The sequence below is a fragment of the Microvirga sp. genome (assembly GCF_014699075.1).
Lineage (GTDB): Bacteria > Pseudomonadota > Alphaproteobacteria > Rhizobiales > Beijerinckiaceae > Microvirga.
Map to the genome: position 1 here is coordinate 1 of NZ_JACXAB010000016.1, position 57671 is coordinate 57671.

Sequence of the window (57671 nt, forward strand, 5' to 3'; positions counted from 1 at the left end):
CCCAAGGTCAGGCTACACCCCGCATTCCCTGACCATTCAGGCAGCATCTCAGATGATTGATCTCATTGAACGGGCTGGTCAGTTCCGAGACGGGAAATCCTCATGAGCGCGTCAGCAGCAGAACCGTATAAGCGAACCCCTGTGTTCGATGAGAATACCCTGCCCGCCGGACTGCGCAGGGAACATCGCACCAAGCCCGGTGTATGGGGCATCATCCGGGTGCTTGAAGGGCGATTGCGTTATCAGGTGCTCGATCCGGCCTCCGAGATGATCCTTGAACCTGGCCATCCCGGCGTCGTGCGGCCTGATGAGCCGCATCTCGTTGAGCCTCTTGGTCCCATGCGGATGCAGGTTGAGTTCTACAATCAGGTACCCGAGCTCTTTACTGGGGATTCGGGCTTGTTTCCCAAGTCGGGGCCGCCATAGACATGCTGATGCAGTCGGTGGGTGCCAAATTCATGAGAAAAGCCAATGTCTTCCCCTCGCACTTCCGTAATGTAAGGCGTTGGTCCGATTGCCGGGCCGGAGCAGACCCGAGGAAGAGCATGAGCACTTCAGAGGCTGCCTCCGATCCAAGCGTTCGCGAGAAGCCTCCATGCGGGTCCAGAGGTGAATACTGGCCATTCGGGAGGCGGTTCTACTCCTGCCAATGCTCCACGAGCCCGGAGCTGTTCGGACGCACCGTTACGCGGTAAGCGATGTCCTGCCCGGTGACGGCGGAGCTGGCTGGACCGCAGATGACCTTGAACGTCATGCCCCGGTCATCAGAGCCGACCTCCGTGACCCTCGTGGCCATGGGAAAGTCGAACCCGCTGTCCCTGACCCAGGAGGCGTATCGCTCCAGCAGTTGCAGGGACCAGACATCACTCTGGGCAGCGGAGATGCCCGGGAGGAGGACGGCGATAACTGCCACGGCTAAGCGCATCCGGACCACCTCTCTATACTCTGTATACTCTGTCGCACATCTGGAGGAGTAGGGTATCCGTGACCGTAATCTACGGCGCCTGCAAGCCTTTGGTCGATGAGCGGATCACGCCCGATCAGGATCCAGGTGTTCCCTGAACGGCGGCCTTGATCGCCGGATCAGGCTCAAACTCCTCTCCTTGCTCAACAGACAGCATCTGGGCGAGTCTGGATCGCGCCCGGTTGACCCGGCTCTTGATTGTGCCGACGGCCACGCCGCACACCCGGGCCGCCTCCTCATACGACAGCCCTTCGGCGCCAACCAGCAGCAGGGCCTCGCGCTGGTCGAGGGGGATCGCCGCCAGAGCTTTGCGGAAGTCCTCAAAGTCGAGACGGGATCCCTGCTCGGGTGGGACCGAGAGCCGGGCCGCATAGGACCCATCTGCGTCCTCGATCTCGCGCTGTCTCTTCCGGTACTCGGAATGAAAGAGGTTGCGCAGGATCGTGAACAGCCAGGCATTGAGGTTCGTACCGACCTCGAAGCGGTGGATGTTGGCCACAGCCCGCACGAGCGTCTCCTGGACGAGATCGTCCGCACGATCAGCATGGCCAGTGAGCGACATGGCAAAGGCGCGCAGGCTTGGAACAGTCGCCAGGATCTCGTCGTGCAGGCTCGGATCGAGCGTCAATGGAAAGTTCTCCGCGCGAGCCCCTGATCGAGGAGGGCCAGGAGCCGTTGCGGCACGGGCTCACGAAGGATGCTGTCGTAGTACTCGCGCAGCTCGTCCCCGAGCCAAATCAGTTCGGCAGGACCGAGTGTGCCGCTTGCAGGGGTGACATTGCAGCCCTCCGGCCATGCCAATTCCGAGAAGGTAATGCCGTCAGCCGCCTCGTCCTCGCTCATGGAAGCCTCGCCGTCAAAGCCTAGCCGTGCGAGCGAACGTATCAGCCTAAGGTAGGTTCCTTGCTCCCCCTACACTGACGCCCGCCAGGCCCTTGGGGAAGTGCAGAGCTTCTGCTGGAACCCTGCGCCGGCATGAGGATGGCCGAGGCCGGATGGTGCCTCATCGAGAGCGTCGGCATTGAACAGGCGCACCAGTGGCTCGTCCTCGACAATCAGGATCACGGGACGAGCATCGGACGAGTTCGTCGGCATGGCAGTGCCCCTACGCGTCAGCGAAGGTCTTCCGGCGAACCGTCATGGACACTGCGACAGACAGCACCGGCTCACCCTGTTCATCCCTGACCCGCACACAGATCTCAGGGCTGCGGCGCTTCGGGAGGCTCTCGTGGCCGATCTCGGAGGCAGCCTGAATGGCCATGACCTCAGCGGCATTCAGATCCTCCAGCTCGAGGCCTTCATCATCACGGGTGAAGCTGTCCCCGTCCAACACGTCAAAGTAAAAGCGACGCAACGCAATATCTCCTGTTTTACTTGGTACTTGCGAACCACAGGAGAAGCCGTTTGTTCACCAGAGACGATGAATAATCCGACCGTTTAATGTATGTTGGTTCAGGTACTTAACCTATGCTTTTATCCTGGCTCCACAACTCCCATACACAGGTCGAATGTGCCAAACACGTTGCGCGCCGTTCTGAACCCATGAACCATGAAGGTCCGGTAGTGGCACTCCTGAGACCTAAGCTCGAAGGCAGCAATCCTCGCGTAACCAGACGTTCCTCAAGGTCGGCGAATTTCACTGCCTGACCCACTGCGGACCATCGCGGGTTTGGAGCATATGCCCGGACCGAGTGCGTAACTTCATTGGAGTTGAATTTCCTACTCGGGACGGTGCATTCCCTTGAATGTACATTCAAGTATTTGCCAACTGGCTGAGACTCCCGTCAGAGCGGGCTAGACTGGATGTTTACAGGAGCAGAGCGGGCGTCCGGGAAATCGTCTTCCGAATACGCTCGGACGGAACTCCATCCGGCCCCATATATGATGGAGTGGACGGCGCCTGCTCTCGGCAGCGCCCTTCAGGTAGGGTGTTTGCCTCAGCGCCAGACAGGGAGCCGCTCCAATGCAAGTCACGACAGTAGGTCTCGATCTCGCCAAGCATGTGTTTCAGGTCCATGGCATCGATCAGAACGGACAAGTCCTCATTCGCCGTCAGCTCCGGCGAGGTGAGCTCATCGGCTTCTTCCGGTGCTTGCCGCCCTGCCTGATTGAGATGGAGGCGTGTTCCACCGCCCACTTCTGGGCACGAGAGCTGGCGGCCCTCGGGCACGAGGTCCGGCTCATGCCCGCAGCCTACGTAAAGCCTTATATCAAACGCGGCAAAAGCGACGCGCTTGATGCTGCGGGTACTTGCGAGGCCGTGACCCGCCCGACCATGCGCTATGTGGCCATCAAGAGCTCTGAGCAGCAGGCCGTGCTGATGCTCCACCGGACCCGCGAGCTGCTCGTGCGGCAGCGGACCATGCTGGTCAATGCTCTGCGTGGTCATCTGGCCGAATACGGCATCATTGCTCCCCAAGGGCTGCCGAGCGTTCCCAAGCTCAGGGAAATGGCCGAGAAGGCCCGAGGGGCAGCCGTGCCGGACCTGGCATGGCGGTGTGTGCGCCTGATCATCGCGCAACTCGAGGAGGCCCATGTCCGGATCACTGACGTTGAGCAGGAGATCCTGGTTTGGCATCGTACGAATGAGTTGAGCCAGCGCCTGGAGACGATCCCCGGCGTCGGCATCATCACGGCCAGCGCGCTTGCGGCCACCATTTCGGATCCGGGCTCCTTCCGCTCGGGCCGCCACCTAGCTGCCTGGATCGGCTTAGTGCCGCGACAGAGCGGGACTGGCGGCAAGGTACGGCTGGGGCACATCTCCAAACAAGGAGATCGATATCTGCGCCGGCTTCTGGTGCTCGGGGCCACGACACTCCTGCGGCATGCCCGCGGCAAAGCCTCAGCGGCTGCGGGATGGATCAACGCGCTATTGGCCCGTCGCCCGGCCAGCATCGTCAAGATTGCCATCGCCAACAAGCTGGCCCGGGTCGCTTGGGCCGTTTTGCGGGGCAACCAGGGTTATCGCGCTTCAACCACAGCGGCCGCATAAGCTGCTTCTGGAGCCGGATGAGAGGTTTGCAAGGTTGGTGGAGGTGGTGATGGTGTGATGACGGACCGGTTGAGCCGGGGATCAGACAAACCCGTGATAAGCCGTTGCGCTCTGACGCAGCATAAATGTTGGGGACCTGATCCGCGAACTTTATCAAGGCCCGCGGCCAGGTAGGCCGCATCACAAGGCCGGACACATGGCTGCCCACGACCAGATCGTCAAAACACCAAAATCCCCTTGCCACGCAGGCGCCGTCCACACAGGCCTTATCCGAAAATGTGCGCTCATGTACCCGGAAGGTCTCCAAATGGCACGCCTGAGACCAAAGCTCGAGAGCCGCAATCCTCATCGAACCGGACGTTCCGAAAACGCTCGGAATCTCGGTTCCTGACCCGCAACAGACCGGGGTCGGAACAAGAACTGCTTCCAAACACACGCTAAGTTAGAACGAACATAGAACCTCCATCTTCGTCCAGTCGGATCATGCGGCTTGAGCCAAGGGCTGCGGCAGGCGCAAGGGGCGGAATCCATCGATCAGCGAGGGCTGCTCGCCCCAGGCATAGGTGCCCGTGAGGTTGATGTGCTCCCAGCTCAGAGGCGACACATGCTTGAGCACCTCGGGTTGGATGATCCGCCCCTGCCGGCGGAGATGATCCACGGCGCGTCCGAGATAGACCGTGTTCCAATGAACAATGGCGCTCACGACCAGATTCAGCCCGGACGCTCGGAATGCTTGGCTCTCGAACGAGCGATCCCGGATTTCACCGCGCTCGTGGAAGAACACGGCCCGTTTCAGCTTGTGAGCTGCCTCACCCTTGTTCAGACCCGCCTGACAACGCCGGCGCAGCGCAGGGTCCGAGTACCACTCGATCATAAACAGGGTGCGTTCGAGGCGGCCGAGTTCGCGCAATGCCCGTGCGAGCTGGCTGGGATTGCGGGAGGCGGCCAACCGCTTGAGGATTGTCGAAGGCGCGACCGTCCGCGTATGTATCGAGGCCGCCAGATGCAGCAGGTCGTCCCAGTACTCCATGATCAGGCTGGTGTTGATCGGTACGCCGATATGATCCTAGAGTGCGGGGTAGGTCTCCGGCTTCTCGAACGTATGGAGCTTGCGGTCCTTGAGGTTGCGCAGCCTCGGCGCGAAGCGCCGACCCGTCAGAGCAAACAGACCAAAGACGTGGTCACTCGCGCCGCCCGTGTCCGTGAAGTGCTCCTGGATGTCGAGTTCCGTCTCATGATCGAACAGACCATCCAGCACGTAGGGAGCTTCGCTCTCAGTGGCGCTGATCGGCAGGATGCTGAAGTAGCCGTACTGGTCGGAGAGATGGCTGTAGAACTTCGACCCTGGTTCACTTCCGTAGTGCAGGTTGATGTCACTGCGCAGACCTGCGCGATCGCTGGCCTGGAAGAACTGGCCATCCGATGAGGCTGTGGACCCATCGCCCCAGAGAAGGGCGTGGGGATGCTGAGCATGTCTGTCGGTGATGCAAGCTTGCGCCAGCTTGTACGTCTCAGGCCGGGTATGGAAGATCCGCTTCCAGGCGATCTCCCGCGCGCTGATGCCTTTCGATGCTGCAGCCATGCGTTTGGCACCGAGATTGGTGGCGTCCGCCAGAACGCCGGCCAGCATCGCCGGGATGCTGGCCGGCGGCTCCTGAGTGCGGATGTGCGTGAACTGATCGGCAAACCCGGTCCAGGCATGCACCTCCATCAGGAGATCAGGCACCTCGACCAGCGGGTACATGTCGCCGAGTTCCCATTTCAGCTCCTCGGCCGCTGCCGGTACATCGCCGGGCAGGGGAGTGACGACGAGCTGTCCGGCCTCAAGCCGGACGCCCTCGAGCTTGCCATTGCGGGCGCGATAAGCGAGCCGCTTGAGGTTGAAGTCGAGAGTCTGACGCGCCTCGCTGAGATACGCCACGGCATCACCCTGAACGCCGAGACCGAGTTCGTCGGCTGCCTTCAGAGCTGCGAAGGCCGGCTTCGGCATCAGTTGTTCATCCAAGGGTCGGAAAGCGCGACTGCCCTCAACCCAGATATCACCAGAGCGCAACCGCTCCCTAAGCGCCGCCAGCGTCGCGATCTCGTACAGACGGCGATCCGGCTTGGCATCCGTGAAGATCAGCTTTCGGGCTTGGGCAGTAAGGTGGCCAACAGGCACTTGCTCCGGCAAGGTCCGGCGTCCGGCCGCGTTCAAGGTTTTGAGTGTCCCGATTGCGGCCATCAACGAGTCATGCCGCCGGGATGAGCGGAAAGTAAACGTCTCGAGGAAGCGCGCAGCATACTTGCGCACGGGGCCGTAGCGCTCTGCGGCCAGCACAAGCGGATCGGGATCGGCATCCCGCACCATCGCTTCGACTTCGGGTTGGGCCTGCAACAGGCGATGCCATCCGACTTCATCATCGAGAACATCGATGGCATTCCGGCCTGTATCGTTGGCGACAACGAGAGCCCGCAAGGTGTCGCGGAACAGGCGCAGCGCCTTGGTGGTCTCTTGCCGCGTGTCGGCGTATTTCTGCTTGCGGCGCGTGATGGCTCGCGCGAAGAGCCGGCCGATCAACTTGTTGAACATCGTGATGGCTTCATCGGTCAACCGCTCCCCGAGTGTGATCAGTTGCGCGACGATTGTCGCCCGCCGCCGATTGACGTTGAAGTCGGCCACGAGCCACGCCGGTGCCGCGTCACCCTCACGGACGATTTGGGTCCAGCGCTCAGAGTGGATCCGCTCACGCCGCTGCGGATCCATGGCCATGGAACGAACGAAGGCCAGACGCTCCATAAGGCCGATCAGATTGTCGGCACCGGGTGCATCGGGCGCGGTGCGCAGCCAGCTGAGCCGGGTCTGCTGGATCGCTGGATCGACCGTGAGAAGGGCATCAAGGCTGTCGAGCTGATCCGCCGACAATCCCTCCAGCAAGGCACCTTCGGCCCTCTGACGGGCAATGGCGCGTCCAGCGATGCCGATCGTTTCGAGTGCGCCGTCCGGCAACAGCAGGGCACCGCGTTCGCGGAATGCATTGACGACGGCAGTTGCAATCGGCAGTCCCTGATCTGTTGCCATGGCTGCATTGATCGCAGCTACCAGAGCCGCGCGCCGGTCCTCACGTGTCGCAGTCCGGACGCCCAGATACTGCGTCAGGCGGCGGCTGTGATCGAAACGGGTGTTGTAGCGACGCGAGTAGAGGGCAAAGACACCGGGGTCGACCTCCAGTTGCTCGGCCACATAGGCTACCATGGCGGCCGGCGGGCTTTCCTCGACCCCGAGGATCCGGCCAGGATAGCGCATGAGGCAGAGCTGGACCGCATAACCGAGCTGATTGTGGGACCGCCTCCGGACCTCAGCCTGGAGCCGATCCTGCGGCGACAAAGTGTAGTGGCGGATCAGGCTGGCCTCGTCGTCGGGAATGCCGAGCAGCGCTTGACGCTCCTCTGGGCTCAGAAGCTTCCGACGTGTCATCCCTCATCTCCACACTTGTTGCCCCACCGCTTTTGCGGTTCGGAGAAGGTGCGGGATGTTGCGGCTGGGTACAGCCGCTGCTTGGTCTGTCCACACGTTACGTTCTGAATAGCGTTACCGTGATAGCGTGGAGGACCTACCTGATCTTGGATGGTCAAAAGGGTAGGGGGCGCGTAGCCCGGACAGAGGCGAGTTCCGGGTCCGTTCTAGCTTAGCGTGTGTTTGGAAGCAGTTCTTGTTCCAACCCCCAGTACCGCGCCGCGCTCGCGTGGGCGGAGGAAGTCACGCTCGTCAGCGAGACGCACGCCTCCGACGAGGCCTACCCGGCCGCAAGCGCGGCCTTCGCGCCCAAGGATCTCGTGGACCTCACAATCACGATCGCGGCCATGAATGCGTTCAACCGGCTGGGCGCGCCCTTTCGGCTCCCGGTCAAGGCCAAGGCCTGATCCGCTTCTTCGCATCGTCACGGAACGGCCCCGGCGCCGTTCCGTTTCCACCATTCAGTACCCACCTCATGGCTGTGAGCATCGCGCTGCGAGACACTGGCCAATCCTTCAGTCCACACCTCACACCCGGCTACACAGACAGGACCAGCGTCCGCTGCAAGGCCGCTCAGACCCGAAAGTCGACAGTCCGCATTCCCCCGCTGAAGCGGACGCTCCCATAGAGCAGGGGATTGGCATAGAATAACCCAAATGGGACGACCAACTGTTACACAGCAAGTAAATCGCGGCCCGCGATCACAGTGCCTTCGAACGCCCTCCTTGGTGCGGCGAGCCACATCTCCTCAGTGATCGCAGGATCGTCGCCCGGGACGAAGTGGTTCAGCACCAGCGTTCCAACCTCGGCCCGAGCCGCAACGGCGCCGACCTGCTCTGTGGTGGTGTGACTGGCCAGCAGGTGCGCATATAATGCGGAGGCATTCGGCAATCCGGCGACCAACTTCGGCAGGCTCTCCACTCGCATGACCTCATGCACCAGCACATCCGCCCTCCGGGCCAACGCGACCAGCCCCGGGCACATGGCCGTATCGCCGGACAGGATGAGTGAACGGTGCTGGGTGTCCAACCGATACGCAAATGCATGCCGCAGGGGAGGGTGATGGACCTGCCCGGCTGTCACCCGGATGTTCGCTGTTTCCAGCACAACACTCGCTGCATCGATCTCGTGGATCCGAACGAGCTGCCGCGGATCGGAGCGTCCCTCATCCTCCATGCGCGTGGCGATTTCGAACCAGAGGGATGCAAAGAAGCCGTTGATCAGTGTCGCGAGCGGAGGCGGTCCAAATACGTCAATGGGTCGGCGAAGACCTCCGACCCAGGCTTGGTAGAGCAGTGGCCCGAGCTCCAGCGTATGATCGGAGTGATGATGTGTGATGAAGATCGCGTCGAGTTCATGAGGCTGCACTCCTGCCAACAGAAGCTGCCGTGTGGTGCCGTAGCCGCAGTCGACCAGATAGGCTGAGCCCTCGGAGAGGATCAGATTGGCCGGGTTGGACCGCAGGAGGCTCGGGCGTGGCCCACCCTTCGTGCCCAGAAGAATGAGCCTGTCCTCGGCCGGAGGATCGCATGGGGTTGCGTCGTGGAACATTGGCAGGTCCTCTCACTGCTGGTCGGGTGTAAAGCGAGCTGCCTTCACCGCCGGGGCCCACATTGCTGCATCCCGGTTCAGGATTTCGGCAAGCCGTGAACGGGATGTCCCGGTCGGTTCAAATCCCATAGCGATGATCCGCTCTTTCACCTGCTCCTTCTGCAAAGCAGCAGTGATGAGCTGATTGAACCGGTCAAGGACGTCCGCGGGTGTGCCACGGGGCGCAAAGACACCGTGCCAGCCTGCTCCGGCAATTGCGTAGCCTGCCTCCTGGAAAGTCGGAACACCCGCCAGAAAAGGCGAGCGTGAGGTGTTTGACGTCGCCAGGATCCGAATGCGCCCGGCCTTATGCAGCTCCAGCAGTTCCCCCGTGTTGGTGAAGACCATCGGGAGTTGGCCGGTGAGGAGGTCGTTGACGGCCGCCGACGTCCCCCGGTAGGGGACATGACGCAGGTCAAGACCTGTCTCACGGCCGAACAGCACGGCAAAGAAATGGGGGAGAGTGCCAGCCCCCGGCGTGCCGTAGTTGGCCCGTCCAGGATGAGCCTTGAGCCATTCTACCAAGCTGGACAGTGAGTCTGCCGGGATCTCAGCCCCCACGGCGACCGCAAAGTCAAATGTGGCCACCTGCGAGACCGGCTCAAAATCCTGAACAGGATTGTAGCCCAGCGCCGGGTAGACGTGCTGGTAGACGGCCATGGGAGCAATGGGGGTGAACAGGAGCGTGGCTCCATCAGGGGCGGCGCTTTTGACGGCCTGCACACCGACCCGTCCGGCTGCGCCCGTTTTGTTCTCGACTACGACCGCCCGGCCCAGGCCTGTCTCAAGTTCGTCGGCGATGACCCTGGAGAGAGCGTCCGTGGCGGAGCCGGCGGCGAATGGCATGACAAGCCGGACCGCTTCCGTTGCCGAGCCTCCGGAGGAGACCAGACCAGCAACCAGGGCGAGGACTGGGGCGAGCATCCGTTTCATGGGAACCTCTCTAGGATTGCCGCTGGCCCGACCATGAGGCGGTGGCTTGCCGCCGAGGCCAACGGTAGGAATAACGCGGCAGGCAGGAGAGCACCCGAGGCCAGAGATCCGACCTCAGAGCGGCACGCTTCCAGGCTGTGAGACCGACGATGGCCAGGCAGCAGATGGCGTTCACTGCGCTGATCAGGGTCAGCAAACCGTCCCCGAGGTTGACCGCCGCATGAGCCGCCGTCGTGCTGTTGGCCAGGAGGAAAATCGACCATGACGTGAACGAGATGCAGGACGCTCCGTGCTGGTCGCGCGCCACACGGATGATCTGGGGCACATAGGACCCCAGCCGCAGAAAGTTGCACGCCGAGAACGCCAGAAACGCAGCCTCGCCCAGGGTCATAGCCGCCTCCGCATCATTGATGTCGTGAGTGTCGCCGGATTGAGCTATAAAGAGAATTCGTATTCTGGAATGGGCCTATAACTTTTCGGAAGAGCCTCATGCGGTGGGACGAGCGCATTGGCCGGCGATTGCGGCTGCGGGACCTTCACACGCTGCAAGTGATCGCGGAGGCCGGGAGCATGGCCAAGGCCGCCGAGCGGCTGGCCGTGTCGCAGCCCGCTGTCTCGAAGGCCATTGCCGATCTGGAGCATACGCTCGGCGTGCCCGTGCTCGACCGGACGCCGAGAGGTGTCGAGGTGACCGCCTACGGGCGTGCCCTGCTGAGACATGGGGCCGCCGTGTTCGATGACCTGAGGCAGGGGCTCGCCGAGATCGAGTTCCTGCGGGATCCTACGCAAGGGGAGCTGAGGGTCGGCGCTCCCGAGCCCGTCACGCCAGTGCTGGCCGTCATCATCAACGAACTTCTCGCCCTGATGCCCAAGATCCGGTTTCAGGTGATGGTTGGCGACACGGCCGTGCTCTACGAGGCACTACGCGAGCGGCGGCTGGACGTGGCGCTCACGCGTATGCCGGAGCTGAGGGCCGACAGCGACCTTGAAATGGAAGTGCTGTTTGCGGACCCGCTTGTGGTAGCGGCGGGAGCACACAATCCATGGGCAAGACGCCAGTCAATCAACCTGGCCGATCTCATCGATCAGCCTTGGGTTCTTCCGCCTCCGGAGACGGTGCTCGGTCGATTCGGAGCCGAGATCTTTCGGGTGCGCGGTCTTGATCCGCCCCGCGCTGCTGTGGTGGCCCCCTCCCTTCAACTGCGGCTGAGCCTGATGAGCGGAGGTCCTCACCTGACGCTTCTTCCGAGAGCCATGTTGCGTTTTCCCGGTGCTCAACCTGCCATAGTCGCAATCCCGCTGGAGCTTCCTGAGACTGAACGCCCGGTGGGCTTGGTGAAGCTGCAAGGAAGGAGCATGAGCCCGGTGCTCGGGACGTTTGTTGCACGAGCACATGAGGTGACATCGCGGATGCTTACGAGCCCTGAATGCATTTGAGAGGAATGCGCGCAAAGCGGCACCACCCGAATGGTCAGATTACAAGTGGCTACAAGCAATCAGGCTTCCTAAGCCTGCAAGGGTTCAGGCCAGGTTGAAGCGTTGCATGCAAACTTCAGGGCAAGCTTGGACGTACTGTGAAGGTCAGGAATTGGCACTCCCCAGACCAAAGGGCTTGGTCCGCTTCAGCGGAGTAATGCCGACGTTCATTGAGAGGTCGGAAGGTGAAGGTCTGACCGAGGCCGTGTGGAAACGCGCTTGCTGAACAAGGATGCTGATCGCTGTTTTGCGAGAGCCATGATCGCGCGCATCGGTGGATGATGGGGTTCAGACCGCCAGAGCCTTCAGCAGGGGCCCGACACCCAGAATGCTGATCATCCGCTTCAGGTTGTAGGCCAGCACGTGCAGGCTCATCTCGGTTTTGACCTTCTCGAGCGTCTTCATCAGGAAGTGCGTACTGCCCATCCAGGCTTTGATGGTCCCAAACGGATGCTCCACCGTCTGCCGGCGAATGAGCATGGCCTCTGGCATGCGCTCCAGCCGGTCCTGCATGCGGTCGAGCACATCCTCGTGCTGCCAGCGCTTCACCCGCTTGTGCTTGTCCGGCGTGCATTGAGGCTTGAGGGCGCAACTCGGGCACGCGGTCAGGTTGCGGTAATGATCGATGGTGTCCCGGCGGTCTGAGCGCACCTTGCCCTTCGTCAGATGCTGACCCGCCGGGCAGGTGTAGTGGTCATGCTCGGCGTCATAGACGAAGTCCTGCCCGGTAAACAGACCGCGCTTGGTGTTGCCGGAGGTCAGCGTCTTGGGAACGCAGGGCAGCACGCCGGTTCCTTCGCAGGCCAGCACCTCGTCACCATTGAAATAGCCGCGATCGGCCAGCGCCGTGACCTCCTCGCACGCCATCACGTCTTGGGCATGCCGTCCCATCGCCAGCAGTTGGGTGCGGTCGTTGCCGACATTGGTCACCTCATGCGCCACGATGAGGTGGTGCTCGGCCTCCACCGCCATCTGCACATTGTAGCCGACAATGCCAGTGCCCTTGCCGCTGGTGGCCATTGAACGGGCATCCGGATCGGTGAGGGAGATCTGCTGGTCGGGCGCGGCCGCCACCTGCGGTCCCATCTCTCTGAGGGCCTGCATCTGCCGGCGCAGGCCTTCGATCTTCTCCTTCAGGCGGGCGGCCTTCGCCTCGGCCACATCGTTGTCCTGCCGGTCGGCCCGATCGAGCGCCGCCAGGTAGCGGACAATGCTGGCCTCGACCTGCTCGATGCGCTTGGCCACCTTGGCCACGGTGAAGTTCTTGTCCCGATTGTTGACGGCCTTGAACTTGGAGCCGTCGATGGCCACCACCGCCCGGGTGAACAGGTTGAGCTTGCGGCACAGCACGACAAACTGCGCGCAAGCCGCGCGGATGGCCGGGCCATTGTCGCGGCGGAAGTCGGCGATGGTCTTGAAGTCCGGCATCAAGCGGCCGGTCAGCCAGATCAGCTCGAGGTTGCGCTGGGTCTCGCGTTCCAGGCGGCGGCTGGACGGGACGCGGTTGAGGTAGCCGTAGATGTAGATCTTGAGCAGGGTGGCGGGATGATACGACGCCGGCCTGTTGCCTCCGGGACCACGCCGGCAAAGCCGAGGGCCACCAGATCCAGTTCGTCAACGAAGGCCTCGATGATGCGCACGGGATTGTCGGGCGCCACATAGTCGTCCAGGCACTCGGGAAGCAGGGTAGCCTGCCGGCGGTCTTCCCCTTCAACGAAACGCTTCATGCTGCCCTCCGTCGATCAAGAGCAGCCTACCAGATCAACGCGTTTCCACACAGCCTGGACCCAATCCAGACAATGCGACCGAGCCTTGCATTCTATCGGATCAACCAGTCATGTTGGAAAGGCTTCATGCTCGATGCCCGATAATGAGACCGCCGTTGTTAGGGCGCCCTACGCCTCAAGTACATGCACCCAGGCCGTGGGGTGGATGAACTCACGAGAGGGAGGGGGCCGGCTCGGCCGGGGCCGGCCCAATGGGTCAGAACTTCAGGATTTCGCCGTCGGCGGGGACCCGAACACGATCCTGCATGCCGTTCTGCTCAACGTATTCCAGCAGGTCCTTGCGGCTCAACGCCATGTGGTTGATTGCGTCCATGTGGACGGCGACGATGGCGGCGTTCGGTGCGGCCCTGTACGCGCGGAGGACATCGTCCTTGCTCATGATGATCGATCCAACAAAGCCAAGCATGCGAGCTTCGCCGGCGTTCAGGACGATCACGTCAGGCTTGAACTTGGCTAGGCTCTGCTCGACCTCGCTGCGCCAGATGGTGTCACCGGCGAGGTAGACGGTCGGCGAGTTGGGAGCCTGGAAGACGACACCCATGGCCGCGCCCAGACCTTCCGCCAACTGCCTGTTTGCGTACATCTCGTCCGTGCCGTGCTGTCCGCCTGTCTTCGTCACGCGCACGCCTTCGAATTCCGTGTTCTCGCCCAGGACGCGAACATCGGTGAAGCCCTGGGCGCGGATCATCTTGGCGTCAGCTTCGTTCTGCACGAACAGGGGGCTGCCCTTCGGCAACTGTTGATGCTTGTCACCGTCCCAGTGATCGAGGTGGGTGTGGGTCACGATCACCGCATCCACACCCTTCACGACATCCTCGACCGACATCGGAAGCTCGACCGTCGGGTTGCGCAGGTGGCTGCGGAAAGTCCCTTCGAACCCCGGATGGGCGCCCTTCTTCGCCAGGAACGGATCGACCAGGAAGGTCTTGCCTGCGTAGTCGATCTTCGTCGTGGCGTTGCGGATGTGCTGCATCTGCACGGATGCTGTGCCGGCCGTCGAGGTGGCCTGGGGGGCTGCGTGTGCCGATAAACTCGCGGCCCCAAGGGCCAGGGAAATCGCGATAGCACGTATGGTCGTCATTGGCCGCATGTTGCTGCTCCGGATACGAGGTTGATGGCGAGCAGCATTATGGACCAGTCGTGCCTTCGAACAGTGGCCTGTGTGACAACAAGCGATGTTTTTGGGCCAAGCCGCTTGGGCCGTGCATGGGCTCGCCCCGGTGGGATGGCACCGCGACTTCCGCTGGGCGCATCCCGAGAGCCTTTCGCCCGGCCTAGGCGCATTGACCCGAATGACCGCCATCGTTAGATATGGGCCATCCTTCCCTTGTGAGCGCCATGTCCTCATTACGCGTTGCCGTGCTCGCCTTTGATGGCGTGAGCCTGTTCCATTTGACGGTGCCTGGACTGGTTTTCGGCGCGAACTCCAGCCTGCCGGGCTTTCCGTCCTACGAGGTACGGTACTGCACCATGACCCCGGGAATGGTCAGCACCGACACGGGCCTTGAAATCCGGGTGCCGGACGGCCTTGATGCCTTGGCGAATGCCGATGTGATCATCGCGCCGGCGTGGAGCGATCCCGAGCTGCGGGCGCCGGAGGCCTTGACCGAAGCCCTACGCGAGGCCCATTCCCGCGGCAAACTCATCGTCGGCCTATGCCTTGGGGCCTTCGTGCTGGGCGATGCCGGTCTGCTGGAGGGCCGGCAGGCGACCACCCATTGGATGGCGCGCGAGGCCTTCGCGCGCCGCTTCCCCACGACGAACTTCCGCCCGGACGTGCTCTATGTCGGAGACGGCAACATCGTCACGTCGGCCGGGACCGTCGCGGCCATCGATTGCTGCCTGAACCTGATCCGGGAGCGCCACGGCGCCGATGTGGCCAATCGCACGGCGAGGATGCTGGTCACGCCACCGCACAGGCAGGGCGGGCAAGCGCAATACATCGAGAAGCCCGTTCCGCAGTTCCCGTGCGAAAGCAGGCTGCCTGGCGTGCTGGAGTGGGCGCTGGAGCACCTGTCGGAGCCCCTGACCGTCGATACCCTGGCGGACGTCGCCCATATGAGCCGCCGCACCTTCACGAGGCGCTTCCGTGAGACCACGGGCACAACCCTGACCAAGTGGCTGAACGCCCAGCGTGTGACCAGGGCGCAGCAGTTGCTCGAGACCACCGAGCTGCCTGTCGAACACATCGTCCATGAAGTCGGCTTTGGCACGCCTCTGTCGATGCGGCAGCAGTTTGCGGCCCAACTGGGCACGTCCCCATCCGACTACCGACGCACGTTCTGCGACACCAGGCGCGCGAGCCTTTGACCGGGTGCGTTATCAATCCGGTGCATCGGACGTGTTGAAGCGCTGACGGTACTCGCTAGGCGTCAGCCCGGCGACCCTGGCAAACACCTTCCGAAAGGCTCCCGGATCGATCTACCCGGCCTGCCAGGCGACCTGCTCCACGGACAGCCCACTGAACTGCAACAGCTCTCGGGACGACGCCCGCGCTGAGGCGAACGCTGTTGATCGGCATTAGGAACGTCTCCCGCGATTTGCGCAGGCGTGCGATGACGATCCGGAGGGCTGCCGTCTGAAATCAGACCATGGAATCAGACCATTTCGTTGAGATTGAGCCTCCTTTTTTGCGGACTCCAGCGGCCTAGCCGATAGTATTCTGAGCGCTTAACCGCTCTTGCGGACGACCGCTATGACTTCAATCTCAACAAGCCATTCTGGAACCGCGAGGCTGCTGACGACAACGAAGGTGCTTGCCGGGTAATGCCCAATTGGCCCGAACACTCGCTCGCGCACACGGTTGATGGCGGGGCGATGCTCAAGACTTGTCGTGAATACCGTCGTCTTGCCGATCATATCGAGACCTGAGCCCGATTCCTCCAGCACTTGCTTCAGGTTCTCGTACACGACCTCGGTTTGCCTCTCAGCATCGCCGACACCGATGGTTTCGTCGTGCTCGTTCTTCGAGACCTGACCCGAAACAAAAAGGAGATCACCTAACCGAGCTACGTGGGAATATCCCACGGTTGGGTGCACGGATTTTGGGTTCAGCAAGGTGAAACTCATGATGATCTCCTTCGGGTGACCGAGGCAAAATGGCAGGTGATAGAGTGGTCCCGACCGGGCCAAGCCTTAGGGCTGAGGTCAGCGAGGCTACTGCACGAAGTCCAGCATGAATAGGTGACGTGCGGCAATCCCAGGCTTACAAAAGCTAGCAGCCGGTAGCCTATGCCCTAAAATCGGGATGATTTCGATTTGGTGTTGCGCAAGCGCGGTGCCCGTAAGCAACTCGGGTTTGCGGTGCAATTCTGCCTACTCCGGCATTCTGGGTTCGGGCTTGAACAATCGTGCGGAGAACAGTCACCAGCCGAAAGAGATCGGGCCGAAATGCGTAACCGTTCGCACGGTGCGGCCGCTTCGCCGACGGTATCGTGCATCGCGTCCTTGAAGTCGGTGAGGAGACAGCGGGCTTGGTCGGCGAGCGGAGCCGGGATGCTGCTGATCGCAGCTATCATCGTGATCGCGTCCATCGCCACCCGGCGGACGCAAGGTGCAGCAACCGGAGCCGTCGCTTGATGTGCAATGAGGACCTTCCGGAACTCCGCTCTAAGGGCTGCTACTGGCAGATAGTGTTGAAAAACTCCGCAACTGCCGTTTTTCGCGTGACCAGCATACAAGATACTGGGCCCGATCTGGCACACTGGCGCTAGTAATAGACCGACGAAGCAGCGCCCGAGAGTTTTTCAACATTGGGTAATGGGGCGGCTCTCCCTGGATGCCAATAACATCGGCGGGCCACGTGCACAGGAGAGCAGCCATGGACTACTACGCTGGTTTAGATGTCTCGATGACTGAGACCCACATCTGTGTGGTCGAGCGGGACGGAGCTGTCATTCTGGAGGCAAAAGCCTCCAGCACCCCAGAGGCCATTGCCACCGTGCTGGAGACAGCGCCCGCCTGCGCAAAGATCGTGCTCGAGACCGGCCGCATGGCGCCGATGCTCTTCCATGGCCTTGCCGCCCTCGGGCTGCCGGTGATCTGCATCGAGAGCCGGCAGGCCTACCAGGCCCTCAAATCTCTGGCGACGCACAAGACCGACCGCAACGATGCTCGCGGGCTGGCCCACTTGGCTCGCACCGGCTTCTTCAAGCCCGTACACGTCAAATCGCTGCCGGCTCATGCGGTGCGTGCCCTGATCATCGCTCGCAAGAAGCTGGTCGGTCAGCGCGTCACCCTGGAGAACCAGATCCGTGGCCTGGCTGTCGTGTTCGGAGTCCGCTTGCCGCGCGGGTTGAGCCCGCGCTTTACCGAGCAGGTGATCCAAGCCAGCCAGGGAATCGCAGGTCTATCCAGCGCCATGCAGAGCCTGCTCGCCGCGCGCAAGGCCGTTCTGGAAGCGGTCGTGGCGATCGACCATGACATGCGGCGGCTAGCCCGTTCGTCTCAGGCCTGCCAGCGGCTGATGACCATCCCGGGTGTGGGCCAACTGACAGCGCTGGCCTTTGTCGCCACCATCGATGCACCGGAGCGCTTCCGCCGATCGCGGGATGTGGGAGCCTATCTCGGCCTCGTGCCGCGGCGTTTCCAGTCGGGCGAGATCGACTATGTCGGCAGCATCTCCAAGTGTGGTGACCGGCGGGTGCGGACCCTGTTGTATGAGGCCGCCAACGTAATGCTCACGCGCTACCGCGGGGCCTTGGCTCTCAAGGAGTGGGCGCTGGGGATTGCCCGGCGCTCGACGATGAGGAAGGCGCGCGTGGCGCTGGCCCGCCGGTTGGCGATCATCATGCATGCCATGCTCCGGCACGGCACCACCTTCCAGGCAGCTTAGGAGGAGCAACGGAAACAGGTCGAGACGAGCTCCCGAGCGGAGCCACGCCCAAGGGAGGGTGTGGAAGACGACGCCGATTTTGTCGCATGCGGCCTGTGCCAAAGGTCGACTGCGGTTTCAACCAAGTCGCTCCACTCCATCTGACCCCATCAAGTGCCCTGGAGCACGCAGAGAACGCAGAAACCCTTTGGGATCGCAAAACCGCTCAGGACTGGAGGGCTGCCCCTTGACCCATTAGAGAACAAAATCGGCACATCCCAGAAGTAGACTGAATGTCGGCTTCGGGTGGGAACGCCGGACGCTCCTGAAGGGTAGGGGATCGTCAATGCGTCACCCCAAGCTGACTTTCCGGTGAGCAACGTCACGATTGGAGATCGTCAGACGCTGAAGCGTTGACGGTACTCTTGTGGTGTCAGGCCGACGATCCGGCCAAAGACCTTCCGAAAGGCGCTCGGGTCCGTATAACCGACCTCCCAGGCGATCCTTTCTACGGGTGACTTCGTGAACTGCAACAGCTCACGGGCTTTTCCGACGCGAAGGCGCTGGATGTATTCGCTGGTCGTCAGCCCCGTCGCCTTCTGGAACCGCCGGATCAAGGTCCGTTGCTCCAGCCCGGCCTGAACAGCCAAGGCGGCCAGGTTCGCTTCCTTGCCCTCGGTCGCCTGGAGCCAGTGCTGGACCTTCAGGATGGCGGCATCGCCGTGATTGAGCTTCGGCGCAAATGCGCTGTAGTAGCTCTGCTCTCGGCCTGGCGGGTCAACCAGGAACGTGCGGGCGGTCTCGACCATGATCGTCGGCCCGAGGAACCTGTCGACAAGCTTCAGGCTCAGGTCGATCCACGCCATCACCCCTCCGGCCGTGATGATGTCCCCGTCATCAATGATGAGCCTATCGGTGTCGACCTTGGTGCCAGGAAACCGGGACAGGAGCTGCTCCTCGTACGACCAATGCGTCGTCACCGTCCTGCCGATCGTCAGTCCGGTCTCGCAAAGCAGGAAGGCACCCTTGCAGACGGATCCGAGGGAGGTGCCTTGCGCATGCTGACCCTTGAGCCATTCAGCCCACTGCGCCGCCATCTCCCGGGACAGCGGCTGACCCAGTCCGGGCGGAATGACGAGGATGGACGGGTTTCCCGAAGCACCTGGAACGGTGTCGAAGACTCGAACCGGCTCCCCGGCTCCGTCCTGCCATTCCCAGTGGCTGACCCGCAGGAGCGGACGGTCGCTGCTCTGCTTCCCTCTCGCAAGTTCCTCGGCATAGGTGAGAAGATCGGTCATGCCCAGAGCCGCGGCCGTCTGCGAACCCGGGTACAGGATGATCCCGATTTCCGGTGCGCTTTGGGATATTGGCAATATCGCCTCGGAGTTTGTCGTTATCGCCAATTATATCGTGCAACGGGGCGCGGTATCCAGGGTTCACGTTCAACGACAACAAAGGAAGTAATCCATGAGCAAGCGCGCGATCATCGTCGTCGACCTTCAGAACGAGTACCTCCCGTCGGGCAAGCTGCCCCTCGTCGGGATCGATGAGGCCGCCGCCAATGCGGCCAAGGTCATCCAGGCGGCCCGCTCCGCCGGAGACAAGGTCATCCATATCCGCCACGAGAGCCCAACCGATGTGCCGTTCTTCGTGCCCGGCACCGATGGCGTCGAGATCATCCCGACCGTCGCGCCCGCCGAGGGCGAACTGGTGATCACCAAGAACTATCCCAACTCCTTCCGTGAGACCAAGCTGAAGCAGGCCTTGGACGAAGAAGGCATCAAGGATGTCGTTGTCGTGGGCGCGATGAGCCACATGTGCATCGATGCGACGAGCCGCGCGGCCGCCGATCTCGGCTATGCGACGACCATCGTCGAAGACGCCTGCGCCACGCGCGACCTGGAGTTCAACGGCAAGACGGTTCCGGCCGCGCAGGTCCATGCTGCCTACATGTCCGCCCTGGCGTTCGCCTATGGCAAGGTCGTCACGACCGATGACCTGACCGCCTGATCCGACTGTCCCATCAAACCGGATAGCGCGCCAGCCCGGCCTCGCGGTCAGGCTGGTGCGCTATTGCCATTCAAGGATGGGCATCGTGAGGATTTTGACGCGGCACGCGTTGCGGTCGTTCGTGGAGAGGACTGGGTGCGGCGACCGTCTGCTCGTTCCAGCGATCACCCAAGCACTTAGCCTCCGAGGGTTTCTCTGAGTTCAGACGGCCGGCTTCTGTGGAATGGAGGCACCAGGGCTCACTGGGGTTCGAAAGCCGTGACGATGGGGCAGGGTCCGCCCGACACGTCATCGCACGCCCGCGCGAGCCGCGACAGCGCGTCCCGCGCTGCCTTCATCTCAGCAATCTTGGCATCCAGCGCGGCAATGCGCTCCCTCGCAAGCTCACGGGCACGGGTTCGGTCATCGATCGCATCCAGGGCGATCAGCTCGGCGATCTGCTCCAGCGTGAACCCTGCCGCCTGCGCGGAGCGGATGAACCGGAGCCGGCGGACATCCTGTTCGCCGTAGCGCCGGACACCGCTGCCGTGCCCCATGCTGCCAAGGCGTTCCGGCGTCTCCAGCAGCCCGCGTCGCTGGTAGTACCGCACGGTCTCGACGCCGACGCCGCCCGCCCGCGCCAGACCCGCGATTGTCAGCTCTCGCATCCCTTGACTCCGTACCATGGTACAGACCTTATATCAGGGGCAGCTTCAAGACCAACCCTCGAAATGAGAGCTGCCACAATGACTTCCACAGCCCAACCCCGCCAAGCCACGCTCTACCGCATGGTCATGGACCAACATGTCTGCCCCTATGGCCTAAAGGCCAGGGACCTTCTGCGCCGCCAGGGCTTCACGGTCGAGGACAAGTGGCTGACCTCGCGCGAGGCCACGGATGCCTTCAAGGCCGAGCATGGCGTTCAGACCACGCCGCAGACCTTCATCAATGGCGAGCGGATTGGCGGCTACGACGACCTGCGCCGCCATTTGGGCAAGACCGTCGCCGACCCGAAGGCCACCACCTACAAGCCTGTCATCGCCCTGTTCAGCATGACGGCTCTGATGGCGCTCGCCGTCAGTTATGCGGCGTACGGCAGCCCCTTCACCGTGCGTGCGGCCGAGTGGTTCATCGCCTTCAGCATGGCCGTGCTGGCGCTCCTGAAGCTCCAGAACGTCGAGAGCTTCGCCACCATGTTCCTGAACTACGACCTGCTGGCGAAGCGGTGGGTGCCTTACTCCTACATCTATCCCTTCGCCGAAGGCCTGGCTGGTGTGTTGATGATCGCCGGTGCGCTGACCTGGCTGTCGGTGCCGGTCTCCCTGTTCATCGGGACCGTGGGTGCCGTGTCGGTGTTCAAGGCGGTCTACATCGACAAGCGCGAGCTGAAGTGCGCCTGCGTCGGCGGGTCGAGCAACGTCCCGCTCGGGTTCGTGTCGCTGACCGAGAACCTGATGATGATCGCCATGGCGGTGTGGATGGCGCTCGCGGCCCTTGGCCTGCCGTTCGGTACGGCCCACGCGATGTAGCCCTACGCGCGGTGCTTGACCTTACCATCGTTGGAAGACGTACGGCTCCTCCAACACCAGCGAAATGGCGCGCGGCGACGTAGCCCAACGCGCAAGATCTCATCCCCACCGTCGGGAGCTTATTGATGTCACCTACAACCTCCATGCATGCGGGCCAGTCCGCGACCCTGGGCAGCCGCGGACTTGGCCTGTCCCTGATCGTCATTGCGACGGCACAGTTGATGCTCGTCCTGGACGACACCATCGCCAACATCGCCCTGCCGAGCATTCAGCGCGAGCTCGATGTCTCGTCGGCCACGCTGCCGTGGATCATCAACGCCTACATCCTCGCCTTCGGCGGCCTGCTGCTGTTCGGCGGCCGGGTCGGCGACCTCTTCGGGCGGCGGCGGGTGTTCCGCATCGGCCTCGGCGTGTTCACGGTCGCCTCATTCCTCGGCGGGCTGGGGACCAGCGCAGAGCAGTTGATCGCCGCCCGCGGCCTGCAAGGCATCGGGGCCGCCCTGACCGCGCCCAACGCGCTCGCCCTGATCGCCACCACCTTCCCGGTGGGCAAGCCCCGCAACTCCGCCATGGCGGTCTACGGGGCTATGTCGGCCCTAGGGATCACCATCGGGGTGCTGCTCGGCGGGCTCCTGACAGGCCTGCTGAGCTGGCGCTGGGTCTTCTTCATCAACATCCCCATCGGCCTGGCGGTGCTTGCCGGCTCCGGGGTTCTGATCGAGGGCGAGCGCCACTCCAGCAAGCTCGACACGCCCGGTGCCCTCAGCGGGACCGGCGCGGTGATCGCGCTCACCTACGGCATCACCCATGCCGGTGAGCACGGTTGGGGCAATGCGGTGACCCTGGGCTCTTTCACCGTCGCCCTTGTCCTCGCCGTCCTCTTCCTGGCCCTTCAGGCCCGCGGCAAGCACCCGATGCTGCCGCTTAGACTCTTCCGCGACCGCAACCGCTCGGGCTCCTACACCAGCATGCTGTTCATCGGCGCCGGGCTGATGGGCACCTTCTATCTGCTGACGCTCTACCTTCAGCAGGTCCTGCTGTTCAGTCCCCTCTGGACCGGCGTGGCCTCGCTGCCCTTCAGCGCCGGCATCATCCTCGGGGCGGGCATCAGCTCCAAGCTGGTCGAGCGGCTTGCGCCGCGTCTCGTGGCCGGTCCAGGTCTCGTGGTTGCGGCTTTCGGCATGGCCTGGCTGTCGACGCTCACGGTGAACTCCTCGTACGCCATGCACATCCTGCCTGCGCTCTTCATCACCTCGTTCGGCTTGGGCATGGGCGCCGTGACGATGACGCTCACGGCCGTTCATGGCGTTGCCGAGGAGCGGGCCGGCGTGGCCTCGGCGCTCGTCAACATGGCGCAGCAGGTCGGGGCCGCGCTCGGGCTGGCGGTGCTGACGACGATCTCGCTCTCGGCGGCCAACGCACGCTTGCCCGGAGCCGCCATGGCCCTGCAAGACGGTCTCGCCGCTAACGACGCAGGCGCGGTGGCGAGGGAAGCGCTGACCTACGGCTACACCACGGGCTTCCTTACCGGGGCCGGGATGCTGCTGATCGCAGCCATCGTCGTGATCGCGGCCGTCACCACCCGGCGGACGCAAGGTGCGGCGGCCGGTGCCGTGGCTTGACGGGCAGGGCGGTTTGGGCGGGGCAGCGGCCCACCGCCCGGTGCGAGTTCCGCGAGGGCCCCTCTCGGGGCCTTCACCGTTCAGCATGCTTGAAAGCCTGCCGTTGATCTCAGTCCTCGAGGAAGACCTCCTCCCGGCCTTTGCTGACCGACGGCAGCAGGGCCACGAGGAGGACGACCGCTGCCACGAGAAGCAGGGCGGCGCTCACCGGATGACTGATGAAGGTCGTGATCTCCCCGCGCGAGATGATGAGCGCGCGCCTGAGGTTCTCTTCCATCAGCTTGCCGAGCACAAAGCCGAGCAGCAGTGGGGCCGGCTCGAAACCGAACTTGATCAGCATGTAGCCCACCAGACCGAACAGGCCGATGAACATCACATCGGTGGGCAGCGAGTTGATGGAATAGATGCCGATGCAGCAGAACATCAGGATGGCCGGGAACATCAGGCGATACGGCACCTTCAGTAGACGAACCCAGAGCCCCACCAAAGGGAGGTTGATGATCAGCAGCATCAGGTTGCCCACCCACATCGAGGCGATCATGCCCCAGAACAGAGTCGGGTTCTTGGTCATCACCTGCGGGCCCGGGATGATGCCGTGGATGGTCATGGCGCCGACCATCAGGGCCATCACGGCATTCGGCGGAATGCCTAAGGTCAGCAGCGGGATGAAGGAGGTCTGTGCGCCGGCATTGTTGGCGCTTTCCGGTCCTGCCACACCCTCGATGGCGCCGCGGCCGAAGCGCTTGGGGTCCTTGGCGAGCTTCTTCTCGACTGTATAAGCCGCGAACGGCCCCAGCACGGCGCCGTTGCCCGGCAGAATGCCCAGGATCGCGCCGATCAGCGTGCCGCGCAGCACCGGCTTGTAGGACTGCTTGAAGTCATCCCTGTTCGGCAGAAGCCGGCCGATCGCCTGGCGCACCACGTCCCGGTGCTCGGTATGGTCGAGATTACGCATGATCTCGGCGATGCCGAAGATGCCCATGGCGAGCACGGCGAAGTCGATGCCGTCCGCCAGGAACGGCAGGCCGAAGGTCATGCGCTCCTCGCCGGTCTCAAGGTCCGTGCCGACGGTGGAGAGCAGAACGCCCAGCAGGATCATGGCCACGGCTTTCAGGATCGAGCCGCGCGCCAGCACCACGGCGATGACGAGGCCCATGACCATAAGCGAGAAGTACTCCGCCGGGCCGAACACCAGGGCGAGCCGCGTGAGCGGGCCACCCAGTGCCGCAATCACGAGGGTCGCCACCGTACCGGCAAAGAACGAGCCGATGGCTGCGATGCCGAGGGCTACGCCGGCGCGGCCCTGGCGGGCCATCTGGTGGCCGTCGAGCGTGGTGACCACGGAGGTGGACTCGCCCGGGATGTTGACCAGGATCGCCGTGGTCGAGCTGCCATACTGCGCGCCGTAATAGATGCCGGCCAGCATGATCAGCGCGCCGGTGGGATCGAGCCCGAAGGTGATCGGCAGCAGCATGGCGATGGTGGCGATGGGACCCACACCCGGCAGCACGCCGATCAGGGTGCCCACCAAGCAGCCGAGGAAGGCCAGTCCGAGATTGATCGGAGTGAGCGCAACGCCGAAGCCGAGGCTCAGGTTGGAGAACAGGTCGCCCATCAGATCCTCCTGGAGTGGCCGGTGACATCCACCGACCTGGCGTGACGACGAGGGGAGAAGACCAGCATGAGCAGTCCGCTGCCGGCCATCATGGCGGCGGTGGCCCGCAGCACCGCCTTCTGCGACCAGTCGGCGGGGAACAGGCCCGTGAGCGCCTGCGGGAAGATCGGGATCGGCAGGTTGAGGAGGTCGCCGAACAGCACCATGCAGAACGGCGTGAGCAGGAGCGCCAGGATGGCGAGCTCGCGCAGGCGCGCCTCGGGCGTGGCATGGCCGCCGATGATGATGGCGAGTGGACCCGCAATCACCATGCCAAGCCCCGGGGTTGCGAGCGGTCCGAACGAAAAGGGGCGGATCGTGATGGCAAAGGCCAGGATCGCCCCGATCACGAAGACAGGCCCGCGCAGGTTCCAGCGCTCCAGGCCATGGCCGTCCGTCGTGAAGCTCGTCCCGGCGAGGACAAGCCCGCAAAGGCCGACGCCGATGGCAAGCCAGCGCGGCAGCATGGCCGGCCCCATGGCATTCAGGGTGCCCTGGTCAAGATCTCGTGTCAGCCAGAGCGCTAGGGCCGCAAGCGCGACGAGCGTCAGTCCGGCAACAAGGCCCTGCGGCGAACGAACGGGTCTGGCCCGCGCCGGACGGGCGTCTCCTGACATCGCTTCGGACATGCTTCACCTCCCTTGGCGCACCGCATGGTGCGTCGGTTTCCGTCCCGGTTGGTTGAGCGCCTGCTTTTGCAGGTCTTGTGCAATCGCATCCCGCACGGACCTTCGGCGGCCCGAGGAAGCGTGTGGTGGGAGCAGGCACACCCGAGGTCGTCAGCGGCCGTTCGCTTGCTGAGGCCTATTCCCTTGTCATGTACCCGCTTCGTGCATGCCTCGGAAAACGGTGTCTCAAGTTCTGGCGTCGGTGATGGGGAACACCTGTCGTGCCGTGGCCGGAACCACTCGTCCGAGCATGGACCGAAGCAGAACCGATTGTTGCCGACGACGAGCGGTCGTCAGATACGGTTCTGCGCCGACTCCCTGATCCTGGCGCGGAGGGAGGCCTCGAACGCCTCCTGCTCGACGATCTTCGTGGCATGGGCAACGAGATCGTCGCGGGACACGACGATGATGCCGTCGCGGTCGCCGATGATCGCGTCTCCCGGATTGCACACGACGTTGCCGCAGGCCACGGGTGCTCCGACGGTGCCGGGTCCCGTCTTTGAGGGACCCGCAGGATTGACGGCCCGGGCGAAGACGGGCAGGCCAAGTCCCTCGATCTCATCGACGTCGCGAACGGCACCATCGATCACGACAGCCGCGATGCCGCGTGCCAAGCAGATCTCGGCCAGCAGGTCGCCGAAGACCGCGCGGTTGACTTCGGAATTGCCGTTGATGACCAGGACGTCGCCCGGGACCGCGTCGTCGAGCGCACGATGGATGGTCAGGTTGTCGCCTTCGCGGGTCAGGATGGGGAGGATGGTGCCGTAAAACCGGGCGTTCCTCGTCATCGGACGGATGGCCGACGCCATCATGCCCATCCTGCGCTGGATGTCGCCGATCAGGGCAACCGGATACCGCGCAAGGGCCTCGATCCGGTCGAGCGGAGCCCGCGTCCAATCGGTCGTGACGCTGATGGATTCGGTGGATGCGTTGATGAACATGATCTCGATCTTCCGTGATGGTTATGCGCTGATCCGGTGGCCGGCACTGGTCCCACTTGGAGACACGTCGTTGACGGCGCCGTCGGGGCGGCCGCCCTCCAAGACGCAGCGGATGGCATCGGTGGCGATGTGCCCGACGCGCATCAGGGCTTCCTGCGTCTGGCCGCCGACGTGGGGCGTCACGATCAGGTTCGGGAACTCGGTGAGCGGGATCCGATTGTGCGGCAGGGGGTCCGTCATGTCGGCATTCTCTGCATCGAGGACGTCGAGCGCCGCTCCGCCCAACCGGTCGCTCCGGAGCGCATCGACAAGGGCGGCCTCATTGATCAATCCCCCACGCGCGGTGTTCACGAGGATGGCGTGGTCCTTCATCCGCCCGATGACGGCCGCGTCGATGATGTTGCGCGTCGAGGGCAGGAGCGGCAGGTGCAGGCTGAGGATGTCGGATTCCCGCACCAGTTCGTCGAACGGAACGAGATGCAGGTTCGGGCCCGAGTCTTGCTTGAGGGCGGGGTCGGTGACGAGCACCGTCATCCCGAAGCCTTCGGCGATCCTGGCCACGTGCCTGCCGATGTTGCCTAGGCCGAGAAGCCCGATCGTGCGACCGTTCAGCTCGATCCCGGTCAGCGCCATCCTGTCACCGGACCAGTCGCCATTCCGCGTGTGGGCCGATGCGATCGGGACCTTCCGGCACAGGGACAGGACCAACGCGAAGACATGCTCGGCCACCGCTCGGCTGTTGGCCCCGGGCGTATTGGTCACCCAGACGTTCCTGGCCGTTGCCGCCGGGATGTCGACCGTGTCCGTTCCGACGCCGTGGCGCGCGATGATCCTGAGCTTCGGGGAGTCGTCGATCATCCGGGCCGTGAAGGTGCCGGACCGGAGGAGGACCGCCTCGACCTCGCCCTTGACGTCGTTGTAGGAAACCGCGTCCGGACCGTACCCGCAGAAAACGGTCCCCAGTTTCTTCAAGCCCTCGAGAACGTCCTCGTGGATGGGACTTGAAACGAAGATCACTGGCATCGCATTCGTACCTCTGTCTGGACAAACGACCGCCGTCCAACGGCCCCGCGTCGGGCCGGCGGCGTCATAAGCGTCGGTGATGGATTCAGCCTGCCTCCACGACCATGTGGCTCCGTGAGGCAGGCTCGTTCGAGGCTTACTTGGGCAGGCTGTCCTTGGGCAGGGTGTCCGCGATGGCGCGCAGGACCTTGGCGTTCTCGCTGAGGGACTCCTTCCACTGCGAGCCTGAGGCGTAGGACAACACCGGCGCATCACCCGGCGAGGACGCGATGAACTCGGGGTCGCGCAAGCTGTCGGCAATGGCGGCCTCCAGGGCGCGCACGATGGTGTCGGGCACGCCCTTGGCCACCGCGAAGCCGCGCTCCGAGGACATCACCACAGGCACGCCCACCTCCTCCGCCGTGGGCACGCCCGGCAGCGCCGCCAAGCGGGACTTGGCCAGGATGGCGATGACCTTCAGGTCGCCCTTGGCGCCGCCGTGCAGTTCGGCGACCTCGCCGGCGCTGATCAGGCCCACATCCAGATGTCCGCCCAGCAGGTCGGTCTTCTGGTTCGCTGTGCCCCGGTAGGGAACCTCGTTGGCCTGAACCTTGGTCGCGTCGGCCATGAGCCGGAGCGCGAGGTGACCGTTCGAGCCGACGCCGTTGTGGCCGAACGTGATGGAGCCCGGCTTGGCCTTGAGGGCCTCCACGACGTCCGTGAGGTTTGAGAGCTTGCTGTCGGCGCGCACGACCACCACGGTCGGGTCGTCGACGACGCGTGCCACCAGCCGCACGTCGTCCGGGCTGTACTGGGACTTCTTCGTCATCGGCACGAACAGGAAGCTCGGCACGTTGACCACTCCGATGGTGTAGCCATCGGGTTCGGCACGGGCGATCGCGGTGGTGGAGATCTCGCCCGCGGCGCCGGGCTTGTTGAGCACGATGAACCTGGCCTTGCCGCCGAGCCGTTTCTCCATGAACGGGATCAGCTTGCGCGCCATGACATCGGTGCCGCCGCCGGCCGGGAAGCCGACGATCACCTCTACCGGCCGGTCCTCGGGCCAGGCCGCCAGGGCGGGCTGGCACAGCGCGAGGGCGAGTGTCGCGCCGAGCACGGCATGGATTGTTGGCCGCATGACCATTCTCCTTGTTGGACGTTTCCTGGGCGGCAGGTTCCGCGATCGGACGATGTCCCACAAGCGAATAATTTGCGTCAGGTCATAGTCGTTTTACGACTTAATCCCGCGGGCGCTGAGAACTGCGCCACCTCGCTCACGCATTGCAAGAGCATGGGGAGCATCGCGCGATGGTCATCCGCGCGATGGACGAAGCAATAGCGCATGGTCGGCAATGGAGGGTCGCTGGGCAGGGCGAGGAGCGCGCCGCTCTCGACCCAGGGGCGCATGAAATCCACCGGCAGGAAGCTGAGGCCCACGTCGGCCATCGTCAGGCCGATGATCGCCATCAGGCTGTTGCTGGCGACGGTGCGCTGCATATGCAGCCCCAGTCCCGCTGCCCAGACATCGAATGCCTGGGTCACGCCCGAGCCCTCGGACATCGTGATGACCGGGTGGCGCGACAGGTCCTCTGCCGTCAGCACGCTCTCGGGGTCGACACGCCCAGGGGCGGCCATCCACGTGAAGTGAACGTCGCCGATCCCGTGAGCGGCGATCTGCGGGTTCTCGGGTGGTATCGGGATGATCGCGAAGTCCAGCTCACCCCGTACGACCTGGCGCTCGAGACGTCGGCCCAGGTCGACGAGGGGTTGCAGCACCAGTTGCGGATGCTCGGTGCGCACGCGCGCGACGAAGCGCGGCAGCCAGGTCAAGGCGCCGAGTTCGCTGATGCCGAACCGGCACGTGCCCGTAAGCGTGGGCGAGCTGTTCAGCGCGTCGCGGATGCCCTCCTTGAGCTCCAGCATCCGGGCCGCGACGGGGAGGAGCCGCTGGCCGGCTTCGGTGAGCTGGGCCCGCTTGCCGGAGCGGTCGAAGAGTTCGGCCCCGACCCAGGCCTCGAGCTCGGCGATGCGCTTGGACAGGGACGACTGGGTAACGTAGGCCCGTTGCGCGGCCAGCGCGAAGCTGCCGAGCGTGGCGGCCAGGTAGAAGGCTTCGAGTTGCTTGAGGGTCATGACATCGGTTCAACCGCATGCGGGCTTCGGCGGCGGAGCTCTCGCCGAAGGGACCATGACAGGGCTACCACTATACATGCGGAAAAGCGATCCGAAGACTGCCAGCCTGTTCGCTTGGCTTCACGCAGAGGGATCGGGTTGCTTTGCAGGTCACGCCCGTAACTGCAATCGGAACGGGGGTGACATACCGATCCCAGGCCATGGTTCAACCCTCCGGGGCGCCGCTCCGCGCCGGACCAAGTGCGACTTCTCCAGCTATCGGTCCTCGAGCAGCAGGGGATCGACCGAAATGGCACTCTTAAGCGCCCGGAGCGCGAACGTCGAGCGCGAATGGCGGATGCCGATGATCCGATAGAGGCTCGCGCGCCGGAATTGCTGAGAATGCTCGGTCCCGGCCACGGCAACCTTGACGGGGCAAGCGTAGTCCTCGGTCACGAGATATCAGAGACCATTAGACTTCATGACCAGCCACGAAGCTAAGCAGGCATTGAGATCGTCTCGGATCCATAGAGCAGCGAGCTTATCGATTTTGAACATCATAACAGATCATAACCCTTGGCGAGGGTTAGTCGCCGCCTCGGGCGCTATAAATAAACGCTATGGCGGCAGAATGGAGTTGTGTTGGCGGGTCTGCCTCCCTGAACCTAATCTCATAGATTAACAGGCCAAGAGGAAGATGGCCTGGCTCAAGAAACGAACCGCAACAACGCGGCATAAAAACAGCGTGCGATGGCATAGGGCCAAGCTCGTGCGTTCCAGTAACATGGAGTGGGAACATGACCAAAGTAATCAGCCGTAGAGCAATTTGCTTCTCGACCGCAGTCCTGACTCTTGCCGCCGCGATTCCGAACTTTGCAGGAACAGCCTATGCGGCGGGAGAGACGATCAAACTCGGTCTCGTGGCACCAATGAGCGGGCCCAACGCTCGCTATGGCTCATTCTCGATGCGTGGCGCACAGCTCGCCGTGAAGGAGATCAACGACGCCGGTGGCGTCGATGGCCGAAAGATTGAGCTCGTCTCGGGCGACAGCCAAGGTACGCCTGTCGAGGGCGTTTCAGCAACCCGCCGCCTGATCGACAGCGACAAGGTCGATTTCATCATCGGTGATGTCTCCAGTTCCGTCACCCTCGCCATGCAGCCCGTTGCAGAGGACGCCGGTATTCTTCTCCTCAATGCTGCCTCGTCGAACCCCAAGATCACCTATGGGGCTGGTGTGGGCGGTTATAAGTGGACCTTCCGCAACTACCCGACGGACGAAAACCGCGCCTTGATCGTCGCAAAGTATGCCGCCGAGCAGCGCGGTTTCACTAAGTTCTCCGTTCTTTCAGTTGATAGTGACTATGGCCGCTCCGCCATCGAGTTCACGAAAAAGTATCTTCCCCAATACAAAGGCCAAATCCTGACAGAAGATTACTACAAAGAGGGTGAAGTCGATTTCCGCAGCGTTCTGGCAAAAATCCGCGATTCCGGTGCCCAGGCCATCATCCTGTACGGCTTGGCTGACACGACCCCAATCATAGCGCGGCAGATGACCGAAGTCGGGCTTGCCGGCAAGGTGCCGGTGATCGGGAATGGCGAATTCAATACTCCCTCGACGATCAAAGCCGCGCCGCGTGCTCTCGAAGGCGCAGTCGAAGCCGCGGCATGGCTGCCCGCTTGGGATGCGCCCAAGAGCAAGGCTTTCGTTGACAAGTTCACGGCAGCCAACAAGGAAGGACCCAACAACCACGCCTATGTCCATTGGGAGACGGTTCATCTCCTGGCGCAGGCTATCAAGGAAGCTGGAAGCCCAGACCGAGAGAAGGTTCGTGAGGCCCTGTCGAAGATCAAGTATGACAGCGCTGTCGGCGAAGTCACCTTCGACGATCACAACCAAGCCCGGCTGCCGATGATCCTGCTTCAGATCGAAGGCGGAAAGCCCAGCATCAAGGGCGCCTTTACGGCTGAAATCCAGTACCCTGCAAAGTAAAAACGTCGAAGGATGAGGCCATGTTCTCCACTTTAGCAGAACAGATCATCAACGGCATCGTGACAGGTTCGGTCTACGCGATCGTCGCTGTCGGCATGACGATGATCTTCGGTGTTCTACGAGCCATTAATTTCGCCCACGGCGAATATTATATGCTCGGAACGTTTGGGGCATGGTTCGCCATCGATTATCTCGAGCTGTCCTACGAAGCCTCGATTGTCGTCGGGATCCTGGCCACGATCGTCATAGCATATGTGGTCGGAAGGCTCGTGATGCAGCGCATGGTTGGTGCCCCGGCGGAAGCCGGGGTGCTCGCCACCCTCGGCATCGCGCTCATCCTTCAAAACACCGTTATCCTCGTCTTTGGTGGCGGGTACAAGTTCTTCTCGGGCGGATACATCGAACCGGTTTCAGTCTTAGGTTTCACCCTGGCGCAGCAACGCATGCTGATCCTCGTTGTCTGCCTGCTCGTTTTCATCGGCCTTGAACTGATGGTGACGTACAGCCGTATGGGAAAGTCCATGCGGGCTGTTTCGCAGAATATCGAATGCTGCGAAGTCGTCGGAATCGATGTTCCGCAAGTGGTTCTGCGGACCTTTATTCTCGGTGCTGCACTCGCAGCGCTGTCTGGAGTGCTGACCGCGCCTGTCAACGTCAACGTTTATGGTGGCATGGGTGAGCTCATCACCTTTAAGACCCTCCCGATCATCATCATGGGCGGTCTCGGGAATGTCCGGGGCACATTCTTTGCGGCAATGCTCCTGGGCATCGCTGAAAGCCTGGTTGCGACTTATATCGGCCTACAGTTCCGCGACACGGTCGGCTTCGTGACCCTGATCTTGACGCTGATGTGGCGACCCTACGGCCTGTTCTCCACGGAAGCACGCTTTTGACGGCATAGCCGAACTTCTCTCGAACTCTGAGGACTCCCTATGTCTCTCACCCAAACATCGCGCGAGACGCCTCTCGCTGAACCGTCACTCGAAGTCCGACGCCGCGATTTGCGGCTCCCTCTGGGGATCCTCGTCGCCATCGTGGCGCTATCCGCTCCATTTCTTATTGGCTCCTATGCGCTTCACGCCATCATCATTGCATTGATCTTCCTCCTTCCGGCGCATGGGCTCAATCTTCTGGTTGGCTATACAGGCCTCTTGTCGCTCGCCCAAGCTGCGTTCTTCGGTATCGGAGCTTATACCGCCGGTCTTCTGGCGGTTCATTACGGGACGCCTTTCTACGTCAACCTCGTCGCTGCCGGCCTGATGGCGGGCCTAATCGCTCTTCCTCTCGGGATCCCGGCCCTGAGGCTTCGGGCGACCTCGTTTGTCATGTGTACGCTCGGGTTTGTCATCATTGGTCAGGCAATCGCCAAGAACTGGATCAGCGTGACACGCGGTGATATGGGCCTCTCCAGTATCCCAAAACCCTTTTTCGCGCTGGGGCCGGCGTCGTTTACGGTATCTGGTACAACAGGGTTCTATTATCTCACCCTGGCTGTGGCCGTTCTCGCAACCCTTGCCGTCTGGGCAATCGTCCGTTCTCCGGCCGGGCGCAACATGATCGCAATCCGTGAGAATGAGACGCTGGCGGAGTCCGTCGGCGTACCGACCTGGCGCTACAAGCTGATCGTCTTCATGCTCAGCGCGGTCTTTGCTGGCGTCGGCGGCAGCATCTACGCCCATTATCTCACGGTGGTCAGCCCGCTCACCTTCCAGATGTACTATTCGACCACCATGCTGATCATTGTGCTCGGCGGAGGGGCCGGAACGATCTCTGGCGTGGTGTTCGGTAGTCTCCTCTTCGTCGGCCTGTCAGAAGCGCTTCGTGTTGCCCCAGAGTTGCGAATGATCGCCTACGGGTTCTGCCTTTTGATCCTGGTCTTCTGGTTCAAGAAGGGCTTCGCTCCGCTTCTCAACCGCTTCTGGTCCTTTGTCGGAGGTGTCAAATGAGCACTCTGCCGATCCTCGAGATCTCGAATCTCACGAAGTCGTACGGCGCAGTGAAAGCTGTCAATGATGTGAGCATGCACATCGATCGCGGCGAGATCTGCGGGCTCATCGGACCGAACGGCTCCGGAAAATCGACCTTCTTTGATTGTAGCACCGGTCTCGGCAGGCCCGACTCGGGTAAGGTTACTCTGGACGGACAGGATATTACGGGCTGGTCCCTCAACCGCATCGCCCGCGAGGGTAGGATGCTGCGGTCGTTTCAGAAGACGGTCGTGTTCAAGGCCCTCGACGTGGAGGAAAATCTGATCATCGCCGGTCAGATGTTCACATTTCCGAGCCTGTTCTCGACCTTCAGCCTCGGACGAATGTCGCGCCAGCGCGTCACCGCTTTGCGGGAGCGAGCCCGCGAGCTCATCAGGATGGCTGGGCTGTGGGATGTGCGCCACATGCCCGCTGGAAACCTCTCAGGGGGGCAGCAGAAGCTGATCCAGTTCGCCTCCATGCTGATGCCGGAGCCCAAAATCATTCTTCTTGATGAGCCCATGGCGGGCATCAACCCCAAAATCATCGAACGTGTCGTCGAGACGATCAAGTATGCTAACAAGTCGCTCGGCGTGAGCTTCCTCGTGATCGAGCACAACATCGACGTCGTCACCAGTATCTGTGAACGGGTCGTTGTCCTCGATCAGGGTCGCAAGCTCGCCGAAGGCACGCCTCAGACCATTGTTCAGAACCAGCAGGTGAGGGAGGCCTATCTCGGTGGCTGATTCAAACCTTTCCATCAAGAACCTGCGGGCCGGCTATGGCTCACTCGACATCCTGAACGGCGTCGATCTCGACATCCCGCAGGGCCAGTTCGTGGCACTCATGGGTCCTAACGGCGCCGGGAAATCCACCCTCCTCAAGACGCTGTATGGTATGACCACGATCAAAGAGGGTAGCATCGACTGGCAGGGCAAGAACATTGCCGGATACAAATCCCGGGCGATCCTGGGCGAGGGCATTTCCTTCGTGCCGCAGGGCCGGTGCAATTTTCCGGTCATGACCGTCGAGGAAAACCTCCAGATGGCGGCCTACACCCTGCGTGATAGCCAGGTCAAAACCGACCGCGATTATGTCTACGATCTCTTCCCGATCCTGAAAACGCGCCGCACCACGCTCGCCGGCAACATGTCTGGTGGTGAGCAGCAGCTCCTGGAAGTGGCGATGGCCGTACTTCAAAGGCCGAAGGTCCTTCTGGTCGACGAACCGTCCGTCGGCCTGTCGCCTGCCGCAATTGGCATCGTCTTCAATGAACTCCTCCGGTTGCATGCGTCGGGTCTGACGATCCTGCTCGTTGAGCAGAACACCAAGAAGGCCATGGAAGTCGCGGAGCGGGCCGTCATCCTGCGCCTTGGCAAGGTGATTTGGGACGGTCAGCCAAAGAACATCACCCATGACGAACTCGGCGAGCTCTTCCTGACCGGAAAAATGCGCGGAGAAACCGAAGCTGTCCATTGAGTTCTGTTGCACGCCTTAGTGCCGCAAACCATAGCAAGATAGAGAATACTTCCGTGAGCAACTTCGTGCCTGCCTCTCGCGTGTCGCGCATCAAAGTCTCGCCCAGCACGGCGGCGTCAGCCCGTGCAAGGGAGCTAAAGGCCGCCGGGCGTGACATCGTCGATCTGACAGTAGGCGAGCCGGATTTCGATACGCCCGAGAACATCAAGGCGGCGGCCCATGCCGCGATTGATCGTGGCGAAACAAAGTATACGCCAGTCAACGGAACTCCGGCACTGCGTAAAGCCATTATCAGCGACTACCAACGCAGGCTCGGTCTTTCCTATCGAGACAGCGAAATCTGTGTTGGCGGCGGCGCCAAGCAGATCCTCTTCCTGGCTCTTATGGCAAGCGTCGAGAACGATGCCGAAGTCATCATTCCGGCTCCCTACTGGGTGTCTTACCCCGACATGGTGATCGCCAATGAAGGCAAGCCGATTATTGTGGAGTGCCCGCAAGATAAGGGATTTAAGCTCACGCCGGAGGCCCTGGAGGCCGCCATCACGCCGAAGACCCAGTGGCTTATCCTGAACACACCCTCAAACCCGACCGGCGCGGCCTACACCCGTGCCGAACTCGAAGCCTTGGGTAAGGTCCTGCTGCGTCATCCTCACGTTTTCGTACTGTCGGACGACATCTACGACCAAGTCTGGTTCGAGGATGAACCGACAACAACCTTGGTTGCGGCGATCCCCGCGCTGAAGGACCGCGTGCTGCTCACGAACGGCGTATCGAAATCCTACGCCATGACGGGGTGGCGGATCGGCTACGCGGCCGGACCCGAGCCGCTCATCGCGGCGATCAACAAGCTTCAGTCCCAGATGTCCTCTTGTCCATCCTCGGTGAGTCAGGCGGCCGCCGCGTACGCACTCACAGCGGAGCAGACGTTTGTGACTAACAGCGTGAAGGTCTACAAGGATCGCCGCGATTATGCCTGCGCCCGCCTTAATGCGATCCCCGGCCTCTCCTGCTTGGCGCCAGCCGGTGCCTTCTACCTGTTCCCGAACTGCGCGGGCGTGATCGGGCGGAGGACGCCTGAAGGCAAAGTCATCGAGAGTGATCTCGATTTCGTGCTCTACCTGCTGGACGGAGTGGGCGTTGCCGCGCTGCAGGGCGCTGCTTACGGCCTCTCCCCATACTTCCGGTTGTCGATTGCGACGTCGATGGACATGATCAAGGCGGGCTGCGACCGGATCGAGGCAGCCGTCGCGGCGCTCGAATAGCTATCCCGCCCTGGCGGGGAGGGGATTGCTTCCTTCCCGCCCAATGCCCTAGTTTCGGCAAGAAAGAGGCCGGAACGATGAGCGTCGACTTCAGAAAGCTGAAAAGCTTCGTCAAGATCGTTGACACGGGCAGCATGTCGCGCGCCGCCAGCATCCTGCGCACGGCACAACCTGCACTCTCTCAGCAGATTGCAGCACTCGAAGCCCACTTCAACCACAAGCTTCTGATCCGCAGCAACGTCGGAATTGCTCCGACCGAGGCAGGGCTCATTCTCTACCGTCACGCCCAGTTGATGCTCAAGCAGATCGAGCAGGCCCAAGTCGATATCAACCAGTCGGCGACGTCTGTTGCTGGGCGCGTTTCCATCGGGCTTGCGACCTATTCGAGCTCGAGCGCCCTTTCACTGCCGCTGCTGAAGGAGATGAAAGCCCGGCATCCGCGGATCGTCGTCCACATCAATGATAGCTTTGGGCATATCCTGAGCGAGTTGATCATGACCGGCAAAATGGATATGGCGCTCATCTATGCGGCGGACCCAATGAAAGGGGTGACCCTTCAGCCGCTCTTCCGTGAGGAGATGTTTCTCGTCTCGCCTCCCGGCCTGGTCCTTCGAGGCGAGGCTGGCGTGCCTCTGCCCCTTGCGGACCTGAGTGGCGTGCCGCTCCTGCTCCCAAGCAAGAGTCATCTGCTTCGTCGCCTCATTGACGAGGCCCTGTCACGGGCGCGGGTCACGCCTGAGGTCATCTCCGAAATCGAGTCCATTCCGGCGCTCAGCGCTGCGGTGCTCGACGGCTTGGGTTCGACCATTCTCCCGGCCTCGGTGGTGACCGAAACGGCAAGTTTCGCCGGTGCCCAGGTCAGACCGCTCGTGCGTCCCGTCATTGAAGCCACCGTGTCCCTGTGCACGTCCGATCACCTTCCGCTCTCCGAGCCTGCCTTAGCCGCGCGATCGGTTCTGCTCGCCACGGTCGAAAAACTGATGCGTGATCACCACCAAGGCATACGGCCAGCCTAAGCGTCACCTTATGCGGAGGCCATAAAGAAAGGCTATAGCGGCAGACCGTAGTTGTGTTGGCGACGGCAATATCCTTCGCCTAACCTCATCAGCGACATGAAAAATTGGCTTGGCCAGATTCACTGCGATGACGCCAAGCGTCGCCTGCTCGCTCGAGGAAAACATGGCAAAACTGGCTTTCGACACCGGAGGAACCTTCACGGATTTCGCCCTCTTGGACGACAACGGCGATCTTCATCTCCACAAAGTCCTGAGCACACCGAAGAACCCGGCAGAGGCCGTGGTGCAGGGCGTCACGGAACTGCTCGAGCAGTTCGGGCAATCGATCTCTCTCGAAAACCTCCAGGTTCTGGGTGCGACCACGGTCGTCACGAACGCGGTTCTGGAACGTAAGGGCGTTGAGACCGGCTTCATCACGACAGACGGTTTCCGCGACATGCTGCGGATCCGGAACGAGGGCCGCTACGATCTCTATGACTTGAACATCAAGTACCCCGATCCGCTTGTCAGTCGGGCGAACAGCTTTGGCGTGGGCGAACGCATCGCCGCCAGCGGTGACGTCATCACGGAACTGAAGGAGGAGACGGTCCGTGAGATTGCCGGCAAGCTCAAGGATAAGGGGATCCGTTCGGTCGCCGTCTGCCTGCTGCACGCCTATAAGTATCCGCAGCACGAGCAACGCGTCGCGGCTCTTCTGCGTGAAGAGGACCCGGACATCTTTGTGTCGCTGTCTTCGGAAGTCTGCCCGGAGGTCCGCGAGTTCGACCGCGCCTCGACCACTGTGGTCAATGCCTATACCCGGCCGCAGATGTCTGGTCATGTGGCTCATCTCCAGCGCGAGTTCTCCAAAAAGGGCATTGATCGCCAGGTTCTTTGGATGACGTCCTCGGGCGGACTGGTGCCGAGCCGCCGCGCCGCCGAGCTGCCGGTGCGCCTGATCGAGTCTGGGCCGGCCGCAGGAGCCGTCGCCGCCGCCGAATTCGGCCGGATCGCGGGCGAGGGAAGCGTGCTGTCCTTCGACATGGGCGGGACAACCGCCAAGCTTTGCCTAATCCCGCATGGCGAGCCCACGATCGGCACCGAATTGGAGGTGGCTCACTACCAGCGCTTCCGCAAAGGGTCGGGCTTCCCGTTGAAGATTCAATCCATTCAGATGATCGAGATTGGTGCTGGCGGCGGCTCCATCGCGGCCAAGAACCCGCTCGGCCTGCTCGATGTCGGCCCACGGTCGGCCGGTGCTCTGCCCGGCCCAGCCGCCTATCAGCGCGGCGGCACGGAACCGACCGTGACGGATGCCGACATCCTGCTCGGCTATATGGGTGTCGAGTCGTTCGTTGGTGGCTCGTTCAAGGTCTCGAAAGACGCAGCTCGAACCGCCATCGAACAGCTTGCCAACGATCTCGGCGTCAGCGTCGAACGCTGCGCCTGGGGAATCCACGACCTCGTCAACGAATCCATGAGCAAGGCTGCCGCCATGCACGCAACGGATCTCGGCGTCGACCCGCGCTCCCTGCCCATGGTGGCATTCGGCGGCGCTGGCCCGGTCCATGCCTACGGCATCGCCCGCAAGCTCGGCATCAAGCGGATCATCTGCCCAACGGGCGCCGGGGTGACATCAGCCATTGGCCTGCTCATTGCGCCGGTCGCAGTCGATCTGTCGGCCAGTCATCCGATGGCAATCGACGGCTGGGACATGGATGTCATGAACCAGGTTCTCGACGATCTCGCGGTTCAAGGCTCCGAGGTGGTAAGTGCTGGTGGCGTCTCCAGGGACACGATCACCAACCGCTACACGGTCGACATGCGCCATATAGGCCAGGGTTATGAAATCATCGTCCAACTGCCGGATCGCAGCCTGCCAAAGGCTGAGTTCCTGAAGCAACTGCTAGATAACTTCTACAAGCTCTATCGCGAGCTGTTCGGACGCACCGTTGCCGCCCCGGTCGAAGTGATCACCTGGCGACTGCGAGCCAGTGGCGAGAAGGACCAGGTGACCCGCCCGCATCACACCGACGTCGCCGAGGCCCTCAAGGGACACCGTGAAGTCTTTTTCCATGAGCTCGGCGCCAATGTGGCAACGCCGGTCTACGATCACTACCGCTTGCCGGTGGACGAGCCGATCCAGGGGCCGGCCATCGTCGAGCAACGCGAGTCGACCGCCGTGGTCGGGCCGAGCGGCACGGCGCACGTCGACACCAACGGCAACTTGGTCATCAACATCCTGTAAGGGGGCATTACCATGTCGAAGACAACGCCGGATTTCAACGACCCGATTAACCTACAGGTCATGTGGAACCGCCTGATCTTCATCGCCGATCAGGCTGACAACGCCCTCGGCAGGACGGCCTTCTCACCGATCGTGCGTGAGAACCACGATTACGTGACGGTGTTGATGGACAGCCGCGGGCGTGCACTCGCACAATGCACGTGGTCAATCCCGGTCTTCATCAGCTCGCTTCCGGCTGCCGCGCAGCAGTACTTCCTGCAGAAGTTTCCGGCTGACACGCTCGAAGAGGGCGACGTTCTCGCTACCAACGATCCGGAGATCGGCACCGGGCACCTTCCCGACGTGACGATGATCACGCCGATCTTCAAGAACGGCAAGGTTGTGGCCTATGCGGGATCGATTGCGCATCTTCCCGATATCGGTGGCCGCCCGCTCCATTCGGAGGCGAGCGACATCTTCGAGGAGGGCATTCGCTTCCCCATCCTCAAGCTCCACAAAGCCGGGGTTCCGAACCAGGACGTCCTCGATATCATTGCCGCCTCCGTTCGCATGCCGACCGAGGTTCTCGGCGATCTCGAATCCATGGTCGCCGCGAACGGCGTCATGGCCCGGGAACTCGTGAAGTTCCTCGACGAATATGGCTTAGATGAGGTGGATGGTCTCGCCGACGCCATCCAGTCCCGCTCGGAGGCGCAGTTCCGCAAGGCTATCCGTGCTTGGCCGAACGGCACTTTTGGCGCTGAGGTCCTGCTTGACGGCTATGGTGCCGACGTGAAGCTGAAGGTCGCGGTCATCGTCAAGGATGATTCCATTCACGTCGACTATGCCGGCACTTCGGACCAGATAGCAGACTCATCCATCAACTGCCGCACGAACTACCGCTACGCGCACTCAGTCTACGCGTTGAAATGCCTTTTGGACCCTGACACGCCGAACAACGAAGGCTGTATCACGCCTATCACCGACGAGGCGCCGAAAGGATCCATTCTCAACCCAGAGTCATGGGCGGCCGGAAACTCGCGTAATGTCATTGGCCATGTCATCCCATCGCTCATCTTCAAGGCGCTTGAGGGAGTCGTGCCGGATAAGGTGATCGGCGACAGTGGCGGTGCGCCGATCTGGGCCACGAACTGCGTGGGTCAACACGATGATGGCACCCAGTACTCAGCCGTCCAGAATTATCACGGCGGCCAGGGGGGCCGGGCGGAGTTCGACGGCCTTGATACGCTGAGCTTCCCCTCAAACTGCAAGGTCACAGCTATCGAAATGTTCGAGATGGCCGTTCCGGTACTCATCGAGCGCAAGGAACTGATGGCAGACTCTGGAGGTGCCGGTAAGCATCGAGGCGGTCTTGGCCAACGAGCAGTCCTACGCAACCTCGGCAAGTCACCAATGCGCATCTACCTCGCAACCGAACGCGTCCGCCACCCGTGCTTCGGCGTGGTTGGTGGTGAGTCCGGCACACCTGGTAAAGTCCTGAAGAATGGTGAGGTACACTCTCCAAAAGGCAAGGCTGTTCTTGAGACAGGTGACCGCCTTCAGGTCGAAACGCCCGGTGGTGGCGGCTGGGGCCAGGCGCATGAGCGCTCCGCTGACCTGATTGTACAGGATCTTGTCGACGGCCTGATCACTCCCGAGGCAGCCAAGAAACATTATGGCTATACTGGGCCAGCCGCCATGGCTGCCGAGTAGGAGAATTCGATGAAATTGCTTGATGGCAAGGTGGCACTCGTCACGGGGGCAGGTACTGGAATCGGTCGCGAAGCCGCAATTCTATTGGCAAGTGACGGTGCCCGCGTGATCCTGACAGGTCGTCGGCTTCAACCCCTTGAGGAGGTAGCCGCACAGATCGAGTCAGAAGGCGGATCAGCGGTTGCTCGCTCCCTCGATATCGAGTCGCGTGACGATATCTTCGAGACGATCGCGTGGGCCCGTAACGCCGTCGGCCCAGTCGACATTCTCGTGAACAATGCCGGGAGCGCTAGTAAGGTCCTGAACGCGCGCTTCCTGAGCGAGGAAGAATGGAATTCGACCGTCAACGTCAATCTAACGGCTGTCTTCAATCTGACCCAGGCGGTCCTGCCCGACATGATTGCGAAGGGAGAAGGCACCATCATAACCGTGTCATCTCTCGCGGCTCTAAACCCTAATCTGCTTGGAGGAGCAGCCTATGGGGCGGCTAAGGCTGGCGTGAAGAACTTCATGACCTTCCTGCACAACACCTATCGCAATCAGGGCATCCGGGCGACAACGATTCTGCCGGGCGAGACCGATACGCCAATCATGAACAACCGTGCGCGGCCGCCGCTCGAAAGCGAACGCGCGAAGATGCTCGACCCGCACGATGTCGCCCGGGCGATTGCGCTATGCGCGAGCCTGAAAAAGGGTGCAGTGATACCCGAGCTTCACATCTGCCCAACCTACATGCGGGATACTTCCGCCGATATCGAGACAGCTCGTTGGATCGGCGCGCCTTCCGATACGCTGGATCTGCCAAAGAAAGAATCAACGGGAGAAGCCCGATGAACGGTGCGAAATTGCGTGCCCGGCTGCAGGCTGGCGACAGCATCACTATGTTCAATCCGCACCATGTCTCGCCGGGTCTCTCCGTCCGACTGGTGGAGCTTGGTGCCGACAGCATCTTCGTCGACTGTGAGCACGGAACGTGGAGCTTCGAGGATGTGCGGCTCACCGGTCAAGTCGTCCGTGGTGCGGGCGGTGCAGCTATCGTGCGCCCGCACTCTCACGAGCGTCCCATCCTGATCCGCTACCTCAATGCCGGCGCTGACGGTCTCATGGTGCCTATGGTCGACACAGCGGACCAGGCGCGGGCGATCGTTGATGCGGTGCGCTACGCCCTGCCATCGGATCATGAGAAGCGGCTCGTAGTCAGCATGGTCGAAACCCTGGAGGCAATCGAGAACCTCGACGAGATGCTCGCAGTCGACGGCATCGACGTGTTCTTCATCGGCCCTGGGGATTTGTCGCAGAACATGGGATACCCACCCGCACCGCCGTTCGGTGAGCCACGTCCCAAAGAAGTCATGGAGAGGGTCGCTTATGCGGTTCAGAAGATCCGCAGTGCGGGTAAGGTCGCTGGGACATTGGTGACCGCCGACGAGTTTCCCTACTGGCTGGAGAAGGGCGTGCAGTACTTCTACGTTCATTCCGATCCCTTCCTGCGCATCGGCATGAACGGCATCAAATCGCTACTCGGGCGCTGATCGAAAGCAGAGAAGTCGTTATGAGCTTTCCCCTGTTCACTCTTGAAGGCAGACGAGCCCTTGTCACGGGCTCGTCACAGGGCATCGGCCTTGCTTTGGCCAAAGGCTTGGCGGAGCATGGCGCGGCTGTCGTCCTCAACGGCCGCGACCCCGGCAAGATCGAGGTCGCCGCAGCCGACCTATCGGCCGCAGGACACAAAGTCTCAACCGCAATCTTCGACGTGACCTCGGCAGAGGCCGTTCGGAACGGAATTGAGACCATTGAAGGCGAGGGCCCGATCGATATCCTCATCAACAATGCCGGGATGCAGTTCCGCACGCCCCTCGAGGACTTTCCTGCCGAACGCTGGGAGCAGTTGCTGACCACCAACATTTCCAGCGTATTCTATGTCGGGCAGGCGGTCGCACGGCATATGATCGCCCGGGGGCGGGGCAAGATCATCAACATCGCCTCAGTGCAAAGCGAGCTCGCCCGGCCCGGGATCGCTCCTTACACAGCGACCAAGGGGGCGGTGAGGAACCTGACCCGGGGCATGTGTGCGGACTGGGGCAAGCACGGCCTACAGATCAATGCCATTGCGCCCGGGTACTTCAAGACGCCGCTCAACCAAGCCCTTGTCGACAGCGCAGAATTCTCAAGCTGGCTTGAGAAGCGCACGCCGGCAGCCCGATGGGGCAATGTTGAGGAACTGGTCGGCGCGGCCGTCTTCCTGTCGAGCGAGGCATCCTCATTCGTGAACGGGCACACGCTCTACGTTGATGGCGGCATCACCACCTGCCTTTGAGGCAGGCAGCCGCTCCACGCTAACTGTCATCATGGGGCGGCAGTTTCCCGCCTGATGAACGAACGCTGCACTGCATAAGGCACGCCGCAGCCCGCAAAAAGCTGACCTGGGAGGAGATCACGATGACCAAGCCCGAGATCCTGATGATGGGTCCCTATCCGGCCTGGGACCTTGAGGACCTAGAAAGCAACTACAAGGTTCACAAGCTTTGGGAGGCCACCGACCGGGCGGCCTTTCTAAGCGAGGTGGGTGGCAACGTTCGCGCCATTGCGACACGCGGTGAGATCGGCGCCTCGGCTGAGCTTATGAAGGCCCTACCAGGGCTCGAGATCGTCTCCTGCTATGGTGTCGGAACAGATGCCATCGACCTCTCCCACGCGAAGGCAAACGGGATCCAAGTCACCAATACGCCCAACGTCCTGACGGCGGACGTGGCCGACATAGGGGTCGGGCTACTCCTCGCCGTCGCCCGCCAGATCCCGCACGCTGACAAATATGTCCGAGACGGACGCTGGCGCAGCGCCAACATGCATCTCGTGACCCGAGTTCACGGCAAGACAGCCGGCATCGTCGGCATGGGGCGCATTGGTGTTGAGGTCGCCAAGCGTCTCGCCGCTTTCGATTGTCCGATCACGTATTTCGACATCAACCAGCGAGACGATCTGCCGTATACCTTTGTGCCCGATCTGATCACTCTGGCTAAACAGGCCGAGTTCCTCATCGTGACCCTGGCCGGCGGCGTCAGCACTCAGGGGATCATCAATGCAGATGTCTTACGTGCCTTGGGACGCGACGGCATTCTGATCAACATCTCGCGCGGATCAACCGTTGATGAGGCAGCCCTGCTCGACGCGCTCGAACGCAACATCATCAAAGGCGCCGGCCTCGATGTATTCCGGAACGAGCCGAATATCGACGAGCGCTTCCTGACGCTGGAGAACGTCGTCCTCCAGCCGCATCACGCGTCTGGAACCGTGGAAACCCGGCAGGCCATGGGCAAGCTCGTGCGCGACAATCTGGCGGCGCACTTTGCCCGGCAGCCGCTTCTCACACCCGTCATCTGAGGATTGCCCCATGAAAGCCGTTGTCATTCATGCCGCCAAGGACCTGCGCATTGAGGAACGCGAGCCGGAGGCGCCTGGGCCGGGACAGGTCGAGGTCGCCATCGAAGCAGGGGGCATCTGCGGCTCCGATCTGCACTACTACCATCACGGCGGCTTCGGGACAGTCCGGGTCCGCGAGCCGATGATCCTCGGCCATGAAGTGGCTGGCACCATCCGCTCCCTCGGTGAGGGCGTGTCCGGTCTCGCCATCGGTGATCGGGTGGCGGTCTCGCCGAGCCGGCCCTGCCAGCAATGCGAGTACTGCCTAAAAGGCCAGCAGAACCAGTGCCTGAACATGCGCTTTTATGGCAGCGCCATGCCGATGCCGCACATCCAGGGCGCGTTCCGGCAGAGCCTGGTGGCTGAGCAATGGCAATGCCACAAGGTGGCTGATGACGTCTCGATCAACGAGGCAGCCTTTGCCGAACCGCTGGCGGTGACACTGCATGCGGTCAACCGGGCTGGGTCGCTCCTGGGCAAGCGGGTTCTGGTCACCGGCTGCGGCCCGATCGGGGCTCTCGCCATCATCGCCGCCCTTGCGCATGGGGCACGGGAGATCGTCGCCACCGACGTCATGGATGCGGTGCTCGAGAAGGCACGGGCTGTGGGCGCCGACCGGACGATCAACGTGGCGAGCGAGCCTGAGGCGCTGTCGGCTTATTCGGCCAACAAAGGCACCTTCGATGTCCAGTTCGAGGCCTCCGGCAATGAGCGCGCCGTACGCTCCGGCCTGGAGGTGCTGAAGCCCCGCTCGGTGCTGGTACAGCTCGGTCTCGGCGGTGACGTCTCGATCCCGCAGAACCTTGTGGTGGCGAAGGAGATCGAGATGAGGGGCACGTTCCGCTTTCATGAGGAGTTCGCGCTTGCGGTCGACCTCATCAACACGCGACGGGTGGATCTCAAGCCTCTGATGAGCGGGACCTTCCCAATCGCCGATGCGGTGGCGGCCTTCGAGGCTGCCAGCGATCGCAGCCGGTCGATGAAGATTCATCTGAGTTTCACCTGACACGACGTATAACAGGACATTAGCCATGAGGATCGGGGCACCGAAGGAAGCTTTTCCAGGTGAAGCGCGCGTTGCGATGACCCCGGATTCGGCTGTGGCGCTGCAGAAGCTGGGCCATACATGCTTCATCGAGGCGGGGGCCGGAACTGCTGCTGGGATCTCGGATGCGGCCTATGCCGCTGCGGGAGTGAGCGTCGTGCCGGATGCAGCCGCCCTCTACGTTGCGACGGACGTGGTCACGAAAGTGCGTCCACCGGATGAGGACGAGGTGCAACGCCTCCGCCAGGGGCAGACACTGATATCGTTCTTCTGGCCGGCTCAGAACTCCAGCCTTCTGGAGCTGGCAAGCACACGAGGCGCTACCGTCGTGGCCATGGACATGGTGCCGCGTATCTCCCGTGCCCAGAAGATGGACGCGCTCTCCTCCATGGCCAACATCGCCGGTTACCGCGCCGTGATCGAGGCCGGCAACCACTTCGGCCGCTTCTTCACCGGCCAGGTCACCGCCGCCGGCAAGGTGCCGCCCGCCAAGGTGCTTGTGGTGGGTGCGGGTGTCGCCGGGCTGGCCGCCATCGGCACCGCGACCTCGCTCGGCGCCATCACCTATGCCTTCGATGTGCGTCCAGAAGTGGCCGAGCAGATCGAGTCCATGGGGGCCCAGTTCGTCTTCCTGGAATTCGAGGAAGCGCAGGACGGGGCTGCCACCGGCGGCTATGCCGCCCCCTCGAGCCCCGAGTTCCGGGAGAAGCAGCTCGCGAAGTTCCAGGAACTCGCACCCGAGATCGACATCGTTATCACCACCGCCCTGATCCCGGGTAGGCCCGCGCCGAAGCTGTGGACGGCCGACATGGTCGAGGCGATGAAGCCGGGCTCGGTGATCGTCGATCTGGCCGCCGAGCGCGGCGGCAACTGCGACCTGACCGTGCCGGACGAGAAGGTGGTGACTGAGAACGGCGTCACCATCATCGGCTATACCGACTTCCCAAGCCGCATGGCCGCCCAGGCCTCCACCCTCTACAGTAACAACATCCGCCACATGCTGGCGGACCTAACCCCGAACAAGGACGGTGTGATCGTCCACAACATGGACGATGACGTGATCCGCGGCGCCACCGTCACTCACCAGGGTGCGATCACTTATCCGCCGCCCCCGCCCAAGATTCAGGCGATCGCCGCCGCCAAGCCAAAGGAGAAGGTGAGAGAGTTCACCCCGGAGGAGAAGCGGGCGCAGGAGGCGGAGGCCTTCCGGGGCCAAACCAAGACCCAGGTGGGGTTGCTCGTGGCCGGTGGCCTGCTGATCGCGCTGGTGGGCGCCTATGCGCCGGCCAGCTTCATGGCGCACTTCATCGTCTTCGCGCTGGCCTGCTTCGTCGGCTTCCAGGTGATCTGGAGCGTCAGCCATTCCCTGCACACGCCGCTGATGGCGGTGACTAACGCCATTTCGGGCATCGTGGTGCTGGGTGCCCTGCTGCAGGTCGGCTCCAGCCATTGGCTAGTCACGGCATTGGCTGCTCTGTCCTTCCTGATCGCCACCATCAACATCGTCGGCGGCTTCCTGGTCACACGCCGGATGCTGGCCATGTTCCAAAAGTCATGAGGATCGTCCGATGAGCTTTGGTCTTGTCTCTGCCGCCTATGTGGCGGCCGCCGTCCTGTTCATCCTCTCTCTCGGCGGCCTGTCCGGTCACGAGAGCGCCAAGCGGGCGGTCTGGTACGGCATTGCCGGCATGGCGCTCGCCGTGGGTGCAACTGTGTTAGGGCCGGGTGTGGGCAACTACGTGGTGATTGCCGCCATGCTGGTGATCGGCTCTGCCATCGGCTGGTATGTGGCCAAGAAGGTCGCGATGACCGAGATGCCGCAGCTGGTGGCGGCGCTGCACTCCTTCGTCGGTCTCGCGGCCGTGTTCATCGGCTTCAACGCCGATCTCGAGCTCACCCGGGTGCTCGCCCTCGATGAAGCCTCGCGTCAGGCGCTCACCGGCTTTGCCGGGGTGCTGGCGCACAAGACCGGCGTGGAGATCGCGATCCTGAAGGTCGAGGTGTTCCTAGGCGTGTTCATCGGTGCGGTAACGTTCACCGGCTCCATCGTCGCCTTCGGCAAGCTCGCCGGCAAGGTTGACGGCAAGGCCAGGAAGCTGCCGGGCGGGCATGGGCTCAACGCCGGGGCGGCGCTGCTCTCGCTCGTCCTGCTGGTGCTGTATGTCCAGGGGGCGGGCATCTGGGCCTTGGTGGCGATGACCCTGCTGGCCTTCTTCATCGGCTATCACCTGATCATGGGCATCGGCGGGGCCGACATGCCGGTGGTGGTCTCGATGCTCAACTCCTACTCGGGCTGGGCGGCGGCGGCCATCGGCTTCACCCTCGGCAACGACCTGCTGATCGTCACAGGAGCGCTGGTGGGCTCCTCGGGTGCGATCCTGAGCTACATCATGTGCAAGGCGATGAACCGCAGCTTCATCAGCGTGATCCTCGGCGGCTTCGGCGCCACCACCGGTCCGGTGATGGCAATCGCGGGCGAGCAGATTGCCATCGATGCTGACGGGGTGGCCACCGCCCTCGAGGAGGCCGACAGCGTCGTGATCGTCCCGGGCTACGGCATGGCGGTGGCCCAGGCCCAGCAGTCCGTCTCAGAGCTGACCCGTCGCCTGCGCGCCAAGGGCAAGCAGGTGCGCTTTGCCATCCACCCTGTGGCCGGGCGCCTGCCAGGGCACATGAACGTGCTGCTGGCCGAGGCCAGGGTGCCGTATGACATCGTGCTGGAGATGGACGAGATCAACGAAGACTTTGCCAAGACGGATGCGGTTATCGTCATTGGCTCGAACGACATCGTCAATCCGGCAGCCCAGGAGGATCCGAACAGCCCGATTGCCGGCATGCCGGTGCTGGAGGTGTGGAAGGCCAAGCAGGTGTTCGTCTCCAAGCGCGGGCAGGGGACCGGGTACTCTGGCATCGAAAACCCGCTGTTCTACAAGGACAACACCCGTATGTTCTACGGCGATGCCAAAGCCAGCATCAATCAGCTCGTGCAGGCTTTCTAATCGAATCGATCTTCGGGGGTTAAGAGGCTGCTCGCCAATCTCTTTCAACGTTCCGCAGCAAGTTCCAATCCTTGTGCCGCGGGAGCCAAGGTCTATGCTCGACGCATCGTCTATCTAAGAACGGAGAGAAGCATCATGTTCACACGTCAAACAGTCCTTGGACTAGCTTGCGCGGCTGCAATTGGCATTGGAAGCGCTGCGGCGCAGCCGGCCCGTGACGATTTCTACTGGATCGGTGAGATGAACAAGGCTTCCGCGGTCATGGTCGCCTCCACGGGCATCGTGGATCGCCAGCTCGGCCGCACCATCGCGCAAGCCGTGGCGAAGGTCATTGAGGACGGAGCCCGCCCAGGTGCCGAGCGTTCCTCCGATTATCTGCGGATCGAGCCTCTGCTGATCACGGCCGGCGGCCCCGATGTCACGCGATTGCATTCCGGTCGCAGCCGACAAGACATGCTATCCACCAGCCAGCGCCTCTTCCTACGCGACGCCTACCTCGACAATGCGGCCTCGCTCAATGCCTACCGGGCTGCTTTGCTGCGTCTTGCCCGCACATCGCCGGACGCGATCATGCCCGCCTTCACCATGGGGGTGCAGGCCCAGCCCATTACCATGGGCCATTATCTCTCCGGCTACCTCGGCGCGCTAGAACGACAAGCGAAGCGCCTGCAAGAGGCCTATGCACGCATGAACCTGTCGCCGCTTGGCGCCGCAGCCGTGGGCACATCCAGCTTCCCTGTGGACCGGCGCCAACTGGCCACGCTGCTCGGCTTTGATGCGCCAATCGACAACTCATTCGATGCCAATCACGTCTCGCCGTATGACCTCGGTGTCGAAGCGGCCTCGCTCGCCACGTCGAGTGCCGTGACAACCGGCGCGTTGATGGCCGACCTGCTAGACCAGTACCGCCAAGCCCGTCCTTGGTTTCTCCTCGGCACCGGAGAGATGGGTACGAGCAGCATCATGCCGCAGAAGCGGAATCCGGTAACCATGCTCAACGCCCGCGAGCAGGCGAGCCTGACCCTTGGCGCGGCGCACACGACCATTCTTGTTGCCCACAACGTCGGCCCAGGAGTGATCGAGTACCGCGGTGAAGAAGCGCGGAACGCCATACACGAAGCCTCGCAGATGCAGACCAACCTGGCGCGCCTGATTGGAACGCTCCGCTTCGACGCAGCGCGTGCGCTGGAAGAGGTCAATGGCGACTACGCAACCTCCACCGAACTGGCTGATGTCCTTCAGCGCGAGGCAAGCGTCCCATTCCGCGTCGGTCACCACTTCGCCTCGGAACTCGTGAACTATGGTCGCAGCAATGGGCTCCGGCCGGCGGAGCTTCCGTTCTCCGAGGCGGCGCGGATTTATGCACAGGTTGTGAAGGAGATGATGGGTGAGGAGAATGCTCGCTTCCCTCTGACAGAAGCCCGTTTTCGTGAATCACTCACGGCCGAGAATATGATCCGCTCAAGCCTCGGCCTTGGCGGCCCCCAGCCAGCCGAGGTCGCACGCATGCTGGAGGCACAAGCAGCTAGGATCGAGGCAGATAAAGCTTGGTTGGATGGCCGTCGTAAAGCCCTATCCGATGCTTCAGCCGCTCTCGATGCGGCCTTCAACGCGCTGCGGAACTGAGCCAACAGACAATCCATTACAAGGCAGGGTCTGCGCGCCATATCGTGGGCAGACCCGGCCTTGTAAAACCCAATATCCGCATCGGCGCTTGACTGGGTTGGATGGCTCCCGCTCCCGGCGGTGTCAAAATGAGCACCACCCGAACATTCGTAATGTGCCACTACCCCCACCGACCAACGCCCGTCGCGCTCACTTTTCCTGATCGCGAACGGAGTGAGAACCATGTCTGATTTCTACCGGATCAAGCGCCTTCCGCCTTACGTCTTCGAGCAGGTCAACCGCATCAAGGCCGCCGCCCGTGCCAACGGGGCGGATATCATCGACCTCGGGATGGGCAATCCGGACCTCCAGGCTCCCCAGCACGTCATCGACAAGCTGGTCGAGACCGTAGGCAAGCCCAGGAACGACCGATATTCGGCTTCGAAGGGAATCGGTGGTCTGCGCCGCGCCCAGGCGGGCTACTACGAGCGCCGCTTTGGCGTGAAGCTCAATCCGGACACCCAGGTGGTGGCGACGCTGGGTTCCAAGGAGGGCTTTGCCAACATGCCCCAGGCGATCACAGAGCCGGGCGATGTGATCCTCGTGCCGAACCCGAGCTATCCGATCCACGTCTTCGGTTTCCTGATGGCAGGCGGCGTGATCCGCTCCATTCCGGCCGAGCCTACTCCCGAACTCTTCGTCGCCGCCGAGCGGGCAGTCGCCCATTCGATCCCCAAGCCCGTGGCGCTCGTGGTCTGCTACCCGTCGAACCCGACCGCCTATGTGGGGCCAGCGCAAGATCTGCTCCTGATTGAGCGCTAAGGTAGAACGGATCCGCAACCCTTTCCACGAGGAGATGGCTTTGACGCGCTGTACTAAGGCAGAGGAAGGCTCACGATCATCAGCTAACCCATTGCTACTTCAGCACGAAGCCGATGCGCCAGACTCAGCTCCACAAGGCCACTCTGACGACGCATTCAGCGGTGCTACCCGTCTCATCCATGGGCTCCGCCCGGTACCACGTCCCAGACAGCCAAACCAAGCCCAACAGGACGTTGAGGAGTTCTATTCGGCTGCTTGAAGGCACATGTTCTTGCTACGTACTTCGTTACCGCACAGTCAGGCACAGATCTTGCGCTGATCCCTTGTGGGGCGCTGCAGTCTCGGATGTCCATGCGAGGTCGGGTAGTCCCAACAAACCGATGCTTCCGCGCTTTGCATCGCTCAAGCAGCAGAAGACCAATGTGCGGGTGGGGCTGGGCACACAATATCCAATCCGCTGGATCTACCAACGGCAGGGTCTGCCGGTCGAGATCATTGCCGAATTTGGCAACTGGCGCCGCATCAGAGGCAGCGACAGCTCTGGTGGTTGGGTCCACGCGGCACTACTCTCCGCAAGGAGAACGGCTCTCGCTGCTCCATGGCGTACAGCCACCGTCAATCTGTCAGCACGCCCGAGTGACCCAGCCGCGGTCGTTGCACGGCTTCAGCCACGGGTTCTCGTGCGTGTGAAGCGCTGTGACCGTACGTGGTGTGCGGTGGATGTACCGGAGCACGACCTGCAGGGCTACGTCCGGCAGGTGAAGCTCTGGGGTGTCTACCCGGACGAACTTGTCGGACGCGCCCGTTCACACCTGTTCAATCCCGTAAAGAGAGCCGAATGACTTCGCCAGCATGATCTACGCTCCGCAACGTGCGACACTCCGACCTCGTCGTGACACCAATCCCATCCCGGTCGGCCACCACTGAGGATGGTTCCGTCGCAAACTCGGTTTCTACTTGTCTATACTGGCGATCTCGCGCTGGCCAGCTACTGTAAAATCAACGGTTTAGCGCTGCCGCTATGACCGAAGATGCCGCTCAAAAATGGCTATACTTCGAGTTTGCGACAGAACCCATCCCAGTTGGCACGGTGATGATGAGATGATGTGAAGCATGAGCGGACATGGACCGCCGGATCTGGAAACCCGTGGCATCGTCTTGCGCCAGTCACGCGCGATAAGTTGAGAGGGATCAGGTTCAGCGTAAAACATCAGGGCCTGCGGTCAGAAAGCACCGCGTTCAAAGGCCGGAGACATGACTGCACCCGCCCCGCTAGGCCCAAGCATCATCAATAATCACATTGCCAAACGGGCGCCATCCAGACATGACGATGCCGGCTCACCGTATAAGTGCCTACCGCTCACTCTGGCCTCTCTGTGTCGATCGCCAGGAATTGCGACAGATCCAGCTAAGATCCTATCGCTCATCCAGAGCTTTTCGTTTCCCAACTGTTCCAACTGGCGATGAACTCCGGCACTTCAGAAGCCGTCATTGCATGGGCATACAGGAAGCCTTGGGCGTGGTGGCAGCCTAGAGCGCGCAGCCGCAGGGCCTGACCCGGGGTTTCGACGCCTTCAGCGGTGATCGCCAAGTTGAGACTGTGACCGAGGCTGATAACGGCTGCAACAATGGCTGCGTCGTCAGCATCCTCCTCCAAGTCCCGAACGAAGCTTCGGTCGATTTTGACGTGATCAACTGGAAACTGCTTGAGGTGAGTCAGTGAGGCATAGCCGGTGCCGAAGTCGTCAAGGGCGATCCGCACCCCTCGTTCGCAAAGCGTCCGGAGGATGGTCCCGGCATATTCTGCGCTCCTTCCGAGCAGGACCGTCTCGGTGATTTCCACCTCCAGCCGCTCCGGCGGGACTTTCGCAGCATCCAAGAGGCTCAGAACTTCCTCCGCAAGGTGAGGACGTTTGAACTCTGCCGATGATAGGTTGACAGCGATGCGCCCGAAGTAGATGCCGCTATCGAGCCATTGCCGCATATCTTGTGCGGCTCGACTGATGATCTGCTTGCCGAGGGCTACCCCAAGTTCCGGATCAGCGAACGCTGCGCTAAAAGCGGCTGGCGTCAGGATACCCCGGCTAGGATGCTCCCACCGCGCAAGCGCCTCAAAGCCGACGATCCTCCCAGAGGCGAGATCGATCTTGGGCTGGTAGTGCGGCAGGAACTGCTCTCGCAAGAGTGCCTTTCGCACCTGCTGCCTGAGCGCCGCCTGATCTTCGATCTCTTGTCCCATCTCCGGCGTGTAGACCACGACCCTGTTGCGGCCTTGAGCCTTAGCCCGATAGAGGGCGATGTCGGCTGCTTTCATCAAAGCCATAGGAGCGGCATGGTGATTAGGGAAGGCCGTGACGCCGATGCTCGCTTTGATGATCAGCTTCCGGCCTGCATAGGAAAATGGCTGCCGCAGGCGCTTGATCACCCGCTCTGCATATCTGATCGAATGCTGAAGGCGCATCGGCTCGACCAGAATAACCCCGAACTCGTCGCCACCGAATCGTGCAACAGTATCACAATTACGGGTGATGCTTTGCAGACGGCTCGCAACCTCTCGCAACACTGCATCACCTGCATCATGGCCGAGGAGGTCATTGATCACCTTGAACTCGTCCAGATCGAGCATGAGGAAGCTCACGCTCGTTTCATTGCGCTTGGCCTCTGCTAGCGCTAGCTCCAGACGGTGCTGGAACAAAACACGATTGGGCAGCCCAGTTAGCGGATCGTGGTTTGCAGACCGCCAGATCTCTTCCTCCGCCGCCTTGCGCTCGCTGATGTCGAAGGTGACGCCAACGATCTGACTTGGCCCACGCTTCTCGGCGCGAATCCCGACCCATTGCACTTGATTGCTCGGCAAGACGTAACGAAGTTCAATATTGCTTGCGCCTTGCCCCGCGATCTCGCGGAAGAACGCCTCCCGCTTGTGCAGGTCATCAGGGTGTACCCTCTCCAGAAAGCCGGAAAGGGAGCGGGGTGAATGCCCAAGCAGGTCGGGCAGGTTTTTGGCACTCGAAATCTCACCAGTTTCGAGGTTTAGCTCCCATGCCGACATTCTTCCAACCTGTAGAGCAAGGCGGAGCCGTTCCTCGCTGGCACGCAGTTGTTCCTCAGCCTGCTTCCGTTCGTGGATGTCGCTCAGGCTTCCAATCCATTCACGGATCGAGCCATCGGGATTCTTGATAGGTACGGCGCTGTTCAGCGTCCAGCGGTACTCACCGCTGGCATGCCACACGCGACATTCATTCTGATAAGGGACACCAGAAGCTACGGCTGCCAACCACGCTTGTCTGGTCCTGTCCCTGTCATCGAGGTGGACTACGTTGAGAGCGCCCAATCCAACAGCTTTATCCTCGTGCTGTCCGGTAAAGTCTTTCCAGCCTCTTGCCTCTGTTATCATTCCGTCTGGCGTCGCGAGCCACACAACCCCGGCGCTGACCTCAAGAAGCGCGCGATACTGCTCTTCGCTCCGCGCCAGTGCCGCTTCAGTTATTTTTGCCGCATGGATGTCCGTGCTGGTGCCGAACCATCGCTCGATCCTGCCATGCTCGTCATAAGACGGGGCGGCTTGGCTCAGAATCCACCGGTACTCGCCGGAACGATGGCGAATGCGATACTCCGCATCAAAGTTCCGCCCGGTTGCGACGGAGTGCCGCCATTGGGTTTCTACCCGGCTGCGGTCGTCAGGGTGAGCCACCTCTCTCCAGCCGTCCTCATGAGCAACGCCAACGGGAACGCCTGTGAATTCGTACCAGCGGCCGCTGTAATAGTCGTTGCCACCATCGGGCTGCGCCAACCAAACCATCTGTGGGATGACCTCGGCAATGGCTTTCCAATCTCGATCCCTCCCAGCAGGCTGGCGTGCTCCCTCTGTCGGAGAGGCGGGATCGCTTGCGCTACACTGATTCATTCGAGGTTGCCCGGTAGACCTAATGTTACTTTGCTTCTTTCGCAGAAAGCCGCTGAGTGGCAAGATAGACTGACTGCAATAGGACTGTCTTCTGAATGTGAGATTAGGTCGCGGAAGGTTGCGTAAGGCTTACACAGGCATTGCCACTTTAGTGGGTTCAGGAGGCTGAATGCTGACTTTCAGCCTGTAAGTGCAGCTTGGCACCCCATCAGATCCCAAGAGCATCTTTGCTCCGTCAACGGCATGAAACACCTGAGATCAGCCGTCAGAGCCATGAAGATGTGCGTGTACATGTGGGTTTCACTCAAAGAAGAGCGCGCGAATTTAGAGGCTCTACAGTTACTAGGAAAGGTATAGGCAACTGGCGTTTTCCTGAGCATTGATCAGGTCAGTCCGACGAGCACCGTTGCGTGCAGTCGTGAGTGGACATAGCCCCGGCACGCCGTGCCAGTTCATACATCTACCCAAAAGATGGCTAAATGTGCCCGCTGCCAACGATCTCGATGGATTGAGCCCTCCGGATCGAACCTTCTGACGGTCCGCCACTCGGTGGCTACAGAGTGCCATGCTCGTGATGTTGGCGCGGGAACGGAAGTGGTTTGGGATCCGTTGGATGTGCAATAGGAAAGGAAGGGAGATCGTGGCTCGATTTGTTGACAGGCCGTTCGGCTGGGTGGCGATACTCGCTGTTGCCGCGGGCGCCGCAGTGATGGTGCCAAGTCTCCTGGCACTCGGCATGACGCTGGTGTCGGTGATCATGACCCTCGTCTGACAGAGAGAGGCTACGCACCGCGCTCCAATGGTGGATTGCCAGAATAAAAATTCAACAGAACCGCTTCCGGCCGGCTATACTGTCTTCGCTCCGCTAAACGCGGATCGGAAAGGCGCGGATTATCTCCTCTCCTGACGGTTCTTTCCAGTTTCATCGGGGTCCTCTTCCAGCAGGACCCGTTCTGCCGCCCCATCGAGATCATCGTACTGCCCGTTGCGGAGAGACCATAGAAACGCGGCCAGGCCGGCCAGTCCCATGCCAAGCGCGATGAGGATCAACCACCACATTGAACCCATCCGATCTCTCTTCGGGTCCTCGACGTCATGAGACCCTGCGGCCCGTGGTTAGCCTCATCGCGTTGGCTACGACGATGATCGAGGACAGCGACATCGCAATGGCCGCAACGAGCGGCGTGACATAGCCCAGTACTGCAATCGGCACCGCCAGAGCGTTGTAGCCGATAGCCAGGGCGAAGTTCTGGAAGATCAATCGGCGGGACCGACGCGAGATCCCGAGGGCTTCAGTGACTGCCGAGAGGCTTTCGTTCAGGAACACGAAGTCCGCCGCGTTCCGACCGATGTCTGCCGCCGTGGCCGGGGCCATGGACACGTGGGCGGCTGACAGGGCGGGTGCATCGTTCAGCCCGTCCCCGACCATCAGGACCTTCCGGCCCTCCCTTCCAAGCGCCTCGATCCTGGCCACTTTCCCGACAGGCAGGAGTTCCGCCGTGCTGTCACGCATGCCCAGTTTCAACGCCAGACCGCTGACCACAGCCTCCCGGTCCCCCGAAAGGATCTCCACCCCCAGTCCCTGGTTCACCAGATCGCCTACGGTTTCCCGTGCGTCGGGGCGGACGTGGTCCTCCAGGATGAAAGATGCCAGAAACTCGCTGTTCCTCGCCAGCAGGGATATAGACGCGGCGGGGGCGAGCGTGGGGTTTCCACCGTCCAGTGCCCATTCCGGCCTGCCAAGCCGATACCTGTCGCCATCCTTGAAGGCCTCCAGGCCAAGGCCGGGCACCTCCTCGACGCGTTCGAACGCCATGATCGGGCGCGCGCCTTGGGAGGGTGCGTCCGCGATCGCCCTCGCCACCGGATGTCGTGAGCCAACGGCAATCCCATGCGCGATTTCCATCGCCGACTGTGGAATCTCCGCCGCATTGACGAGGGAGGGGCGCCCGAGCGTCAGGGTGCCGGTCTTGTCGAAGGCGACGGAATCGACTTCGGCGAGGCGTTCCAGAGCGGAGCCGTCCTTGACCATGATGCCCCGTTCGAACAGGCGCCGCGCGGCCATGACCTGTACGATGGGGACCGCCAGCCCCAAGGCGCAGGGACAAGTGATGATCAGGACGGCAATGGCGATGGAGATGGACACATGCCAGTCCCCGGTGAGGAACAGCCAGCCCAGGAACGACAGCAGGGCCATGGTGTGGACGACTGGCGAATAGAGAGCGGAAGCACGGTCGGCCAGCCGCCGATAACGGGCCCGCCCGCCCTCGGCGGCCTCCATCAGGCGGACCATCTCCGCCAGGAAGGAGTCCTCTGCTCTTGCCGTCACCCGGACCGTCAGCGGCCCGGTAAGGTTCATCACGCCCGCCTGCACCGGTTCACCGGGAGCAACGCGCCCGGGGGCGGACTCGCCGGACACGAGCGAACGGTCCACCTCCGACATTCCATGTGTAACCAAGCCGTCGACCGGAACCCGCTCGCCGGCGGCGATCAGCAAGGACGCACCGGGCTCAATATCCGACACCGGGAGATAGAGCGGCCGGCCGTCGCGGATGACGGTGGCGCCAGCGGGAGCAAGCCTCGCAAGGCCTGCCACAGCGGAGCGAGCCCTCTCGCGCATCATATGGTCGAGCGTGCGCCCGATGAGCAGGAAGAAAAGCAGGGACGTGGC

General features: G+C 62.1%; 51 protein-coding genes and 3 pseudogenes (1 of these 54 running past the window's edge). 30 read left to right on the top strand and 24 right to left on the bottom strand.

Annotated elements, in window-relative coordinates; translation table 11 throughout:
* Window positions 1–102 precede the first annotated feature (102 nt).
* Window positions 103–426, top strand: a complete 324-nt coding sequence (locus IC232_RS19030; protein WP_190846538.1) for a DUF1971 domain-containing protein — start codon at window positions 103–105, stop codon at window positions 424–426.
* Window positions 427–637: 211 nt separating this feature from the next.
* Here the strand turns inward: IC232_RS19030 and IC232_RS19035 are convergent, their stop codons facing one another.
* The 5 genes from IC232_RS19035 to IC232_RS19055 all read right to left on the bottom strand — a co-directional run bounded on the left by IC232_RS19035 (window position 638) and on the right by IC232_RS19055 (window position 2318).
* Complete coding sequence (locus IC232_RS19035; RefSeq protein ID WP_190846539.1) at window positions 638–925, bottom strand: hypothetical protein; 288 nt, start codon at window positions 923–925, stop codon at window positions 638–640.
* Window positions 926–1040: 115 nt separating this feature from the next.
* Window positions 1041–1592, bottom strand: a complete 552-nt coding sequence (locus IC232_RS19040; protein WP_190846540.1) for a sigma-70 family RNA polymerase sigma factor — start codon at window positions 1590–1592, stop codon at window positions 1041–1043.
* Entirely contained in the window at window positions 1589–1807 is a 219-nt protein-coding gene (locus IC232_RS19045; protein WP_190846541.1) for a NepR family anti-sigma factor, read from the bottom strand. Before IC232_RS19045 ends, IC232_RS19040 begins: the two co-directional genes overlap by 4 nt.
* Window positions 1808–1876: 69 nt before the next feature.
* The gene (locus tag IC232_RS19050) at window positions 1877–2059 is read right to left on the bottom strand and encodes a hypothetical protein (RefSeq protein WP_190846542.1); all 183 of its coding nucleotides are present in this window, start codon (window positions 2057–2059) and stop codon (window positions 1877–1879) included.
* A gap of 10 nt (window positions 2060–2069) precedes the next feature.
* Window positions 2070–2318: a DUF6894 family protein gene (locus IC232_RS19055; RefSeq protein ID WP_190846543.1), complete on the bottom strand. Its 249-nt coding sequence runs from the start codon at window positions 2316–2318 to the stop codon at window positions 2070–2072.
* A 609-nt stretch (window positions 2319–2927) separates the two neighbouring features.
* Here IC232_RS19055 and IC232_RS19060 point away from each other — a divergent pair.
* Window positions 2928–3956, top strand: a complete 1029-nt coding sequence (locus IC232_RS19060) for an IS110 family transposase (RefSeq protein ID WP_190846544.1) — start codon at window positions 2928–2930, stop codon at window positions 3954–3956.
* A 481-nt stretch (window positions 3957–4437) separates the two neighbouring features.
* Here the strand turns inward: IC232_RS19060 and IC232_RS19065 are convergent.
* Window positions 4438–7413: pseudogene (locus IC232_RS19065) on the bottom strand (Tn3 family transposase).
* Window positions 7414–7661: 248 nt separating this feature from the next.
* Here IC232_RS19065 and IC232_RS19070 point away from each other — a divergent pair.
* A pseudogene (locus tag IC232_RS19070) lies at window positions 7662–7859 on the top strand (carboxymuconolactone decarboxylase family protein); the annotation flags it as partial.
* A 265-nt stretch (window positions 7860–8124) separates the two neighbouring features.
* Here IC232_RS19070 and IC232_RS19075 read toward each other — a convergent pair.
* The 3 genes from IC232_RS19075 to IC232_RS19085 are packed head-to-tail and all read right to left on the bottom strand — an operon-like array spanning window position 8125 to window position 10366.
* Entirely contained in the window at window positions 8125–9003 is an 879-nt protein-coding gene (locus IC232_RS19075) for an MBL fold metallo-hydrolase (protein WP_190846545.1), read from the bottom strand.
* 12 nt (window positions 9004–9015) lie between these two features.
* A complete protein-coding gene (locus tag IC232_RS19080) occupies window positions 9016–9975 on the bottom strand; it encodes a tripartite tricarboxylate transporter substrate-binding protein (RefSeq protein WP_190846546.1) in 960 nt (319 codons plus the stop codon).
* A gap of 10 nt (window positions 9976–9985) precedes the next feature.
* Window positions 9986–10366 carry a hypothetical protein gene (locus IC232_RS19085; protein WP_190846547.1) on the bottom strand — a complete coding sequence of 127 codons (381 nt, stop codon included), beginning with the start codon at window positions 10364–10366 and terminating at the stop codon, window positions 9986–9988.
* A 98-nt stretch (window positions 10367–10464) separates the two neighbouring features.
* Between IC232_RS19085 and IC232_RS19090 the strand changes: the two genes are divergently transcribed.
* Window positions 10465–11412, top strand: a complete 948-nt coding sequence (locus tag IC232_RS19090) for a LysR family transcriptional regulator (protein ID WP_190846548.1) — start codon at window positions 10465–10467, stop codon at window positions 11410–11412.
* A gap of 327 nt (window positions 11413–11739) precedes the next feature.
* Here the strand turns inward: IC232_RS19090 and IC232_RS19095 are convergent.
* Window positions 11740–13178 (bottom strand): annotated as a pseudogene (locus IC232_RS19095) (IS1182 family transposase).
* A 256-nt stretch (window positions 13179–13434) separates the two neighbouring features.
* Window positions 13435–14328, bottom strand: coding sequence for an MBL fold metallo-hydrolase (locus IC232_RS19100; RefSeq protein WP_190846549.1), 894 nt, complete (start codon window positions 14326–14328; stop codon window positions 13435–13437).
* Between the two features lie 248 nt (window positions 14329–14576).
* On the opposite strand from IC232_RS19100, the gene IC232_RS19105 reads away from it, so the two are divergent.
* A complete protein-coding gene (locus IC232_RS19105; protein WP_190846550.1) occupies window positions 14577–15548 on the top strand; it encodes a GlxA family transcriptional regulator in 972 nt (323 codons plus the stop codon).
* A gap of 360 nt (window positions 15549–15908) precedes the next feature.
* Here the strand turns inward: IC232_RS19105 and IC232_RS19110 are convergent, their stop codons facing one another.
* Window positions 15909–16307, bottom strand: coding sequence for a RidA family protein (locus tag IC232_RS19110; protein WP_190846551.1), 399 nt, complete (start codon window positions 16305–16307; stop codon window positions 15909–15911).
* 321 nt (window positions 16308–16628) lie between these two features.
* Between IC232_RS19110 and IC232_RS19115 the strand changes: the two genes are divergently transcribed.
* Window positions 16629–16817: a hypothetical protein gene (locus tag IC232_RS19115; protein ID WP_190846552.1), complete on the top strand. Its 189-nt coding sequence runs from the start codon at window positions 16629–16631 to the stop codon at window positions 16815–16817.
* Window positions 16818–17058: 241 nt separating this feature from the next.
* Window positions 17059–18072 (top strand): IS110 family transposase, encoded by a 1014-nt coding sequence (locus IC232_RS19120; RefSeq protein ID WP_190846553.1) that lies wholly within the window; start codon window positions 17059–17061, stop codon window positions 18070–18072.
* 377 nt (window positions 18073–18449) lie between these two features.
* Here IC232_RS19120 and IC232_RS19125 read toward each other — a convergent pair whose 3' ends face one another.
* Window positions 18450–19349 (bottom strand): GlxA family transcriptional regulator, encoded by a 900-nt coding sequence (locus IC232_RS19125; protein WP_190846554.1) that lies wholly within the window; start codon window positions 19347–19349, stop codon window positions 18450–18452.
* Window positions 19350–19518: 169 nt separating this feature from the next.
* Here IC232_RS19125 and IC232_RS19130 point away from each other — a divergent pair, with 169 nt between their 5' ends.
* Window positions 19519–20061, top strand: a complete 543-nt coding sequence (locus IC232_RS19130; protein WP_190846555.1) for a cysteine hydrolase family protein — start codon at window positions 19519–19521, stop codon at window positions 20059–20061.
* 239 nt (window positions 20062–20300) lie between these two features.
* Here IC232_RS19130 and IC232_RS19135 read toward each other — a convergent pair whose 3' ends face one another.
* Window positions 20301–20726: a MerR family transcriptional regulator gene (locus IC232_RS19135; protein WP_190846556.1), complete on the bottom strand. Its 426-nt coding sequence runs from the start codon at window positions 20724–20726 to the stop codon at window positions 20301–20303.
* Window positions 20727–20786: 60 nt separating this feature from the next.
* Here IC232_RS19135 and IC232_RS19140 point away from each other — a divergent pair, with 60 nt between their 5' ends.
* A complete protein-coding gene (locus IC232_RS19140; protein ID WP_190846557.1) occupies window positions 20787–21569 on the top strand; it encodes a glutaredoxin family protein in 783 nt (260 codons plus the stop codon).
* A 125-nt stretch (window positions 21570–21694) separates the two neighbouring features.
* The gene (locus IC232_RS19145) at window positions 21695–23191 is read left to right on the top strand and encodes an MFS transporter (RefSeq protein WP_190846558.1); all 1497 of its coding nucleotides are present in this window, start codon (window positions 21695–21697) and stop codon (window positions 23189–23191) included.
* Window positions 23192–23300: 109 nt separating this feature from the next.
* On the opposite strand, the gene IC232_RS19150 is transcribed toward IC232_RS19145, so the two are convergent.
* The 7 genes from IC232_RS19150 to IC232_RS19180 all read right to left on the bottom strand — a co-directional run bounded on the left by IC232_RS19150 (window position 23301) and on the right by IC232_RS19180 (window position 30024).
* Window positions 23301–24806: a tripartite tricarboxylate transporter permease gene (locus IC232_RS19150; protein WP_190846559.1), complete on the bottom strand. Its 1506-nt coding sequence runs from the start codon at window positions 24804–24806 to the stop codon at window positions 23301–23303.
* The gene (locus IC232_RS19155) at window positions 24806–25474 is read right to left on the bottom strand and encodes a tripartite tricarboxylate transporter TctB family protein (RefSeq protein ID WP_190846560.1); all 669 of its coding nucleotides are present in this window, start codon (window positions 25472–25474) and stop codon (window positions 24806–24808) included. The genes IC232_RS19150 and IC232_RS19155 overlap by 1 nt, the downstream gene beginning before the upstream one ends.
* Before the next feature lie 332 nt (window positions 25475–25806).
* Window positions 25807–26454 carry an RraA family protein gene (locus tag IC232_RS19160; RefSeq protein WP_190846561.1) on the bottom strand — a complete coding sequence of 216 codons (648 nt, stop codon included), beginning with the start codon at window positions 26452–26454 and terminating at the stop codon, window positions 25807–25809.
* A 21-nt stretch (window positions 26455–26475) separates the two neighbouring features.
* Window positions 26476–27477, bottom strand: a complete 1002-nt coding sequence (locus IC232_RS19165; protein WP_190846562.1) for a hydroxyacid dehydrogenase — start codon at window positions 27475–27477, stop codon at window positions 26476–26478.
* Between the two features lie 136 nt (window positions 27478–27613).
* Window positions 27614–28594 carry a Bug family tripartite tricarboxylate transporter substrate binding protein gene (locus tag IC232_RS19170; protein ID WP_190846563.1) on the bottom strand — a complete coding sequence of 327 codons (981 nt, stop codon included), beginning with the start codon at window positions 28592–28594 and terminating at the stop codon, window positions 27614–27616.
* A 77-nt stretch (window positions 28595–28671) separates the two neighbouring features.
* Window positions 28672–29589: a LysR family transcriptional regulator gene (locus tag IC232_RS19175; RefSeq protein WP_190846564.1), complete on the bottom strand. Its 918-nt coding sequence runs from the start codon at window positions 29587–29589 to the stop codon at window positions 28672–28674.
* Window positions 29590–29844: 255 nt separating this feature from the next.
* The gene (locus IC232_RS19180; protein WP_190846565.1) at window positions 29845–30024 is read right to left on the bottom strand and encodes a hypothetical protein; all 180 of its coding nucleotides are present in this window, start codon (window positions 30022–30024) and stop codon (window positions 29845–29847) included.
* A 341-nt stretch (window positions 30025–30365) separates the two neighbouring features.
* Here IC232_RS19180 and IC232_RS19185 point away from each other — a divergent pair, with 341 nt between their 5' ends.
* From IC232_RS19185 to IC232_RS19275, 19 genes are all read left to right on the top strand, one after another.
* Window positions 30366–31559 (top strand): ABC transporter substrate-binding protein, encoded by a 1194-nt coding sequence (locus tag IC232_RS19185; RefSeq protein WP_190846566.1) that lies wholly within the window; start codon window positions 30366–30368, stop codon window positions 31557–31559.
* Window positions 31560–31579: 20 nt separating this feature from the next.
* Complete coding sequence (locus tag IC232_RS19190) at window positions 31580–32452, top strand: branched-chain amino acid ABC transporter permease (protein WP_190846567.1); 873 nt, start codon at window positions 31580–31582, stop codon at window positions 32450–32452.
* A gap of 39 nt (window positions 32453–32491) precedes the next feature.
* Window positions 32492–33505, top strand: a complete 1014-nt coding sequence (locus tag IC232_RS19195) for a branched-chain amino acid ABC transporter permease (RefSeq protein ID WP_190846568.1) — start codon at window positions 32492–32494, stop codon at window positions 33503–33505.
* A complete protein-coding gene (locus tag IC232_RS19200) occupies window positions 33502–34272 on the top strand; it encodes an ABC transporter ATP-binding protein (RefSeq protein ID WP_190846569.1) in 771 nt (256 codons plus the stop codon). The genes IC232_RS19195 and IC232_RS19200 overlap by 4 nt, the downstream gene beginning before the upstream one ends.
* On the top strand, window positions 34265–35005 hold the full coding sequence (locus tag IC232_RS19205; protein ID WP_190846570.1) for an ABC transporter ATP-binding protein: 741 nt from the start codon (window positions 34265–34267) through the stop codon (window positions 35003–35005). The genes IC232_RS19200 and IC232_RS19205 overlap by 8 nt, the downstream gene beginning before the upstream one ends.
* A gap of 53 nt (window positions 35006–35058) precedes the next feature.
* Window positions 35059–36267 carry an aspartate transaminase gene (locus tag IC232_RS19210; RefSeq protein ID WP_190846571.1) on the top strand — a complete coding sequence of 403 codons (1209 nt, stop codon included), beginning with the start codon at window positions 35059–35061 and terminating at the stop codon, window positions 36265–36267.
* 77 nt (window positions 36268–36344) lie between these two features.
* Window positions 36345–37283, top strand: a complete 939-nt coding sequence (nac, locus tag IC232_RS19215) for a nitrogen assimilation transcriptional regulator NAC (RefSeq protein WP_190846572.1) — start codon at window positions 36345–36347, stop codon at window positions 37281–37283.
* A gap of 163 nt (window positions 37284–37446) precedes the next feature.
* Window positions 37447–39510 carry a hydantoinase/oxoprolinase family protein gene (locus tag IC232_RS19220; RefSeq protein ID WP_190846573.1) on the top strand — a complete coding sequence of 688 codons (2064 nt, stop codon included), beginning with the start codon at window positions 37447–37449 and terminating at the stop codon, window positions 39508–39510.
* Window positions 39511–39522: 12 nt separating this feature from the next.
* The gene (locus tag IC232_RS19225; RefSeq protein ID WP_190846574.1) at window positions 39523–41202 is read left to right on the top strand and encodes a hydantoinase B/oxoprolinase family protein; all 1680 of its coding nucleotides are present in this window, start codon (window positions 39523–39525) and stop codon (window positions 41200–41202) included.
* A gap of 9 nt (window positions 41203–41211) precedes the next feature.
* Window positions 41212–42036, top strand: coding sequence for an SDR family oxidoreductase (locus IC232_RS19230; RefSeq protein ID WP_190846575.1), 825 nt, complete (start codon window positions 41212–41214; stop codon window positions 42034–42036).
* Window positions 42033–42734 (top strand): HpcH/HpaI aldolase family protein, encoded by a 702-nt coding sequence (locus IC232_RS19235; protein WP_190846576.1) that lies wholly within the window; start codon window positions 42033–42035, stop codon window positions 42732–42734. The genes IC232_RS19230 and IC232_RS19235 overlap by 4 nt, the downstream gene beginning before the upstream one ends.
* A 20-nt stretch (window positions 42735–42754) precedes the next feature.
* Complete coding sequence (locus IC232_RS19240) at window positions 42755–43519, top strand: SDR family oxidoreductase (RefSeq protein WP_190846577.1); 765 nt, start codon at window positions 42755–42757, stop codon at window positions 43517–43519.
* A 122-nt stretch (window positions 43520–43641) separates the two neighbouring features.
* Window positions 43642–44583 carry a 2-hydroxyacid dehydrogenase gene (locus tag IC232_RS19245; protein ID WP_190846578.1) on the top strand — a complete coding sequence of 314 codons (942 nt, stop codon included), beginning with the start codon at window positions 43642–43644 and terminating at the stop codon, window positions 44581–44583.
* A 10-nt stretch (window positions 44584–44593) separates the two neighbouring features.
* Window positions 44594–45628, top strand: coding sequence for an L-idonate 5-dehydrogenase (locus tag IC232_RS19250; protein ID WP_190846579.1), 1035 nt, complete (start codon window positions 44594–44596; stop codon window positions 45626–45628).
* Window positions 45629–45653: 25 nt separating this feature from the next.
* Window positions 45654–47225 carry a Re/Si-specific NAD(P)(+) transhydrogenase subunit alpha gene (locus IC232_RS19255; RefSeq protein ID WP_190846580.1) on the top strand — a complete coding sequence of 524 codons (1572 nt, stop codon included), beginning with the start codon at window positions 45654–45656 and terminating at the stop codon, window positions 47223–47225.
* A gap of 10 nt (window positions 47226–47235) precedes the next feature.
* Window positions 47236–48666 (top strand): NAD(P)(+) transhydrogenase (Re/Si-specific) subunit beta, encoded by a 1431-nt coding sequence (locus tag IC232_RS19260; RefSeq protein WP_190846581.1) that lies wholly within the window; start codon window positions 47236–47238, stop codon window positions 48664–48666.
* 135 nt (window positions 48667–48801) lie between these two features.
* Complete coding sequence (locus tag IC232_RS19265) at window positions 48802–50292, top strand: lyase family protein (protein WP_190846582.1); 1491 nt, start codon at window positions 48802–48804, stop codon at window positions 50290–50292.
* 222 nt (window positions 50293–50514) lie between these two features.
* Window positions 50515–51093, top strand: coding sequence for an aminotransferase class I/II-fold pyridoxal phosphate-dependent enzyme (locus IC232_RS19270; protein ID WP_281413404.1), 579 nt, complete (start codon window positions 50515–50517; stop codon window positions 51091–51093).
* A gap of 380 nt (window positions 51094–51473) precedes the next feature.
* Window positions 51474–51935, top strand: a complete 462-nt coding sequence (locus IC232_RS19275; RefSeq protein WP_190846583.1) for an SH3 domain-containing protein — start codon at window positions 51474–51476, stop codon at window positions 51933–51935.
* Window positions 51936–52516: 581 nt separating this feature from the next.
* Here IC232_RS19275 and IC232_RS19280 read toward each other — a convergent pair.
* Window positions 52517–55000: an EAL domain-containing protein gene (locus tag IC232_RS19280; RefSeq protein WP_281413405.1), complete on the bottom strand. Its 2484-nt coding sequence runs from the start codon at window positions 54998–55000 to the stop codon at window positions 52517–52519.
* 640 nt (window positions 55001–55640) lie between these two features.
* Between IC232_RS19280 and IC232_RS32935 the strand changes: the two genes are divergently transcribed.
* Complete coding sequence (locus IC232_RS32935; RefSeq protein WP_281413406.1) at window positions 55641–55772, top strand: hypothetical protein; 132 nt, start codon at window positions 55641–55643, stop codon at window positions 55770–55772.
* 119 nt (window positions 55773–55891) lie between these two features.
* Here the strand turns inward: IC232_RS32935 and ccoS are convergent, their stop codons facing one another.
* Window positions 55892–56068 carry a cbb3-type cytochrome oxidase assembly protein CcoS gene (gene ccoS / locus IC232_RS19285; RefSeq protein ID WP_190846585.1) on the bottom strand — a complete coding sequence of 59 codons (177 nt, stop codon included), beginning with the start codon at window positions 56066–56068 and terminating at the stop codon, window positions 55892–55894.
* A 25-nt stretch (window positions 56069–56093) separates the two neighbouring features.
* Window positions 56094–57671, bottom strand: the 3' portion of a protein-coding gene (locus IC232_RS19290) for a cation-translocating P-type ATPase (RefSeq protein WP_190846586.1). 651 nt of this gene lie beyond the right edge of the window; the window shows 1578 of its 2229 coding nt (coding positions 652–2229); the start codon falls outside the window, past its right edge; it ends in the stop codon at window positions 56094–56096.

Bases quoted from the DNA above. Each gene is read 5' to 3' on its own strand.
- IC232_RS19030 (WP_190846538.1), top strand. From the start codon at position 103: ATGAGCGCGTCAGCAGCAGAACCGTATAAGCGAACCCCTGTGTTCGAT.
- IC232_RS19035 (WP_190846539.1), bottom strand. From the start codon at position 925: ATGCGCTTAGCCGTGGCAGTTATCGCCGTCCTCCTCCCGGGCATCTCC.
- IC232_RS19045 (WP_190846541.1), bottom strand. From the start codon at position 1,807: ATGAGCGAGGACGAGGCGGCTGACGGCATTACCTTCTCGGAATTGGCA.
- IC232_RS19050 (WP_190846542.1), bottom strand. From the start codon at position 2,059: ATGCCGACGAACTCGTCCGATGCTCGTCCCGTGATCCTGATTGTCGAG.
- IC232_RS19060 (WP_190846544.1), top strand. From the start codon at position 2,928: ATGCAAGTCACGACAGTAGGTCTCGATCTCGCCAAGCATGTGTTTCAG.
- IC232_RS19075 (WP_190846545.1), bottom strand. From the start codon at position 9,003: ATGTTCCACGACGCAACCCCATGCGATCCTCCGGCCGAGGACAGGCTC.
- IC232_RS19080 (WP_190846546.1), bottom strand. From the start codon at position 9,975: ATGAAACGGATGCTCGCCCCAGTCCTCGCCCTGGTTGCTGGTCTGGTC.
- IC232_RS19085 (WP_190846547.1), bottom strand. From the start codon at position 10,366: ATGACCCTGGGCGAGGCTGCGTTTCTGGCGTTCTCGGCGTGCAACTTT.
- IC232_RS19090 (WP_190846548.1), top strand. From the start codon at position 10,465: ATGCGGTGGGACGAGCGCATTGGCCGGCGATTGCGGCTGCGGGACCTT.
- IC232_RS19100 (WP_190846549.1), bottom strand. From the start codon at position 14,328: ATGCGGCCAATGACGACCATACGTGCTATCGCGATTTCCCTGGCCCTT.
- IC232_RS19105 (WP_190846550.1), top strand. From the start codon at position 14,577: ATGTCCTCATTACGCGTTGCCGTGCTCGCCTTTGATGGCGTGAGCCTG.
- IC232_RS19110 (WP_190846551.1), bottom strand. From the start codon at position 16,307: ATGAGTTTCACCTTGCTGAACCCAAAATCCGTGCACCCAACCGTGGGA.
- IC232_RS19115 (WP_190846552.1), top strand. From the start codon at position 16,629: ATGCGTAACCGTTCGCACGGTGCGGCCGCTTCGCCGACGGTATCGTGC.
- IC232_RS19120 (WP_190846553.1), top strand. From the start codon at position 17,059: ATGGACTACTACGCTGGTTTAGATGTCTCGATGACTGAGACCCACATC.
- IC232_RS19125 (WP_190846554.1), bottom strand. From the start codon at position 19,349: ATGACCGATCTTCTCACCTATGCCGAGGAACTTGCGAGAGGGAAGCAG.
- IC232_RS19130 (WP_190846555.1), top strand. From the start codon at position 19,519: ATGAGCAAGCGCGCGATCATCGTCGTCGACCTTCAGAACGAGTACCTC.
- IC232_RS19135 (WP_190846556.1), bottom strand. From the start codon at position 20,726: ATGGTACGGAGTCAAGGGATGCGAGAGCTGACAATCGCGGGTCTGGCG.
- IC232_RS19140 (WP_190846557.1), top strand. From the start codon at position 20,787: ATGACTTCCACAGCCCAACCCCGCCAAGCCACGCTCTACCGCATGGTC.
- IC232_RS19145 (WP_190846558.1), top strand. From the start codon at position 21,695: ATGTCACCTACAACCTCCATGCATGCGGGCCAGTCCGCGACCCTGGGC.
- IC232_RS19150 (WP_190846559.1), bottom strand. From the start codon at position 24,806: ATGGGCGACCTGTTCTCCAACCTGAGCCTCGGCTTCGGCGTTGCGCTC.
- IC232_RS19155 (WP_190846560.1), bottom strand. From the start codon at position 25,474: ATGTCCGAAGCGATGTCAGGAGACGCCCGTCCGGCGCGGGCCAGACCC.
- IC232_RS19160 (WP_190846561.1), bottom strand. From the start codon at position 26,454: ATGTTCATCAACGCATCCACCGAATCCATCAGCGTCACGACCGATTGG.
- IC232_RS19165 (WP_190846562.1), bottom strand. From the start codon at position 27,477: ATGCCAGTGATCTTCGTTTCAAGTCCCATCCACGAGGACGTTCTCGAG.
- IC232_RS19170 (WP_190846563.1), bottom strand. From the start codon at position 28,594: ATGCGGCCAACAATCCATGCCGTGCTCGGCGCGACACTCGCCCTCGCG.
- IC232_RS19175 (WP_190846564.1), bottom strand. From the start codon at position 29,589: ATGACCCTCAAGCAACTCGAAGCCTTCTACCTGGCCGCCACGCTCGGC.
- IC232_RS19185 (WP_190846566.1), top strand. From the start codon at position 30,366: ATGACCAAAGTAATCAGCCGTAGAGCAATTTGCTTCTCGACCGCAGTC.
- IC232_RS19190 (WP_190846567.1), top strand. From the start codon at position 31,580: ATGTTCTCCACTTTAGCAGAACAGATCATCAACGGCATCGTGACAGGT.
- IC232_RS19195 (WP_190846568.1), top strand. From the start codon at position 32,492: ATGTCTCTCACCCAAACATCGCGCGAGACGCCTCTCGCTGAACCGTCA.
- IC232_RS19200 (WP_190846569.1), top strand. From the start codon at position 33,502: ATGAGCACTCTGCCGATCCTCGAGATCTCGAATCTCACGAAGTCGTAC.
- nac (WP_190846572.1), top strand. From the start codon at position 36,345: ATGAGCGTCGACTTCAGAAAGCTGAAAAGCTTCGTCAAGATCGTTGAC.
- IC232_RS19220 (WP_190846573.1), top strand. From the start codon at position 37,447: ATGGCAAAACTGGCTTTCGACACCGGAGGAACCTTCACGGATTTCGCC.
- IC232_RS19225 (WP_190846574.1), top strand. From the start codon at position 39,523: ATGTCGAAGACAACGCCGGATTTCAACGACCCGATTAACCTACAGGTC.
- IC232_RS19230 (WP_190846575.1), top strand. From the start codon at position 41,212: ATGAAATTGCTTGATGGCAAGGTGGCACTCGTCACGGGGGCAGGTACT.
- IC232_RS19235 (WP_190846576.1), top strand. From the start codon at position 42,033: ATGAACGGTGCGAAATTGCGTGCCCGGCTGCAGGCTGGCGACAGCATC.
- IC232_RS19240 (WP_190846577.1), top strand. From the start codon at position 42,755: ATGAGCTTTCCCCTGTTCACTCTTGAAGGCAGACGAGCCCTTGTCACG.
- IC232_RS19245 (WP_190846578.1), top strand. From the start codon at position 43,642: ATGACCAAGCCCGAGATCCTGATGATGGGTCCCTATCCGGCCTGGGAC.
- IC232_RS19250 (WP_190846579.1), top strand. From the start codon at position 44,594: ATGAAAGCCGTTGTCATTCATGCCGCCAAGGACCTGCGCATTGAGGAA.
- IC232_RS19255 (WP_190846580.1), top strand. From the start codon at position 45,654: ATGAGGATCGGGGCACCGAAGGAAGCTTTTCCAGGTGAAGCGCGCGTT.
- IC232_RS19260 (WP_190846581.1), top strand. From the start codon at position 47,236: ATGAGCTTTGGTCTTGTCTCTGCCGCCTATGTGGCGGCCGCCGTCCTG.
- IC232_RS19265 (WP_190846582.1), top strand. From the start codon at position 48,802: ATGTTCACACGTCAAACAGTCCTTGGACTAGCTTGCGCGGCTGCAATT.
- IC232_RS19270 (WP_281413404.1), top strand. From the start codon at position 50,515: ATGTCTGATTTCTACCGGATCAAGCGCCTTCCGCCTTACGTCTTCGAG.
- IC232_RS19275 (WP_190846583.1), top strand. From the start codon at position 51,474: ATGCTTCCGCGCTTTGCATCGCTCAAGCAGCAGAAGACCAATGTGCGG.
- IC232_RS19280 (WP_281413405.1), bottom strand. From the start codon at position 55,000: ATGAATCAGTGTAGCGCAAGCGATCCCGCCTCTCCGACAGAGGGAGCA.
- ccoS (WP_190846585.1), bottom strand. From the start codon at position 56,068: ATGGGTTCAATGTGGTGGTTGATCCTCATCGCGCTTGGCATGGGACTG.